The following is a 57671-nucleotide window of genomic DNA, read 5'->3' on the forward strand; positions in this document are numbered from 1 at the left end:
GGCGAATTCTACAGCGTTACAACTTGCTGTCAACCACCTTTTTCACCGCTGTCGATTCGAACACCAGAACCGAAGCATTTCTTCGCTATCCTGAACCTGTAACTCGTTGATCTTCAAGGAGTTTTCGGTTCCGACTGCGCCGGAAGTGGGGCGAATTATAGACACATCCGGAGGGGCGTCAAGCACTTATTTAAACTTTATTCCAAATTCAACGTAACACGCCCAAACGCCTTCTTGCCGGCCTGACAAACATGGGTCGCGCCTACTTTAAAGACAAAGCCACGATCAACCACTTCGCCATCTATACGCACACCACCAGACGCCAACAGGTCGCGAGCAACCGCAGCGTTCTTCACCAACCCTGCCTTATTAAGGATGGCGCCGATTGGCATGTCTTCAGTCGCTGACACCGATATCTCAGGCAAGTCTTCAGGCAGCTCGCCATCTTTCATCCGGTTGCCCGCAGAACGGTGCGCAGACGCAGCAGCCTCTTCACCATGAAAACGCGCCACGATTTCTTCCGCCAGCTTGATCTTGATGTCCCGGGGATTCACGCCGGCTTCGCAATCAGCCTTGAAGCCTTCGATCTCTTCCATGGAGCGGAAGCTCAGCAGCTCGAAGTAGCGCCACATCAGTGCGTCAGGAATAGAAACGAGCTTGCTGTACATAATGCCCGGCGCTTCCTGGATGCCGACGTAGTTACCCAACGACTTGGACATCTTCTTCACGCCATCCAGACCTTCAAGCAACGGCATGGTCAGCACGCACTGCGCATCCTGACCATAAGCACGCTGCAGCTCACGCCCCATGAGAAGGTTGAATTTCTGATCGGTGCCGCCCAGCTCGACATCAGCACGCAGCGCGACCGAGTCGTAACCCTGGACCAGCGGATAGAGGAATTCATGAATGGCGATGGACTGGTTCGACTTGTAGCGCTTGTCGAAGTCGTCGCGCTCCAACATACGCGCCACTGTGTACTGCGACGAGAGACGGATAAAATCGGCCGGACTCAACTGATCCATCCAGGTGGAGTTGAACGCCACCTCGGTTTTAGCTGGATCAAGAATCTTGAAGACCTGAGCTTTATAAGTCTCGGCGTAATCGAGCACCTGCTCACGGGTGAGCGGCGGACGCGTGGCACTTTTGCCGCTCGGGTCGCCGATCATGCCGGTGAAATCGCCAATCAGAAAGATGACCTGATGGCCCAACTCCTGGAACTGCCGGAGCTTATTAATAAGCACCGTGTGACCCAAGTGCAGGTCAGGGGCCGTAGGATCGAAACCGGCCTTGATGCGCAGTGGCTGACCACGCTTAAGCTTCGCGACCAGTTCGGACTCGACCAGGAGTTCATCTGCACCACGCTTGATCAGCGCGAGCTGCTCTTCAACCGACTTCATTTCAGCCCCGTAATGCCTTATTTCAAAGGGAAACAACCATACAAGATCACCGCCCAAATACAAGTTCTGGCAACAGATGCTCGACGAATCAGGGAACGATCCGAACGTAAGCTTGCCTCAGGCAGGATTTGGTTATATTTTATACAGTTATTTCATCTTCATCATGTCATTCATCTTTTCCATTTCATCTTTTTTCAAAGTCAAAATTACCTATGAACGACACTCCGCCTAAAGCGCCTCCGCTTTATCCGAAGAGCCACCTGCTTGCAGCCAGCGGTATCGCTGCCCTGCTGAGCCTGGCCCTTCTGGTTTTTCCATCCAGTGATGTCGAAGCCAAGAAAACCAACCTGAGCCTCGAACTGGACACACCGGTCGATCAACTCAAGCAACAAGAAGACGCTCAAACGCAGTCTCAAGCCACAGAGTCCTCCACAGATTCCCCTTTTGCGCAGATCGACAACAACGCAGATGAGCCGGAAGACACCGCCAGCACTGCGCCAGCCGCCACTCCTGACAAACCCGAAAAGGAAGTCGCCGCGGCTGCAAAAAGCCCAACTCATCGGGAAGTCGTGGTCTCCAAGGGCGATACCCTCTCTACCCTTTTCGAGAAAGTCGGCCTTCCACCCGCCGCTGTCCATGAAGTGATTGCCAGCAACAAGCAGGCCAAGCAATTCAGCCAACTGAAAAATGGGCAAATCCTGCAGTTCGAGCTATCGCCCGAGGGCAAGCTCAAACAACTGCACAGCAAGCTCAACGACCTGGAAAGCATCAGTCTGTCGAGAACCGACAAGGGCTACACTTTTACTCGTGATGTCAGCAAACCCAACGTACGCACCGCGTATGTCCACGGCGTCATCAGCAACTCCCTGTCGCAATCGGCGCAGCGAGCGGGCCTGAGCCACAGCATGACAATGGATATGGCCAACATCTTCGGCTATGACGTGGACTTCGCGCAGGACATCCGCAAGGGTGACGAATTCGACGTGATCTACGAGCAAAAAGTTGTCAACGGCAAGACCGTCGGCACCGGCAATATCCTGTCTGCTCGTTTCACGAACCGCGGTAAGAGCTATACCGCCGTGCGCTACACCAACAAACAAGGCAATACCAACTACTACACCGCCGAAGGCAACAGCATGCGCAAGGCATTCATCCGCACACCGGTTGAATATGCTCGCATCAGCTCCTTGTTTTCGATGGGCCGCAAGCACCCGATCCTGAACAAGATCCGCGCCCATAAAGGCATCGACTATGCTGCACCACGGGGCACACCGATCAAGGCGACAGGCGATGGGAAAGTGATTCTGGCGGGTCGCCGTGGCGGTTACGGCAACACCGTAATCATTCAGCACGGCGAGACTTACCGCACGCTGTACGGCCACATGCAAGGATTCGCCAAGGGCATCCAGAACGGCTCCAGCGTCAAGCAAGGCCAGGTCATCGGCTATATTGGAACAACCGGCCTGTCGACAGGTCCGCATGTACATTATGAGTTCCAGGTAAATGGCGTTCACGTTGACCCGTTGGGTCAGAAGCTGCCAATGGCAGACCCGATCGCCAAGTCCGAAAAACAGCGGTTCATGCAGGAAAGCCAACCTCTTATGGCGCGCATGGACCAGGAAAAGGCCACCATGCTGGCCTCGAGTAAGCGCTGACCTATGACTTTATATGTAGGTGTAATGTCCGGAAGCAGTCTGGATGGCCTCGACTTCGCACTCGTAGAACAGGATGACCGACCGCGTCTGCTCGGCACCCACTACATTCCTATGCCCGACGATCTGCGCGCAGAGCTGCTTGGCTTGTGCGCCAGCGGCCCGGACGAGCTGGCCCGCGCCGGTATCGCCGAACAGAAATGGGTCCGTCTTGCCGCGCAAGGCGTCCTCGCGCTCCTGGATCAGCAAAACAAGCTGGCCGGCGAGATTCGCGCCATCGGCAGCCATGGCCAGACGATTCGGCATGAGCCAGCGCGTGGCTTCACGATCCAGATCGGTAACCCTGCCCTATTGGCGGAATTGACCGGCATCACTGTCGTCAGTGACTTCCGCAAGCGTGACATTGCGGCAGGTGGCCAAGGTGCACCTCTGGTTCCGGCCTTCCATGAAGCGCTCTTCGATGACAACAAGGACTATCGCGCCGTCTTGAACGTCGGCGGGTTCAGCAACCTCAGCCTGATCGAGATCGACAAGCCGGTTTCCGGGTTCGATTCCGGGCCGGGCAACGTGTTGCTTGATGCGTGGATTCAGGCCCAACGCGGCTTGAGTTACGACAAGGATGGCGCGTGGGGCGAAAGCGGAACGGTTAATGCGGATCTGCTCAAGTTGATGCTCAGCGACCACTTCTTCCAGACCAAAGGGCCGAAGAGTACGGGCCGCGAAGTGTTTAACCTCGGCTGGGTGCATCACCATATGTTCCAGCTGCCGACGTTGAAACCCGAGGATGTTCAGGCAACGCTGCTTGAAGTAACGGCATTGAGCATCACTGAGTCGCTGCAATCGGCCCAGGCCCAGACCAAAGAGTTGTTGGTCTGTGGTGGCGGCGCCCACAACAAGGCGCTGATGGCCCGTTTGGCTGCTCTGCTTCCGAACACCAAAGTTTCCAGCACTGCCGAGTTTGGGGTCGATCCTGACTGGGTCGAAGCCATGGCGTTCGCATGGCTGGCTCATTGCGCGCTGGAAAGCGTTCCGGCCAACCGCCCGAGCGTCACTGGTGCGGCAGGACTGCGTGTACTGGGTGCGATCTACCCCGCCTGATCCAAAAACCAGAATGCAAAACGCCGCGCATCTGCGCGGCGTTTTCGCTTACAGCGAATGACTCAGATCGAGAACGATGAACCACAGCCGCATGTCGTCGCGGCATTCGGGTTCTTGATCACGAAGCGAGAGCCTTCGAGACCTTCCTGATAGTCCACTTCGGCGCCCGCCAGGTACTGGAAGCTCATCGGGTCAACCACCAGGCTGACGCCTTCGCGCTCAACGATGGTGTCATCATCGGCCACGTCTTCATCGAAGGTAAAACCGTACTGGAAGCCGGAACAACCACCGCCAGTCACGAAAACCCGCAACTTCAGGCGATCATTGCCCTCTTCATCGACCAGGGTTTTCACTTTGTGCGCTGCACCGTGCGTGAATTCCAGAGCCGTAGGTGTGAAGGTTTCAACACTCATGCTCAATATCTCCCGGCGGTAAGCCGTCATAATGCGTAATGACGGGCATTATCCACTTCTCCTACAAAATCGGTCAACTATTGTGAAAGCAGCCACGAGCTGCGAGCGACAAGCTGCAAGCGAGAGCTTGCGATCCCGCCCGACCTCGGAGCTTGCCGCTTACCGCTCGACGCAGCTTTTATGGAAGCAAAGCTGCGTGGGACAGGCCCAGACGCTCGTCCAGTTCAAACATGATGTTCATGTTCTGCACGGCTTGCCCCGATGCGCCTTTGACCAGGTTGTCGATGACCGACAGCACGACCACCAGATCGCCACCCTGAGGACGGTGCACTGCAATCCGGCAGACGTTAGCGCCACGCACGCTGCGGGTTTCCGGGTGGCTGCCAGCGGGCATGACGTCGACGAACGGTTCGTTGGCGTAGCGTTTTTCGAACAGCGCCTGCAGGTCGACAGACTTATCCACAACCGTTGAATACAGGGTGGCGTGAATGCCACGAATCATCGGCGTCAGATGAGGCACAAACGTCAAACCGATATCGCCACCGGCTGCTCGGCGCAGGCCCTGGCTGATTTCCGGCAGGTGACGGTGGCCTTTCACGGCATACGCCTTGAAGCTCTCGCTGGTTTCGGCATAGAGCGAACCCACGCTTGCGCCACGGCCCGCACCGCTGATGCCGGATTTGCAGTCAGCGATCAGTCGGGTTGGATCGGCCAGACCCGCTTCCAGCAACGGCAAGAAACCCAATTGAGCGGCGGTAGGGTAGCAACCCGGTACAGCAATCAGCCGCGCAGCTTTGATTTTCTCGCGATTGACTTCCGGCAGACCGTACACCGCCTCAGGCAGCAGCTCTGGCGCGCCGTGCGGCTGGTTGTACCACTTGGCCCATTCGTCCGCGTCTTGCAGGCGGAAATCGGCGGAAAGGTCGATGACCTTGGTGCCCGCGGCCAGCAGCTCGCCCGCCAAAGCGTGCGCCACGCCATGCGGTGTGGCGAAAAAGACCACGTCACACGCGCCCAGTACCTTCACGTCCGGCACGCTGAATGCCAGGCCGTCGTAGTGGCCGCGCAGGTTCGGATACATGTCAGCCACCGGCAGACCTGCTTCGGAACGCGAGGTGATCGCGACCACTTCAGCTTCTGGATGCTGTGCCAAAAGACGCAGCAACTCGACGCCGGTGTAACCCGTGCCACCGACGATACCGACCTTGACCATAACGTGCCCCTCAACGAAACCACTGGAAAGCCGCAGATGATAGGAGTCCAGAGCCTGCGGGACAACCGTGAACGTGACGTACGGGCACCCATGCCACTACTATTTGCGCCACCGTGATTGTGGAAACTTAAAAATGCTCTGGATTAAAGCGCTGCACATCGTCTCGATGGTCTGCTGGTTCGCCGGCCTGTTCTACCTCCCTCGCCTGTTCGTTTACCACGCCATGAGCGAAGACGCCGTCAGCCGTGAGCGATTCTGCACCATGGAGCGCAAGCTCTATCGAGGCATCATGGGCCCTGCGATGATCGGCACGCTGGTGTTTGGCATCTGGCTGATTACACTCATCCCCGGCTACCTCCAACAGGGCTGGATGCACGCCAAGCTGACACTGGTCGTGATCCTGATCGGCTATCACCATATGTGTGGCGCTCAGGTCAAACGCTTCGCCCGGGGGGAGAATGGCCGCAGCCACGTGTTCTACCGCTGGTTCAACGAAATTCCCGTACTGATTCTGCTGGCGATCGTCATCTTGGTCGTGGTCAAGCCATTCTGATCCCAGTGCACTAGACGCCTCTAACCCAAGACAAGGAAGCCAAGCATGGCAGAACACTTCAAGATCGTTTTCGAAGGACAGCTGCGAACGGGTGTGGACCTGGAAACCGCTCGCCTCAATCTCGCGCAATTGTTCAAGAGTGATGTGTCCGGTATCGATCGGCTATTCACCGGTAAACCGATGACGGTCAAACGTGGCCTGACCCGTGATGATGCGCAGCGGTATTTGAAGGCATTGAATGATGCCGGTGTCGAAGCCCGGATCGAGCCAGAACAACCTGTCGCCTGGACGCTGGAAGAAATCGAAGAGCCCGCTCAGGCGAAGCCGGCGTTCGAGCCAGCTGCGTCGCCTTATGCGCCGCCCCGTGCATCGGTGACCACCGAGTGGCCAACCGAAGGCGAATTGAAAGTCTTCACTGTTCAGGGTCGTATCGGACGCCTGCGTTATCTGGCGTGGTCAATGGTGCTGAGCTTCGTGGCGATGCTGCTTGCGGCCTTGTGTTTTGGGGTGTTGAGCATGTCGCTGGTGGCTGGAGGACTGCTGGCCACCGTGCTGGTTATCGTCTTCCTTGTGGTGAGCATTCAGATGGGCGCTCAGCGCCTCCACGACGCGGGGTGGTCCGCGTGGCTGTTGCTGCTGAATCTGATACCCCTGGTGAACAGCGTTTTTCCACTGCTCATGATGGTGATCCCGGGCAACGCGGGCCCTAACCGTTACGGGCCGCCACCTCCCAAAAACACCCGAGCGGTGAAAGTTCTCGCCGTGCTTTGGGTCGTTTTCCTTGCTCTGGTGTTCGTCGCAGCGCTCTTGGGCGGCTTCCACAAAGTCAAAGAGGAAGTCAAAGCCACAACCGGCGAATATGAACAATCGTTGCCTTATGACGACGACTCGGACCAGGCCACACCCGATGTACAGGTTGACCCCGCAACGCCTCCCGATGCAGGCGACGGCGACGACGATCAATAACTGCTTGATCGCATGGAAGCGGTCTCGACATTTGCAACATTGGAGAACTGCATGACCCGTTACGCCCTGGTCACAGGCGCATCCAGCGGCATTGGCCTGGCCATGGCCGAAGCCCTGGCCCGCCGTGGCCGAAATCTGATTCTGGTTTCCCGCCATCGGGACATGCTGGAAAGCATCGCGCTTGAGTTCACCCAGCGTTTCGGCGTTGAGGTGCTGTTCCGAGCCTGTGATCTGGGCGAGCCGCTGCGGCTGTCAGGTTTTTTGCTGGAGCTGGAAGAGGGGGAACGCCAGATCGACCTGTTGGTGAACTGCGCAGGCATCGGCAACAGCGGTCCGTTTCTTGCGCAAGAATGGGCGCAGGAGCAGGACCTGCTGGACCTCAACGTGCTGGCGCTTACCCGTCTCTGCCACACCGTCGGCAACCTGATGGCGGTGCAAGGTGGGGGGCAAATTCTCAATGTGTCTTCGATCATGGGCTTTCAGCCCGGGCCATGGATGAGCACGTACGCCGCGAGCAAGGCTTTCGTGCTGCATTTTTCCGAAGGGTTGCGCGAAGAGTTGAAAAAGACCGGCGTGAAGATATCCGTGCTGTGCCCCGGCCCTACGCGAACGTCGTTCTTCAGAACCGCGCAGCTCAACGCGGACAAGTTCACCAACGATAAAACCATGAGCGCCGAAGAGATCGCGCTGTATACCGTCCGTGCGCTCGACAAAAATCGCGCGGTGATCGTGCCGGGCTGGCGAAACCGCTTCCTGACTCGCCTGCCTCGCTACGCCGGGCGCTGGATGACGCGGAAAATCTGGGGGTCGATCCTCAAGTCACGCACATCCGTCTGACCGGCTAAGGAAGAACAAACGGCTGGGCGTGAACCGACACGCTCAGTACACTCGTCCCACCCCTCTCGAAAACGGAGCAACAAGGCTGTGGAGACTCTGTTCACCAAGATCATCAACCGGGAAATTCCGGCTAAGATCATCTACGAAGACGATCAAGTGCTGGCGTTTCACGACATCGCCCCCCAAGCGCCGGTGCATTTTCTGGTCATCCCGAAAAAGCCCATCGCGACCCTCAATGACGTGACCGAAGAAGACAAAGGCTTGCTGGGCCACATTCTCTTCACCGCGCAGCGCCTGGCCAAGGAGCAAGGTTGCGAGGACGGTTTCCGCGTGGTGATGAACACCAACGAGAAAGGCGGCCAGACCGTCTATCACATTCACATGCACGTGCTGGGCAAGCGTCAAATGACTTGGCCGCCGGGCTGAGTCGCGATTTCAACGACTTACACCCGCCGGGCGTCTATCACGGGCATCGGCGGGCTGACACAGGGCAAGCCTCGCCACGGCGATTGAGGTAGACTGGCCGCCGTGGATTTATCCGGAGGTGCCCATGGCTACCGAACGTCACTACTCCCCTATCGACCGCTTCCTGCTCCAGGCCGATGCCGCGATGAAGACGCTGCTGCCCGCCAGCGCGCATGCTCATCGCCCTTCCCCCGCCATCGTGCAACCCGACACCAAGATGAATGAGACCGACGCAAAACACGTCGCTGGGCTCATGCGCATCAACCATACCGGCGAGGTCTGCGCGCAGGCGCTGTACCAGGGCCAGGCCCTGACCGCGAAGCTGCCGCATGTGCGCAAGGCGATGGAGCACGCCGCCGAGGAAGAGATTGATCACCTGGTGTGGTGCGAACAACGCATTCGCCAGCTCGGCAGCCATACCAGCGTGCTGAATCCGCTGTTCTACGGCATGTCATTTGGCATCGGCGCGGTGGCCGGTCTGATCAGCGACAAGGTCAGTCTGGGGTTTGTCGCGGCGACAGAAGATCAGGTTTGCAAGCACCTGAACGAGCATCTGGAGCAATTGCCTATCGAGGACGAGAAATCCCGGGCGATCCTGCAGCAGATGCGCACCGACGAAGAGTTACATGCCGAGGGCGCCATCGAAGCGGGCGGTTATCGGTTCCCGGCGCCGGTCAAGTTTGGGATGAGCCTGCTGGCGAAGGTCATGACCAAGAGCACCTATCGGGTTTGATCTAAGCGTTGCCGCAGGTTGCCTGCTTTACTGTAGGAGCGAATTCATTCGCGAGACGTAGGTACAGGCGACAGGAAGGTGTCGAATGTACTGACCTCTCGCGAATAAATTCGCTCCTACAGGTTTTTGGGCTGCGCTTTGGCTTGCCGGTGATGGCTGCCCCCGCCAGCAAATCATTGCGATACAGAGCACCTCAACCCAATTCGATGATTTCGTAATCGTGGGTGATTTCGACGCCGGCATTACCCAGCATGATCGACGCCGAGCAATATTTCTCAGCCGACAGCTCGATCGCACGCTTCACCTGAGTTTCTTTCAGCCCACGCCCCTTGACCACGAAATGCAGGTGGATCTTGGTGAACACCTTCGGGTCTTCAGTGGCGCGCTCGGCCTCCAGAAACGCTTCGCAGCTTTCAACGGGCTGACGGGCTTTCTTCAGGATGCTGACCACGTCAAAGTTACTGCAACCGCCCAGGCCGATCAGCACCATCTCCATCGGGCGCACGCCCAAGTTACGGCCGCCGCTCTCGGGTGGGCCGTCCATCACGACCACATGACCGCTGCCCGACTCGCCGAGGAACATGGCCTCACCCGCCCATTGAATACGCGCTTTCATCCCCAGGACTCCGATGCTTGAAAAAAGGCGGCCAGCTTAGCACAGGGCCGAGATGTCGCTGAGTGGACCGGAAATGTCGAGAAGCGACAGAAATGTAGGAAATTTCTGAAAAAAAGGGGAATTGCCGCTGCTGAACTGCGACAAATCGGAAATACTGCCGATACCTATAAGAATGCCGGAAGGCGCAGTTTTTTACGGGACACACCGATGGTTGTCATGACCCCACCGAACAAAGTGAAACTGCTCGATAAGCTCCTCCCCCACGCCCAGCGACGACGCTGCGCCGCCAAGACCAACATTATCTGCGCAGGTGAACAGTCCGAGTCGCTGTACTTGATCATCAAGGGTTCCGTCACGATTCTGATCGAGGACACTGATGGCCGGGAGATGATCGTCGCTTATCTTAACAGCGGGGATTTCTTCGGCGAACTTGGCTTGTTCCAGCAGGCCAGCACCGAGCCTCAGCGCAGCGCTTGGGTTCGGACCAAGACCGAGTGCGAAGTGGCCGAGATCAGCTACGCCAAATTCCGCGAGCTGAGCCAGCATGATCCAGAGCTGATGTACGCCATGGGTGGGCAGATGGCCGAGCGCCTGCGCAATACCACGCGCAAGGTGGGTGATCTGGCGTTTCTCGATGTGACCGGCCGTGTGGCACGCAGCCTGTTGGACCTGTGCAAACAGCCTGACGCCATGACTCATCCTGACGGCATGCAGATCAAAATAACTCGCCAGGAAATCGGCCGAATCGTAGGTTGCTCGCGAGAAATGGTCGGTCGCGTGTTGAAGTCGCTGGAAGAACAGAAGCTGGTTCACGTACGCGGCAAGACCATGGTGGTCTTCGGCACGCGCTGATCGCCGTTACAGCTCTGCGAAAAGTTTCGCGTATCGCTCGGCAAGCCGGTCGAGGAAATCCGGGGCGGCGAACTGTTCGTGCAGCGCGATGTGACTGTCGGCGCGACACCGCTGGTCAAGGTCGCACATCTGATTGAAACGGTTGACGGCGTTGACCATCTCGACCCGCTCGTTATCCAGCAACATCGCTCCATGGGCCAAGACCACTGGCCGCTTGCCGCCTTGGCTCTGCCGCCAACGCTGGGCGGTGCCGACCATCTTGCGACCGTCAAGATTGACGTTGAACCGGCCATCACAGAATGCGCCTTCGACTTCGCCCAATGAGGCCGCGCCGCCCAACTCGCCCAGCACATCAAGCATGGGCTGACACAAACGCAGGTAGGCGTTTTCGATGCGATCGCGGTCAGGTTCGGATTGAGGCTGCGCGTACACCAGAGCCACGTTGACCGTGGCGGGGGATTGAGGCACCGGTTCGCCACCGCTTTCCCTGAGGAGAGTCGGCCAACCAAGATCGGCGAGGGTTTCGCTGGCTTCGGTAAAGCCATCAAGGCGACTTGAGCGCCGAGGCATGACCAGCGCGTGATCATCGGGCCGCCAGAACAAGAGGCCGTAATCGGCATCCCCGGCGCAGACAGAGGCCAGCAAATCCTGCTCGGCCTTGAGGCCGGCTTCAACGCAGATGTCTATCACACGAACGGTCATAGCCATTCAACTCCTCATGGGCCCGACGCCCCTTGTAGGAGTGAGCTTGCTCGCGATCGGGGTGGATCAAACACCACTGCACTGTTTGAACCGACGCTATCGCGAGCAAGCTCACTCCTACAGAGAAGGGGCCTGCCGAAACCGCGCTTTTTCGTCAATCCAGCGTGCTGGACTTGATCGCTGCAGTGCCTTTCTCGGGGAAGAACAGGCGCTGCAATTCCACGCCCGGCTTCTCGGCGCGCATGAATGCTTCGCCCACCAGAAAGGAATACACCTCGCTGATTTCCATCAGCTCGACATCGGCACGGTTGAGAATGCCGCTTTCGGTGATGACCAGACGATCCCGCGGAATGCGCGGCAGCAGGTCCAGCGTGACTTCCAGGCTGACGTCGAAAGTGTGGAGGTTTCGGTTGTTAATGCCGACCAGCGGGGTATCGAGGGTTTTCAGGGCGCGGTCCAACTCGTCGCCGTCGTGCACTTCCACCAGAACGTCCAGTTTGTTGGCTTTCGCGACGGCAGCCAGCTCGGCCATCTGCACGTCATCAAGGGCAGAAACGATCAGCAGAATGCAATCGGCGCCCAACGCACGGGCTTCGACGACCTGATACGGGTCGATCATGAAGTCCTTGCGAATGACCGGCAGCTTGCACGCGCCACGGGCTTCCTTCAGGTACGCGTCGGCGCCCTGGAAGAAGTCGATGTCGGTGAGCACGGACAAGCACGTCGCGCCGCCCGCTTCGTAGCTCTTGGCGATTTCGGCGGGCTGGAAGTTCTCGCGAATCACACCCCTGCTCGGCGATGCCTTTTTGATCTCGGCGATGACAGCGGGCTGCTTCCGTTTGGCCTGCTCGATCAACGCCTTGGCGAAACCACGCGGTGCATCGGCTGTGGCGACCAGGGTTTCCAGCTCGGACAAGCTGACGCTGGCACGGCGCGCCGCAACTTCCTCGGCCTTACGGGCCAGAATCTTTTCCAGTACCGTCGGCACACTCATCCTTCGTTCTCCTGTTTGAATACCGCAGTAAAGGCGCCCAGCTCTTCCAGTTTTTCGCGAGCGAGACCGGTGTGCAGCGCGTCGTGCGCCAGCTCAACGCCCTCTTTCAACGTCGAGGCATGATCAGCAGCATAGAGCGCTGCGCCCGCGTTGAGCACAATCATTTCGGCGGCTTTCTGACCGTTTTCAGTCTTGCGACGGCCCAACGCATCGCGGATCAGTTCGAGCGATTGCTGCGGGCTGTCCACCACCAGGCCAAACAGGCTCTGGCTCTTCATGCCGAGGTCTTCCGGCTGCACCCAGTATTCAGTGACCGCGCCGTTCTTCAGCTCGGCAACGAAGGTGGGTGCCGCAAGGCTGAATTCATCCAGGCCGTCCTGAGAATGCACCACCAATACGTGTTTGCTGCCCAGACGCAGCAGTACTTCGGCCAGCGGACGGCACAGCGCCTGACTGAACACGCCGATGACCTGATGCTTAACGCCTGCCGGGTTGGTCAATGGGCCGAGCATGTTGAACAGCGTGCGCAGGCCTAACTCCTTGCGCGGGCCAGCGGCGTGTTTCATCGCTTGATGATGGGTCTGGGCGAACATGAAACCGATGCCAACAGCGTCGATGCAACGGGCCACCTGAACCGGCGTCAGGTTCAGGTAGACGCCAGCCGCTTCCAGCAGATCAGCGCTGCCGCTTTTGCCCGAAACCGCGCGATTGCCGTGTTTGGCCACGGTGCAACCTGCTGCCGAGATGACCAGTGAGGCAGCCGTGGAGACGTTGAAGATGTTGGCGCCGTCACCCCCGGTCCCGACGATGTCGACCACGCGATCCAGCGTCTTGAGTTCAACCTGACCTGCCAACTCACGCATCACCGAAACCGCGCCGACGATTTCGTCGATGGTCTCGCTCTTCATGCGCATACCCATCAGGAACGCGCCGATCTGCGCCTGGGTGCACTGACCGGTCATGATTTCGCGCATCACGTCGCGCATTTCATCGGTGGTCAGGTCCAGTTGATTCACAACCCGGCCCAGCGCCGTTTTGATATCCATTGCCATGTCGATTTGCCCTTAACCCTGACGAGTGCCGCCGGTCTGCTTGAGGAAGTTGGCGAACAGCTCGTGGCCCTGCTCGGAGAGGATCGACTCAGGGTGGAACTGCACCCCCTCGACGTTCAATGTCTTGTGACGCAGGCCCATGATTTCATCAACCGAGCCGTCTTCGAGTTGAGTCCATGCGGTCACTTCCAGACATTCGGGCAACGTCTCGCGCTTGACCACCAGGGAGTGGTAGCGGGTGACGGTCAGCGGATGTTTCAGACCTTCGAACACGCCTTTGTCTTCGTGGATCAGATCGCTGGTCTTGCCGTGCATCACCTGACGGGCACGTACCACATCGCCGCCGAACGCTTGCCCGATGGACTGATGGCCCAGGCAGACACCCAGCACCGGCAGTTTGCCGGAGAAATGCTTGATCACGTCGATGGACACGCCCGCTTCATTCGGGGTGCAGGGGCCGGGGGAAACCACGATGCGCTCGGGATTCAGGGCCTCGATTTCGGCAACGGTCATTTCGTCGTTGCGGATCACTTTAACGTCGGCACCCAGTTCGCCCAGGTATTGCACAACGTTATAGGTAAAAGAGTCGTAGTTATCGATCATCAGCAGCATTTTGTGCTTAACCTTTTGAACTGACTTCAAGGGTGGCCTTCCGTTTTCAATACCCGCAGTTGTGCACAGGTGAGTCGCGGGCGCTTGTCCGGCGAAACGGCACTAAACCGAGGTACAGAAGGCATATCAATACAGGTCCGGCAAGGCCGGCAGGGAAATAGTCAGGCGCGCCAACGCCAACGGGCGTGAGCCTTGATAACACGCATCAAGAAGCTGCTGACAATCGACACAGGAAAGGTCTCGTTCATACGTTGCCGCACAGTAGCGTACCGCCGCATGTGGCGCAATATCGTAGTGCCCGGGTGGCAGGTCCTGAACGCTTTTTGGCGGCATTTCGAGGTTGGCAAGGGGCAGATGCAAACCTCGACGCCGGCACAGAATGGCGCATCCGGCTGACATAGGGCAGGTCATCTCGTATCGCGGCTGCTACCTTCTGGTACAGCACCACACAATAAGAAGGGACCTCTCGATGCTCAAAACCACTCTGCGCTGGCCTTTTGCTGCCTGCCTGCTCTCCCTCGCCTGCTCCTCGGCAGTCGCGGCCTCCTCCCCTTACTCCACGATGATCGTCTTTGGTGACAGCCTCGCCGACGCCGGACAATTCCCCGATGCCGGCGGACCTCCGGGTTCTACGTTGCGCTTCACCAATCGCACCGGGCCTACGTTCCAGAACGGCAGTGGCGAGGCCTTTGGCTTGAACTCCTCGACGTTGCTCGGCGGGATGCTGGGGGTTGCGCCGGGCGATTTGCAGGCCTCGACCTCGCCTGTCCGTGCGGCTCAAGGTTTGCCCGATGGTAATAACTGGGCGGTCGGCGGCGACCGGACGGATCAGATCCTCGCGGCCATCACCACACAGTCGCAAGTGGCGAACACGGACACGTCGACCGGCGTGACCACGGTGTTCCGCACCCGGCCGGGCTATCTGGTGGAGAACAATTTCCGCGCCGACCCTAACGCGCTGTATTACCTGACGGGAGGGGGCAATGACTTTTTGCAGGGACGCGTCATCAGTCCGGCTCAAGCGGTGAACGCCGCCAACAATCTGGCCGACAGCGCGCAAGTGCTGTCTCAGGCCGGGGCGCGCTACATCATGGTCTGGCTGCTGCCCGACATTGGGCAAACGCCCGCCGTGTCCGGGACCTTTCTACAAGGGCCGTCGACTCTGCTCAGCGGCGTGTTCAATCAGCAGTTGGTCAGCCGTCTGGGGCAGATCAACGCCGAAATAATCCCGCTGAACGTTCCGGGGTTGGTCCGAGAGGTGCTCGACAATCCCGCCCAATTCGGCCTGGCAGCGGACCAGAATCTGGTGGGCACCTGTTTCAGCGGTAACGGCTGCCGCGCCAACAGCGTATACGGCATCAACGGCAGTTCGCCCGACCCGACCAAGTTGCTGTTCAATGATGGCGTGCACCCGACTGTCGCGGGCCAGCGACTGATTGCAGACTACGGTTACTCGATTCTTTCGGCGCCGTGGGAAATCACCCTGTTGCCGGAAATGGCCAACGGCACATTGCGCGCACAGCAGGATCAACTGCGCAGTCAATGGCTGGCGGATTGGGGCAACTGGCAGAACGTCGGGGAGTGGCGCGCCATCGTCGCCGGGGGCGGTCAGAAACTGGACTTCGACGCACAAAGCAATTCCGCCAGCGGCGACGGTCACGGCTACAACCTCACCGTCGGCGGCAGCTACCGGTTTGCCGAGGACTGGCGCGCAGGGCTGGTTGCCGGGGCCTATCGGCAAACGCTTGAAGCCGGGCCACGGGATTCGGACTACAAGCTCAACAGCTACATCGCCACGGCTTTCGTGCAGTTTCAGGCGAATCACTGGTGGGCCGACCTGGCAGCATCGGGGGGCAAGCTCGATTACGACAACCTGAAACGCAAGTTCGCGCTGGGCGTCAGCGAAGGCGCAGAAAAAGGCGACACTGACGGCAATCTGTGGGCACTCAGCGGCCGACTCGGCTACGACCTGGCCGAGCAGAGCAGTCGCTGGCATGTTTCGCCGTTCATCAGCGCTGATTATTCCCGCGTCGAGGTCGATGGTTATTCGGAGAACAGCACCCGCGCCACCGCGCTCAACTATGACGGTCAAACCCGCCGATCCAAGCGCTTGGGCGCGGGCCTGCAAGGCAAGTTCGATGTCACGCCGCAGACGCAGCTCTTTGGCGAAGTGGCCCACGAACGGGAGTTCGACACGGATCAGCAAGACGTGACCATCGCTCTGAACAGCGTGCCGGGGGTGGACTTCAATCTGCAGGGGTATGAGCCCCAGCGCAGTTTGAACCGGGCGAGTGTGGGGTTGAGTCAGCGATTAGCGCCTGATCTGACGCTGAGAGCGGGGTACAACTGGCGCAAGAATGATGACGTGACGCAGCAAGGGGTGAATCTGGCGTTGAGCCTGGATTTCTAACAACCATCAGACCTGTAGGAGTGAGCTTGCTCGCGATGGCGTCGTGTCAGGCAATAAATGTGTCAACCATCGGCCCCGATCGCGAGCAAGCTCACTCCTACAGAAAAACCATGTCCGCCGCACGATTGTGCGGCGACAGGTCGACGATCACGCCTCGGGCGTCTGCTCCGCCAGCGCCACCGCACGGAACATCGCGCGGCGTTTGTTGAGGGTTTCTTCCCATTCCAGCGCTGGCACCGAGTCAGCCACAATGCCGCCGCCAGCCTGCACATGCAGCTCACCGTTCTTGATCACCGCCGTGCGGATCGCAATCGCGGTGTCCATGTTGCCGTTCCACGCGAAGTAGCCCACCGCGCCGCCGTATACGCCACGTTTGACCGGCTCCAGCTCGTCGATGATTTCCATCGCGCGGATTTTCGGTGCGCCGGACAGGGTACCCGCAGGCAAAATCGCCCGCAGCGCGTCCATCGCTGTCAGCCCGCTTTTCAGTTGGCCAGTGACGTTGGACACGATGTGCATCACGTTGGAATAACGCTCGATGACCATCTTCTCGGTCAGCTTCACCGAGCCGATCTCCGAAACGCGGCCAGTGTCGTTACGACCCAGGTCGATGAGCATCAAGTGCTCGGCGATTTCTTTGTCGTCGGACAGCAGATCGACTTCCAGCGCGTGATCTGCCTCTTCAGTCGCGCCGCGAGGGCGAGTGCCGGCGATGGGGCGCACGGTGATCAGGTTGTCTTCGACCCGCACCAGCACTTCAGGCGAACTGCCGACGACGTGGAAGTCGCCGAAATTGAAGAAATACATGTACGGTGTCGGGTTGAAACTGCGCAGTGCGCGGTACAGATCGATCGGCGCGGCTTTGAAGTCGATGGACATCCGCTGCGACGGCACGACCTGCATGCAGTCGCCCGCCAAGATGTATTCCTTGATGGTGTCGACGGCTTTTTCGTAGTCGCCCTGGGTAAAGCTCGAACGGAAAACCGGGTCTGCGGCTTGGGGACGGGTCAGGTCCAGACCGCGACGAGGCGTGATCGGCTGACGCAGTTTTTCCATCAGCGCTTCCAGACGCGCGAGGCCACCTTCATACGCTTCAGGCTGAGACGGGTCAACCAGCACGATCGCATGCATCTTGCCCGCGAGGTTGTCGAACACGACGACCGCGTCAGACACCATCAACAGAATGTCCGGCACGCCAATCGGGTCCGGGTTCGGGCTCTTGCCCAGACGCGGCTCGACGTAGCGCACGCAGTCATAACCGAAATACCCCACCAGACCGCCATTGAAGCGCGGCAGGCCGGGGATGGTCGGCACGTTGTAGCGGGCCTTGAAGGTTTCGACGAACGCTAGCGGGTCTTCGGCTTCCAGACGCTCGATCTCGACGCCGTCGTGGGTCACGCTGATGGTGTGCTCATGCACGCGCAACACGGTGCGGCACGGCAGGCCGATCATCGAATAACGGCCCCATTTCTCCCCGCCCTGCACCGACTCCAGCAGATAGGAATTCGGCTCGTCGGCAAGTTTCAGGTAGATCGACAGTGGGGTGTCGAAGTCGGCAATGGTTTCGAGAGCAAGCGGAATGCGGTTGTAGCCTTCAGCGGCCAAGCGCAGGAATTCTTCGCGGGTCATGATCAGCCTCGTGGTCTGAGGGTAAAACGGTCAGGTGTGCAAACGTGCCGGACGTCCGGCCAGATTCAAGTCAGGCGCGCCAACGCCAGCGGGCCAAGGCCTTCATGACTTTCATCCAGAGATTGCGAGTGACCACCACGATGGATTCTCTAAAGGAGGGAGCTTCAACTGGAGGCAACGTTATCTCAGCCCCCACATCTAAGCAACCGGGAATCAGCTTGCGCAGGTCGTCGATCACCAGCGCCGGAGATTCTTCGGCAATCGGCCGGCCATGGTTGTAGCCATAGCTCAACGCCACACACGCAACACCGGCGGCTTTCGCGGCCAGCACATCGTTGCGCGAGTCGCCCACGAACAGCGATTGCGAGCCGGGCACGCCGGCCATTTTCATCACGAAAAACAGCGCAGCGGGATCGGGCTTTTGTTGTGGCAGCGTGTCACCGCCGACGATCCAGCGAAAGAAACGGCCCAGCTTCATGTCGTCCAGCAGGGGCGCGACGAAGCGCTCCGGCTTGTTGGTGATGAGCGCCATTTCCACGCCCTGCTTCTGCAACCATTTCAGGGTTTCGCGCACGCCGGGGTAAACGCGGGTCAGCGAATGGTTGTCGCCGTAGGCGTCCATGAAAATCGCTAGCGCTTCTTCGGTGGAGGCTTCGTCCACTGAAGAATGGTCCATGTCGTTGGCCAGGGCGCGGCGCACCAATACGCGCACGCCATTGCCGATCCAGTTCCGCACACGTTCGATGCCCGCCGGTGCACGCCCGAGCTGGTTGAGGGTCTTGTCCACAGCTGCGGCCAGGTCCGGCACCGAATCGACCAACGTGCCATCCAGATCAAACATGATCAGTTTGGGCAGGCGACCCGGAAACAGCTGCTCGAAGCCGCTCATGCGCGGGCCAACGCCAGTTCTGCACGCATTTTTTCAATGACTTCTTTGTAGTCGGGCGCATTGAAGATGGCGGAACCCGCGACGAACGTGTCAGCGCCAGCGGCGGCGATGTCACGGATATTGTTGACGTTGACGCCGCCGTCGATTTCCAGACGGATATCGCGACCGGACGCATCGATCAACGCGCGGGCTTCACGCAGCTTGTTGAGCGTGCCGGGGATGAATTTCTGACCGCCAAAGCCCGGGTTGACGCTCATGAGCAGGATCATGTCGACCTTGTCCATGACGTATTCGAGCAGGTTCAGCGGGGTCGCCGGGTTGAACACCAGGCCCGACTTGCAGCCGCCTTCGCGGATCAGTTGCAGGGAGCGGTCGATGTGCTGGGTCGCTTCCGGGTGGAAGGTGATATAGGTCGCGCCCGCTTCGACGAAGTCGCCGATGATGCGGTCAACCGGGCTGACCATGAGGTGCACGTCAATCGGCGCAGTGATGCCGTACTTGCGCAACGCCGCGCAAACCATCGGGCCGATGGTCAGGTTAGGGACGTAGTGGTTGTCCATGACGTCGAAGTGGACGATGTCGGCGCCAGCGGCCAGGACATTGTCGACTTCCTGACCCAGACGGGCGAAATCGGCGGAGAGAATCGACGGAGCAATAGCGAAGGGCTGCATGACGCACCTTTTTGAGCGAAATCACGGTGGCGCGCATTGTACTCCAGAGTTTGAAAGGTGGGTTGTGTGTCAGATAGGCCGCTTTCGCTGCCGTCGTAACCTCCGGCGTCTTCCACAGGGATCGTGGCGTGCCGGAGATGTCTGGACTTTCCCACCGATGTCGCAGCGTCCCGGAAGTCATGACCTCCCGCGAACATTGTGGGAGCTTCCGGAGGTTACGACGGTGGCGGTGACGGTGCGTCAGACAGCCAGCATTCCCGATCAGTAGGCTGCGCGGTAGATTTTCTCGATGTCGGCAGCGGTCAATTTGCGCGGGTTGTTGCGCATGAGGCGGTCGATCTTGCTCGCCTCTTCGGCCATGGCCGGGATGGCATCTTCCGGCACATTGAAGCTGCGCATGCCCGTCGGTATGTCCACGGCGGCGCACAGGTCGGCCATGGCTTTGACGGCCTGATCGGCGGCATCCTTGTCGTTCAGGTGAGCCACGCGTACCCCCATGGCTTCAGCGATGTCGCGGAAGCGCTCGACGCAGGCCATCTTGTTCCACTCCATCACGTAGGGCAGCAGCAAGGCATTGCTGACACCGTGGGCGATGTTGTAACGGCCGCCCAACGGGTAGGCCAGCGCATGCACCGCGCCTACGCCTGCGTTACCGAATGCCATCCCGCCCATCAGGCTCGCGGTGGCCATGTCCTCTCGGGCTTGCAGGTTCGAAGGGTTGGCGTAAGCCTTGGGCAGCGACTTGGCAATCAGCTTGATGGCGCCGAGCGCGATGGCATCGGTGATCGGCGAAGCGTTGACCGACAGGTAGGATTCGACCGCGTGTACCAGCGCATCGACACCGCTCGCGGCGGTCACGCTGCGCGGGCAGGTCAGGGTCATGACCGGACTGACCAGGGCGACGTCCGGCAGCAGGTAATCGCTGACGATGCCTTTTTTGAGTTGCGCTTCTTTATCGGAAAAAATCGCGACGTTGGTCACTTCCGAACCGGTCCCCGCAGTGGTCGGAATCGCAATCAGCGCAGGGCCTTTGCGTTTCACCAGATCGACGCCGAACAGCTCGGCCAGCGGCCCTTCGTGACCGGCAAACGCAGCGACCCCTTTGGCAATATCGATGGCGCTGCCGCCACCCAGACCGATCAGACCGTCGTGCCCACCTTCGCGATAAGCGCGGGTGCAGTCCTCGACGATTGAGATTTCCGGCTCGGGTTTCACCTGATCGAAGATGCCGTAACGACGGCCACCCAATTGCGCCAGCGCGAGGTCAACGGTGCCGGACTTCACCAGAATGGCGTCAGTGACGATCAGAGGATGGGTGACGTTGAGGCGGGTCAGTTCAGCGGAAAGCTGCTCAATGGCGCCTTGGCCAGTGATCAGTTTGTTGGCAATTTTAAAGGCGCTGATGGTGGAGGCAGAGAGACTCATCGGGGCTCGTCCTGTACGTAGTTTTATTGGAAGACGTGCAGAATGAGATAGCGAAAGCTGTGCCAAACCTCGCAAAGCCTTTGGGTATAAGGGCATGCGTGACAGGAAGGTCGGTAGAAGGGAGTTTGACCGCTCAGTTTTGATCAGCTTTATGATCGAATTGAGGCGGTCTGATTGAAATTCTAATCAGACCGCTCCCAACGTTTCATCTTCTGCACCACCGTGGCTTGGCTCACGCCCAGCGCCTTGGCGGCGAGCCGCGTGGTCTTGTGCACCTGCAACGCCGCGCGGATCGCCGAGCGTTCGGCGTTCTCTAGCACCTTGCGCAGCGGCAAGCGGCTGTCGTCAGTGTTTTTCGGGTCGAGGTTGAGAATTTCTTCTGGCAGGTCCAGTGCCTCGATGGTGCCGCTCTGGTTCGTGACCACCATCCGCTCAACGATGTTGATCAGCTCACGAATGTTGCCGGGCCAGGGGTACTCGCACATGAGGTCGAGCGCTTCAAGGCTCCACTGTATTTGCCGCTCATAACGCGCATTAAAGCTGTCGAGGTAGTAATGCAGGAGCGGCGGGATTTCTTCGCTGCGCTCGCGTAAAGCCGGAATGCTGATGGGGACCACGTTGAGTCGGTAGAACAGGTCGGCGCGAAACGTCCCTTCCGCCACCAACTGTTTGAGGTCGTGATGAGTCGCACTGATGATGCGCACGTCCACTTCTTTCAGCTCCAGACCACCGACAGGGATGAAGCGATTTTCTTCGATGACCTTGAGCAGCTTCACTTGAACCGGCAGCGGCAGGTCGCCGATTTCATCGAGAAACAGGGTGCCGTGGTGCGCCAGCTCCAGCAGGCCGCGCTTGCCTTTCGGCCCCGCCCCAGTGAATGCGCCGGGGGCATAACCAAAGAGTTCGGCTTCGATCAGGTTCTCGGGCAACGCGCCACAGTTGAGGGCCAGAAAAGGCTCGCTGGCGCGGGGGCTGGCGTTATGAATGAACTGCGCCACAAGTGTCTTGCCGACGCCGGTTTCACCTTGCAGCAGCACCTTCACCGAACTGCCCGCCACTTGCCGGGCGAGCGCGAACACCCGGCCGGACACTTCCTGATCGGCCATCAATGGCGAGTGCAGCAGGTTGTCCCGTTGACCGGCGTGGAGTTTGGCGGTGCTGTTGCGCAGTTGCTTGAGCTGTTGAAGTTCGTCGCGCTCGTGCTTCATGCGCAGCAGTTCGGTCATGTCGCGAACGGTGCTGACGACGTAGGAAATCCGGTGATCGGTACCGAGGATCGGCGTGGCGCTGACGAGGAGCTTCTTGCCTTGGCTCAGGCTCTGCATCACCGACACCGGGCGGCCTTCTTGCAAAACGCGCAATGAGGCTGATTGGGAGATAACGCCAGCCTTGACCAGTTCCTGCATCGAACGGCCTACCAGCTCTGCGCCGCTGAGGCCGGTCAAGCGTTCATAGGCGCGATTGACCTTGAGCGTCTTGCCGTCGCCATCGGTGATGTACACGCCGTCGTGCAGAGCGTTGAGCAGTTCTTCGAAACTGGCGTCGTTGACGTTCACCGAGGAGCTCCATGACGGGGTGAGGAGCGGTGAAGTTTAAACGGTGACAGAGCAATCGATACAAAACGGGAGGTAGAAATACGATCGTCTGTGGGAGCGAATTCATTCGCGATGCGGCCGTACATTCAACGGAAATGTGTCGAATGTAATGGCCTCTCGCGAATGAACTCGCTCCCATAGGGAGTGATGTGTATCCCTTACTCCACCGCCGTACGCAATTTCTCACTGCGCCCACGCAACCATTCCAGCACCAGCAACAGGATCACAGAGAATCCAATCAGCAGCGTCGCGGCAGCCGCAATGGTTGGGCTGAGGTTTTCGCGGATGCCGCTGAACATCTGGCGCGGCAACGTCGCTTGCTCGGGGCCGGCAAGGAACAGCGTCACCACCACTTCATCGAACGAGGTCGCGAAGGCGAACAACGCCCCGGAAATCACGCCCGGCGCAATCAGCGGCAATGTCACGCGGCGAAACGCTGTGACCGGTGAAGCGCCCAGGCTGGCGGCAGCACGCACCAGGTTGTAGTTAAAGCCTTGCAGCGTGGCCGACACGGTGATGATCACGAACGGCACACCCAACACCGCGTGCACCAAAATCAGCGAGGTGTAGCTGTTGCCCAAACCCAAGGGCGCGAAGAACAGGTAGCTCGCGACACCCACGATCACCACCGGCACCACCATCGGCGAGATGACCAGCGCCATCACCAGCGACTTGCCGGGGAAGTTACTGCGGGTCAGGCCAATCGCCGCCAGCGTGCCGAAGCCCATGGCCAGCAGCGTTGCGGCCGGGGCGACGATCATGCTGTTCTTCAGTGAGCGCATCCACTCTGCGGAGTTGAAGAAATCCTGATACCAGTGCAGCGAGAAGCCTTGCAGCGGGTAGACCAGAAAGCTCCCGGAGTTGAACGACAACGGCACGATCACCAGCACCGGCAGCACCAGGAACAACAGAATCAGGCCGCACAGGATGCGCAGGGTGTAAAACCAGACCCGTTCTGCGGGCGAAGAATAAGGGCTCAACATGGTCATTCTCCTCAGCTCAGGCGCAGACGGCTGGCGCCGACCAGCCAGCTATAAATCAGGTACAGCACGACAGTCGCCAGCAACAGCAAACCGCCCAGCGCCGTCGCCATGCCCCAGTTGATGCTGGTGTTGGTGTAGAACGCCACGAAGTAGCTGACCATCTGATCGTTCGGGCTGCCCAGCAGCGCGGGGGTGATGTAGTAGCCGATGGCGAGGATGAACACTAACAGGCAGCCCGCGCCGACACCGGCGTAGGTTTGCGGGAAGTACACCCGCCAGAAGCTGGCGAACGGGTTGCAGCCCAGGGAAATCGCCGCACGCATGTAGGTCGGCGAGATGCCTTTCATCACGCTATAAATCGGCAGGATCATGAACGGCAGCATGATGTGAACCATCGAGATGTACACGCCAACGCGGTTGAAGACCAGCTCCAGCGGCTTGTCGATGATGCCCATTGCCATCAGCGCGCCATTGATCAGACCACTCGATTGCAGCAGCACGATCCACGCGGCGACACGCACCAGAATCGAGGTCCAGAACGGCAGCAGCACCAGAATCATCAGCAGGTTGCTTTGGCGGGCAGGCAGGTTGGCCAACAGGTACGCCAACGGATACGCGAGCAACAGGCAGATCACAGTGATCACCAGGCCCATCCAGAACGTGCGGGCGAAGATGTCGAGGTAGATCGCTTGATCGGGGGTCGCAGGCGCCACTTCACCGAGGTCATCGATGCGGTGGTCAACGGCCGCCAACAGGTAATAGGGGGTGAAGCTTGAGGTGTTGCGACGGATCGCCTGCCAATACGCGGGATCGCCCCAACGCTCATCGACGGCTTCCAGCGCTTCTTTATAGGAAGCAGGCTCTTCCTTGAACGGAACGGCGCGTGCAGTTTTCGCGAGCAGGCTGCGGTAACCGGCGAGTTCCTGGTTCAGGCGCTTGGACAGGTCGCCCAAGGTCTGATTTTTGCGGGCGTCGGCCAGGTCTTGGCTAAGCGCCTTGTACGCTGATTCCGAGGGCAGGCCTTTGCCGTCCCACTTGGCGACTTCGGTGACAGTGAGCGGCATGCCGCCAACCACTTCAGGGTTGTTCACGCTCTTGTAGAGCAGCGCCGCAATCGGCACGAGAAACACGAGTAGCAGGAAAATCACCAATGGCGCGATCAGTGCCTGAGCCTTCCAGCGGTTGACGCGCTCGGCACGGGCCAGGCGTTGCTTCAAGGTCGGGCTGGCGCCTTCAGTCAGGGGCACGGCGGTGGCCATAGTGAACTCCAAAATCTTTCAACGATGGGTGCGTTTTCTTCCCGCAAGGGGAAAGAAAACGCACCTGGTTTAACGTGACGCGTGACGCTTACTTGGCAGCCCAAGAGTTGAAGCGCTGTTCCAGGTTCTCGCCATAGTCAGCCCAGAATTTCACGTCGATCTGCACCTGATCCTTGATGTTCTCAGGAGTGGTCGGCATGTTTTTCAGAGTGTCGGCGCTCAGCAGCGAAACCGCTTGAGTGTTGGCCGGACCGTAGGCGATGTTCTCGGAGTAGGTCTTTTGCTGCTCTGGCTTGAGGGTGTAAGCGAGGAATTTCTTCGCTTCTTCGGCGTTTTTGGCGCCCTTCGGAATGGCCCATGCGTCGAAGTCATAAACGCCGCCCGTCCAGACCACTTTCAGGTTGCTCTCCTTCTGCACGGCCGCGATACGACCGTTGTAGGCCGAGCTCATCACGACGTCGCCAGACTGGAGATACTGCGGCGGCTGAGCACCCGCTTCCCACCACTGGATGCTTGGCTTGAGCTTGTCGAGCATCTTGAAGGCGCGGTCCTGGCCGTCTTTGGTGGCCAGCACTTTGTAGACGTCTTTCGGCGCGACGCCGTCAGCCATCAGTGCAAATTCAAGGGTGTATTTGGCGCCTTTACGCAGGCCACGCTTGCCCGGGAATTTTTCGGTGTTCCAGAAATCGGTCCAACCGGTCGGCGCGGTTTTCAGCTTGTCGGCGTTGTAGGCCAGCACGGTCGACCACACGAAGAAGCCCACGCCGCAGGTCTGAATGGCCCCCGGCACGTAGTCTTCTTTCTTGCCCAGAATGGCGGGGTCGATTTCTTCGAACATGTCTTCGTCGCAGCCACGGGACAGTTCCGGGGATTCCACTTCTACGAGATCCCAGGTCACGCTCTTGGTGTCGACCATGGCTTTCACCTTGGCCATCTCACCGTTGTACTCGCCCGCAATGATCTTGCCGCTGCCGGTCTTTTCCCACGGCGCGTAGAAGGCCTTTTCCTGAGCCGCCTTGTTCGCGCCACCGAAGGAAATGACGGTCAGGTCCGCCGCCATGGCTTGCGCCGCGCACATCATGCCGACCGATAAGGCGGTGAGCTTCAATGTCTTTAGCATTTATTTTTCTCTCCACGAACAAATGTTGGTTAAGCAATGGGGCGATCGATTCGCCTCTGGGTGCCTCGATTTACGCGTACCGCGGGTGAATCAATGCGCGTCCTGCAACGGGTCCAGCGCGCGCGCGTGCTCGACCTGCCATCCAATGGGCACAACGTCGCCAACGCTCATGGCCGGGTCCAGCTCGGCAATGGGCTGTTTGACGAAGAAATCGGTTTTGCCTGCCACTTCCAGACGCACACGCACGTGGTCGCCCAGATAGATAAACTCAGCGACGCGGCCGGAGAAACGGTTCACGCAGCTTTCGCTGCGGCCATTGAGATTCACGCGTTCAGGGCGGATCGACAACGTGACCGGGCTGCCTGCCGGGCCGACGTTGATCGCCAGTGCCTCGACCTTCTCGCCTCGGGAAAGGGCCACCAGGCAACGGTCGCCGGTCTGGCTGAGCAAGGTGCCGTTGATGCGATTGTTCTCGCCGATGAAGTTGGCGACGAAGGTGTTCTTCGGCTCTTCATAGAGAGAGCGCGGCGGAGCGATCTGCTGGATTTCGCCTTGGTGGAAGACGGCGACGCGGTCCGACATGGTCAGCGCTTCGCCCTGGTCGTGGGTCACGTAGACCACGGTTACGCCCAGGCGCTGGTGGAGGTGCTTGATCTCCATCTGCATGTGTTCGCGCAGCTGCTTGTCGAGGGCGCCCAGCGGTTCGTCCATCAGCACCAGTTGCGGCTCGAACACCAGTGCGCGGGCCAGTGCCACACGTTGCTGCTGACCACCGGACATTTGCGCCGGATACCGATGAGACAGCGCGCCGAGCTGCACCATGTCCAGCGCCTTCTTGACCTTCTCGGCGACGTCGGTCTTGCTCATGCCACGCACCGACAGCGGGAACGCGAGGTTCTCGGCCACCGTCATGTGCGGGAACAGCGCGTAGTTCTGAAACACCATGCCGATGTCGCGTTTGTGCGGCGGCACGTTATTGATCGAACGGCCAGCCAGCAGGATCTCGCCCGCCGTCGGCGTTTCGAAACCGGCGAGCATCATCAGGCTGGTGGTCTTGCCGGAGCCGGACGGCCCGAGCAGGGTGAGGAACTCGCCTTTGCGAATGTCCAGGTTGAGGTCTTTGACGATCAGGGCTTCGCCGTCGTAGCTCTTTTGCACACCACGAAAGCTGACCAGAACATCACTTGCCCCAGCGCTTGAATCGACGTTGCTCATTACCCACACCTTTGTTTAATCAACCGTGGGGACAAGCCTAGATGAGGCTACAGACCACGCAAATCGGGGCGCAGGAGAGATTGAGCTAGGCGGGATGGAAGGTTGGTTGTAGGGATTGCCCTACACGGATGGCGGGGATAGGTATGTGCCGTCGAGGGCACTTTCCGCGGGTTTTGTCAGCTGGATGACATCGCGGGATAGGACACCGGACCTGTGGGACCGAATTCATTCAGGAAGGCAGACTGTCAGACGCTGCATCTGCGTCGTCCGAACCAACGTTTCGCGAATGAATTCGCTCCCACAGATCGATCCGGCGTTGGCCCACAGGTCGTTTTCAGACCAGCTTATGCTCCATCGCATACTTCACCAGCTCGGCCAGCGACGTGATATTGAGCTTCTGCATCAACCTCGCTTTGTGGGTGCTGATGGTCTTGCTGCTCAGCGCCAATTGCTGGGCGATGTCGTTGACGTTGGCGCCTTGGGCCAAGCGTTCGAACACCGAAAACTCGCGCTCAGACAGCAGCGAGTGCAGAGGACGGCTGTCGGTCAGACCCACCTCGAACACCATTCGGTCGGCCAGGTCCGGGTCGATATAACGCCCGCCCGACGCCACCCGTCGGATCGCCGTCAGCAGCAGCGCCGGGTCGCTGTCCTTGGTCGCGTATCCCGCCGCGCCGATCTTCAACGCACGAGCCGCCATTTGGGCTTCATCGTGCATCGACAGCACCAGAATCGCCGGCGGGTTGTTCAGCGCGCGAATCCTCGGAATCGCTTCCAGACCGTTCACCCCCGGCATCGAAATGTCGAGCAGCACGACTTCACACTCGATGTGGCGCAGGGCCTCCAGCAACTGTTCGCCATTGCTGGCCTCCCCCGCCACTTGCAGGTCCTTGGCCAGACCAATCAACTGCTTGATGCCCTCGCGGACAATGGTGTGGTCCTCGGCAACCAATACACGAATCACTGCACTTGCTCCTGCGCAACCTGTTCCAGCGGAATGTGGATACGCAAGGTTGTGCCTTCTCCCAACGTGCTGTCCAGATGCAATCGTCCGCCCATGATCAACACCCGCTCGCGCATGCCCACCAGCCCGAACGACGCCGGGCGTTCCTCAAGCTGATCGAAACCCTTGCCATCGTCGGCAATCGTCATGCACAACACGCCATCGCTCAGGCTCAGATTCAGCTCGACCGTGTGCGCTTCGGCGTGGCGCATGACGTTGGTCAGCGACTCCTGAAGAATCCGGAACAGGCCAATCGCCGTGGCATCAGGCAGCGTCGGCAGGTTGTCCGGCACTTCGACCAGACACGGAATCTGCGTGCGCGCTTCGAACCGCCGTGCCTGCCATTCGATGGCCGACGCAATGCCCGCATCGAGGATCGGCGGTCGCAGTGCGGTGGCCACGTCACGCACCAATTGGAAGAGCTGAGCGATCAGACGCTTCATGCTGTTCAGCCGGTCGCGCAGGCCCGGATCGAGATCGGCGTAGGCCAATTCGCACATCGACGTTTCCAGTTTCAGCACGGTCAACATCTGACCCAGCTCGTCGTGCACCTCCCTCGCGATGCGAGCCTTTTCCTCTTCCCTCACCGTTTCCAGATGCGCCGACAATTCGCGCAACTGCTCGGCCAGCACTTGTAAACGCGACTCGCTCTCCTGCAGAGCGGCGAGGGAGCGGCGGCGTTCGGTAACGTCGGTGATGAACACCACCAGGTATTCGGCGTCGCGAAAACGCAGAAAACTCAGGGACACGTCAGCGGGCAGGATGCTGCCGTCGGCGCGCACGCAATTGCTTTCGAAGTTCTGCGGGCCTTCGTCGCTGGAGCGTGCGTTTTTCCAGAGATTCAGCCAACGGTCCATGTTCAGTCCCGGCTCGAAGTCGATCAACGGACGGTCAACCACCCCGCCTCGCGCGTACCCCAACATGGCTTCGGCGGCTTGATTGGCGTATCGCACGTGGCTGTCCCAGTTCACCCAGAGAATGCCGACGGTGCTTTGGTCGATGGAAAACTGCGCCAGGCGCAAGGCCTCCTCGCTGGCCAGACGCTTGGTGATGTCCTCTCGGGCGGCCAGTAAATCCCGCTCCAGAACCTGCTGCTGCTTACGCTGCCATATCACGATCGCCGCACTGGCCAGCAACAGGACGAATAACAGCAGCGCGATGTTTTTCCACAGGCCGGGAGACTGGCTGACTTGCGGGTATTTGGGCTGCAGCCATTGGGCGTGTAGCTGGTCCAGATCTTTGGGCGCGATCACATTCAACGCCTTGCTGATGATGTCCGCCAATTCCGGTGCATCTCGCCGTGACGCCACACGCAGCAGTTGGGGGTAACCGATGTCGCCGACCACAGCCAACCCGGCGAACTCACTTTCCCGCGACAGGCGACTCAGCTGCGCTTCATCGACCACCGCGTAACGCGCCTGCTGGCTGAGCAACAGTTGCAAGGCCTGACGTTCGAGCGGCACGCCCTGGACGTTGAGGTGGGTGTAGTTGGCGCGCAGATAATCGGCCGTGGCGCTGGGCATGCGCACAGCCACGCGGACGTTGCTGTCGAGCTTCTCCAAATCCACGGCGCCGGAGCCATCGCGTTCGCCGACCACCAGCTGTGGAACGCGCATGTACGGGTCGGAATACAGCCACATGCGCAGCCCGGCGGGCGTCTGCGTAAGGCCCGGCGCGAAGTCGATCTCGCCTTTGCTCAAGGCTTTTTCAAGCTCGGCCTGATCGGAAAAATTGCGCCATAGCAGCTCGACTTGCAGGGTCTTGGCCATGAGATTGACCAGATCGACGTTGGCACCGGACAAGACCTGGGCGCGTCGGTCGAATTGCGCGTAGGGCGCCTGCAACACAAGACCGACGCGTAATTGTCCACGCTGATTGAGCCAGTCGCGCTGATCGCGGGTCAGGGTGTCCGGCGGCGCAGTGGGAACCCCGGCCAGCACGCTCGATGACAGCACGCCGAGCAGCAAACACATCAAGAGTGCCCTCGGACCGCCGATAACCCAAAGGCACCGCATGCGGATTCTCAACCTGTCATCTCCACGTCCCTGAATCCTCGATCAATCGTGTGCGCCGCTCTGATCTCAGGCGCTATACCCGGCCTGACAAACCGTCATCAACCCATTAGGCTGCTGGAATTGTTTCCGGCCTTTGGAATATCCGATGCCCTACACCCTTCGCGCAATGTTTCCCGCGATTTGCCTGACGCTGATATTACCTTGCTATCCGATGGCAATGGCGGCGGACCCCGCTCCCGCAAAAGACGCCAAGTCCGCTGAAGCCCCAATCGAGCGCGCCTCGCTTCCCTCCCGAAGCCAGGAAGACACGCTGGCGTTGGAACGCCAGGTGCCCAAGGCTGAGCAGCAGCAATTGCAGGCCGGAGACCAAAACTTCTTGGCCTTGTGGAAACCCGCCAACGCAGACGAAGCCAAGGGCGCGGTGGTGATCGTGCCGGGCGCCGACGAGTCAGCCGACTGGCCTGACGCGGTCGGCCCGCTGCGCCGCAAGCTGCCAGATGTGGGCTGGTCCAGCTTGAGCCTGAGTTTGCCCGATGCGTACATCGACGGCGTCTTCGCACGCACGGCCGATACGCCGACAACAGGTGACAAGCCCGCTGCGGACAAAGACAAGGCAAAAGACGCACCCGCCAAGCCCGCTGATCCTGCCGCCAGCGCCGAAGCCGAGGCCGCCGCTGCCGCCGAACAAGCGGCGGCTCAGGCAGAAATCGCCAAAGCCAATGCCGATAAAATCTTCGCCCGTATCGACAGTGCCATCGCGTTCGCGCAACAAAATAAAGCGCACAGCATCGTGCTCCTGGGTCACGGCACCGGGGCGTACTGGGCAGCTCGATACATGAGTGAGCGTCCTTCGCCTGCGATTCAAAAGCTGGTGATGATCACCGCCGTCGACACCGGAACCGACACGCCTTCATTGCTGGAAGTGTTGCCGACCCTCAAAGTCGCCACCGCAGACTTTGTCAGCAAGGACCGACCCGTACCCCGGCAACAGGCTCAAGACCGGCTCAACGCCAGCAAGCGCGTGAAAAACGCGCGCTTCACTCAGGTGACGCTGAACGCTATTCCGGGTAACGCGGCGATGGAACAGGAACAACTGTTTCGTCGGGTTCGTGGGTGGCTGGAGGGGCAGTGATCCAAAGCGCCGAGCGGCGGTCACGAACGGCGTCTGATTCTGCCCGGCGAATCACCGAAACCCGCGCCTATCCCGTACCACCGCGTAGGCGTGGTGCAGGTCCCGGGTTTTTTCGGTGGCGTCGCGCACCTGCACCGGACTGGCGCCCGACCCTGCCACTTTGTCCGGATGATGCCGACTCAACAGACGCCGGTACGCCCGCTTGATCTGTGCAGGCTCCGCATCCGACCGCACGCCCAGCAAGCGTAAGGCCTCCTGATATTCACCGCCGCTGCTGGCCGGCGAACGGCTGCGCTGTTCATCTTCGGTTGCTGACAACGCCTCGACTTTCTCTGCCGTCCAGCCCAGCCATTTGCCCCACGACACGATCAGCTCGCGCTCACCCCTCGACGCCCTGCCATCGGCCCAGGCCATGCGCCAGCATGCACGCAGCAAACCCTCGGCCGCATGAGGCTGGTTTTTCAGCCGCGTCAGGTGCACGCGCAGATTGTCGCGGCCGTCCTTGCCCCGGTTGAACGCTGCAATCGCACGACGCGTGGCAGGTTCGCTCAAGTCCAGACGACGCATCTCGACGCGGGCTTGCTGAATATGGCCATCGACCACACGGCCATCTGTTTTGGCGACACGACCCAGCAGTATGAAAATCAGCTCGTCATCCCGTGGCATCTTGCGACCGGCGAGGCGTTCGCGCAGCTCCGCAAGGCTTTGGACATGCAGCCGTCGATCCAGCGCCTGCCCCAACAAAGCGCCGAGCATCGCACCCGGAATGCTGGCAATTGCGTACCCGGCGCCGCCTCCGATCAGTGTGAAAGGCCAGAGCATCTAGGGTTTCACCGCGACAATCTGTTCGACTTCCGCCAGCCGTTCATGGGTTCCGACATCCACCCATCGCCCGGTGAAATGTTCGCCAGTCACCTGCCCTTTCGCCATCGCGTCACGCAGCAGCGGCGCGAGCTTGAACGCTCCGTCGCTACACCCCGCGAACAGCTTCGGATGCAGCACCGCAATACCGCTGTAGGTCAAGCGCGCAGGCGCGGACTCGTCCCGCACCTCACCGCCCACCAATGCGAAATCGCCGGAGAGGTGATGCAGCGGATTGTCCACCAACACCAAATGGGCCAATCCGTGAATGGATGCCTTCAGCGCCGTGAAATCGCAATCAGTCCAGATGTCGCCGTTGACCACCAGAAACGGCTCATCACCCAACAATGGCAACGCGCGAAAAATCCCGCCGCCGGTTTCCAGCGGCTCGCCTTCAGGGGAGTAACGAATGCGCAGCCCAAATTGATGACCGTCACCCAGATAGTCTTCGATTTGTTGCCCCAGCCAAGCGTGGTTGATCACGACCTCACTGAAACCCGCAGCTTTCAGGGCACGCAGGTGGTATTCGATCAGCGGAACACCGCCGGCACGCACCAGTGGCTTGGGCGTGTGCAGGGTCAACGGCCGCAGCCGTTCACCTTTGCCGGCCGCCAGAATCATCGCTTTCATGCGTCCCTCTTCAAAACAGTCTTCACATCCATTCCTTCACACGGCCGTTTCGGGTTTCGGCTGACGCAGACTGGTCAGCAGATTACTCAGCTCAACGAGTTCAGGCCGACGCGACAGCACTGCTTCTATATAAGAGAAGAAACGCGGCACATCGGCGAGGTAACGCGGCTTGCCATCACGGTGGCAAATGCGCGCAAAAATACCGATCACCTTCAAGTGACGCTGCACACCCATCAAATCACTGGCGCGCCGAAACTCATTGAAATCATCCTGCACGGGAATGCCCAAGCCAGCGGCTTTGTCCCAGTAGGCCTTCAACCAGCCCGCCACGCGTTCTTCCGGCCAGCTCAGGAACGCGTCCTTGAACAGGCAGGTGATGTCGTAGGTCACCGGGCCATACACGGCATCCTGAAAATCCAGCACACCGGGATTCGGCTCGCTGAGCATCAGGTTACGGGGCATGTAATCGCGATGGACCAACACTTTGGGCTGCGCCAACGCACTGTCGATCAACAGCCCGCTGACCCGCTGCCAACTGGCCTGCTGGGCCTCATCGAACGTCACCCCGAGATGCCGCTTCACGTACCACTCAGGAAACAGCTCAAGCTCACGGCGCAACAGTGCGACGTCATAGCTGGGCAATGGCGCATCCATCGGCAACTGCTGATACGCCAGCAACGCCTCGATGGCATCGGCGAACAATTGATCGGCGTTGTGCTCATCGATCACGTCGAGATACGTTTTTCGGCCCAAGTCGTTGAGTAGCAGAAAGCCTTGATTCAGGTCTTCGGCATAAATTTTCGGAACATTAATCCCTGATTCGCTTAATAAATGAGCGATGTCGACGAAGGGTTTGCAGTTTTCCTGGGGAGGTGGCGCGTCCATGACAATAAAAGTGCGCCCCTCACCTTCCCAACGGAAATAGCGTCGAAAACTCGCGTCACTGCTGGCCGCAGTCAACGTGGCCGGGGGTATGGCGCCCCAGCCTTGGGCCGCGAACAACGTTGGCAGTTGCTCATCGAGCCAAACTTTCAGGTGTTGCAGGCGTACATCTTGATCTGGCATTGCAAGGGTCTCCGACGGCGCTAGCCGTCAAGCGGGTCATGCTTTATTATCCGACATCTTTTTCAGCCCATCGAGAGGCGTGCGGCCCCCCCGCGGGCAGATGGCGCGCAGGAAGCCCGGACTAATAAGATGGCATTGAAATCCCCCGCGTTTCGTAAAAAATTTCCGTTGCTCGTAACCGGCAGTTTGCTGGCGATGCAACCTCTGGCCACCCAGTACGTGGTTGCGGCCGAGCAGTATGACTGCTCCGTGTCGGCAACAGGTGCGTGGGATTGCTCCCCGAAAACCAATGCAGCCCAGTTGCCTCCGCGGCCGGTGCACGACGCCAACAGCGTGTCGTCCAACAGCAACGGGACGACGGAGTCCACGATCACCACTGAAAGCGGTGAAGTCGTGCCTAAAACGATGCTGGTCACCGAGGCCAAGGGCCGGGGCCTGCAATCGCGCAGCGCAGACTACAGCCATCTGGACTGGGTGCCACGCGAGAAGCTGACCGCTGCCCAACTGGCAGAGACAGGTCCGTACTGCTCCGGCGCCTACATCGAGCCGATTCGTCCTGGCATGGACGACAAGACCGCGAAAAGCGACGCCCCGACGTTCATTGGCGCCAAGGCTTCGCGTTATCAGCAGGAAGAACAGATTGCGAGTCTGGCCGGTGACGTCGTCATGCGCCAGGGCTCCATGCAGGTCGAGTCCGATGAAGCGGCGCTGCATCAGGCCGAAAACCGTGGCGAGCTGAACGGCAACGTCCGTCTGCGCGACAACGGCGCCCTGATCGTCGGCGACCACGCTGAAGTCCAGCTGGACACCGGTGAAGCGAAAGTCGACAACGCCGAATACGTGCTGCACAAGTCCAACGTGCGGGGTAACGCGCTGTACGCCCGCCGTGCAGAAAACGCGATCATCCGCCTCAAGGACGGTACGTACACCACGTGTGAACCGAGCAGCAACGCCTGGACGGTGAAGGGCAACAACATCACCCTGAACCCGGCCACCGGTTTCGGTACGGCAACCAACGCCACCCTGCGTGTGAAGGACATTCCGATCCTCTACACGCCGTACATCTATTTCCCGATCGACGATCGTCGTCAGTCCGGCTTCCTGCCACCGACCATCGGTGCCAGCAGCGACACTGGCTTCTCGTTGCTCACGCCTTACTACTTCAACCTGGCGCCGAACTACGACGCCACGTTGTACCCGACGTACATGGCCAAACGTGGTCTGTTGCTTGAAGGCGAGTTCCGTTACCTGACCAAGAGCAGCGAAGGTCAATTCGGCGCCGCCTACCTGAACGACGACAATGATGATCGCAAGCTTGAGTCCGATTCGAAGGACACTCGCTGGATGATCAACTGGCAGAACCGCAGTGGTCTGGACGAGCGCCTGACTGCGCATGTCGACTACACCAAAGTCAGCGATCCTTACTACTTCAAGGACCTGAAAAGCGGCCAGGAAGGCGTCAGCACGCACAACTTCCTGAATCAGCAGGGTGATCTGACTTACCGTGGCGACAGCTACTGGGCACGTCTAAACGTTCAGCAGTATCAACTGACCACGATCACTCAGATCACGCCGTACGCCCGTCTGCCTCAACTGACCCTGAACGGCACATTGCCTTTCAATCCGGGCGGTTTGAAGCTCGATTACGAGTCTGAGCTGGTGCGTTTCGACCGCGACCTGCGCGACGGCAGCTTCGTGGATGAAGACGGGATTCCGCAAAGCCGTCTGGACAACAACGTTCAGGGTCTGGCGCGCGCCAATGGCGACCGGCTGAATCTGGCGCCGTCGATCAGCCTGCCTTTGACGGCCTCGTATGGTTTTGTGACCCCGAAACTGAAATACGTTTACACCAAGTACGACCTGGATCTGGATGCGGAAGGCAAGCGCACTCTGTTGGCTGACGAGAGCTACAACTCGTCCCAAGACCGCGCTGTCCCTATTTTCAGCGTGGACAGCGGCCTGTACTTCGACCGCAACACCAACTGGTTCGGCAAGGACTACCGTCAAACTCTGGAACCGCGTCTGTACTACCTGTACGTACCGAACAAGGACCAGACTGACATTCCGATTTTCGACACGGGCGAAACGACGTTCAACTACGCGTCGCTGTTCCGTGACAACCGCTTCGTCGGCTCTGACCGCATCGGTGACGAGAACAAACTGTCGCTGGGCGTAACCAACCGCTGGATCGAAGACAACGGCTTCGAACGTCAGCGTGTCAGCTTCGGTCAAGCGGTCTACTTCGCCGATCGCAAGGTGCAGCTGCCAGGCATCAGCTATCAGGACCGCAAAGACGCACAGTCTGATGTGTCTCCGTACGCGCTGGAATACGAATACCGCTTCAACCGCGACTGGCGTGCCACGTCGGACTTCAACTGGGACCCGGACAGCCGCAGCACTCGCTCCGGCAGCGCGATGGTTCACTACCAGCCTGAAGACAATCCCGGCAAGATCATCAATGCCGGCTACCGCTATCGCAACGACCAGGTCCGTTACGACCAGACGACTGGCCGCTGGTCCGTGGGCGGCGGCGACGCAACCCTGCCTGATGGCTCGGTCATCAAGGACTACTACAAAATCCAGCAGCATGACTTCTCGGTCATCTGGCCTGTCGCGCCTCAATGGAGCGCCATTGGTCGCTGGCAATATGACTACAACCGTGATCGCACCCTCGAAGCCTTTGGTGGTTTTGAATATGACAACTGCTGCTGGAAGCTGCGCCTGATCAACCGTTACTGGGTCGACTATGACGAGTCCACTCAAGAGGTTGCACAGAACGAGAAAGGCGACCGCGGCGTATTCCTACAAATCGTGTTGAAGGGACTTGGTGGCGTAGTCGGCCAAAAAGTTGAAAGCTTCCTCGACAAAGGCATCCAAGGTTATCGTGAACGTGAAGACCAAGCTTTCTGATTCTCTGCGCCCGCTAGTACTGGGCGCACTGCTCATCGGTTCGGTGGCGCACGCTGAAGTGCGCACCATCGACAAGGTGGTAGCCATCGTCGACAACGACGTGGTCATGCAAAGCCAGCTCGATCAGCGCACCCGCGAAGTTCAGCAAACCATCGCCAAGCGCGGCCAGGGCGTTCCTCCTGCCAGCGCGCTGGAGTCGCAGGTTCTGGATCGTCTGATCCTCGAAAACCTGCAACTGCAGATTGGCGAGCGCTCCGGCATTCGCATCACCGATGAAGAGCTGAACCAGGCGGTCGGCACCATTGCTCAGCGCAACAACATGAGCATCGACCAGTTCAAGGCCGCACTGGCCCATGACGGCCTGTCGTTCAATAACGCCCGTGAGCAGATTCGCCGGGAAATCATCATCAGCCGCGTACGTCAGCGTCGCGTTGCCGAGCGTATCCAGGTGTCGGAGCAGGAAGTGAAGAACTTCCTCGCCTCGGACTTGGGCAAGGCTCAGTTCTCGGAAGAGTTCCACCTGGCCAACATTCTGGTGCCTACCCCTGACAGCGCGACCTCGGACCAGATCCAGGTCGCCGCAGCCAAGGCCAAGGACATCTACGGCAAGCTGCAACAGGGTGCGAACTTCGAGCAACTGGCGATTTCCTCTTCGGCCAGCGAAAGCGCACTGGACGGCGGTGACATGGGCTGGCGTAAAGCCGCTCAACTGCCGCCTCCATTCGGCGACATGTTGAGCTCGATGAGCCCAGGTCAGGTGACCCCACCAGCCCGTACGCCGGGTGGTTTCATCATCCTGAAGCTGCTGGAGAAACGCGGCGGTGAAGATCAGACCCAGATGCGCGACGAGGTTCACGTTCGTCACATCCTGATCAAGCCAAGCGAGATTCGCAGCGAAGCGGAAACCAAGACACTGGCTCAGCGCATCTACGACCGCATCCAGAACGGCGAAGACTTCGGCGCTCTGGCGAAGAGCTTCTCCGAAGATCCGGGTTCGGCGCTCAACGGTGGCGACATGAACTGGGTAGACCCACGTTCGCTGGTGCCTGAGTTCCGTGACGTGATGAACGAGACGCCGCAAGGCGTGGTGTCCAAGCCATTTCAGACACAATTCGGCTGGCACGTACTGGAAGTCTTGGGTCGTCGCGCCACCGACGGCACCAACCAGGCTCGCGAACAACAAGCGATGACCGTACTGCGTAACCGTAAATACGACGAAGAGCTGCAAACCTGGCTGCGTCAGATTCGCGACGAAGCCTACGTTGAAATCAAGCTCCCTGGCGCTGACCAGGCTGCCAAGTGAAACCCCAGCGTTTCGCCCTGACACCCGGCGAGCCCGCTGGCATTGGTCCTGACCTCTGCCTGCTGCTCGCCGCGCAGTCCCAGCCCCACCCCCTGATTGCCGTCACCAGTTGCGACCTGCTCAATGAACGGGCCGTTCAACTGGGCGTGGCTGTCAGCCTGATTCCCGTCACACCGTCCGCCTGGCCCGACATTCCTGCCCCTGCGGGCAGCCTGTATGTCTGGGACACGCCGCTGAACGCGCCCGTCACGGCCGGACAGTTGAACAAGGCCAACGGCGCTTTCGTACTGGAAACCCTCACCCGCGCCGGAAAAGGCTGCATCAATGGCGACTTCGCCGGGATGATCACCGCCCCCGTGCACAAGGGTGTGATCAACGAGAGCGGCATTGCCTTCTCTGGCCACACCGAGTTTCTGGCTGAACTGACCCATACCGAACAAGTGGTGATGATGCTTGCCACCGGCAACTTGCGCGTGGCCCTGGTGACCACTCACCTGCCGCTGCGCGACATCGCTGACGCCATCACACCCGATAAGCTGGAGCGCGTAACGCGCATTCTTCATGCGGATCTGGTGAACAAGTTCGGTATACCTCGCCCGCGCATTCTGGTCTGTGGACTGAATCCCCACGCAGGCGAAGGCGGCCACCTCGGTCGCGAAGAAATCGACATCATCGAACCCACCCTTGAGCGTCTGCGCGGCGAAGGCCTGGACCTGCGTGGTCCCCTCCCCGCCGATACGCTTTTCACCCCCAAATATCTGGAGCACTGCGATGCAGTGCTGGCGATGTACCACGACCAGGGCCTGCCCGTGCTGAAGTACAAAGGCTTCGGCGCCGCCGTCAACGTCACGCTGGGCCTGCCCATCATTCGCACGTCCGTGGATCACGGCACTGCACTGGATTTGGCAGGCAGCGGCAAGATCGACACCGGCAGCCTCAAGGTCGCTCTGGAAACCGCCTATCAGATGGCCGAGACCCGTTAATGACTGAGCAATACCAACACAAGGCGCGCAAGCGCTTCGGCCAGAACTTTCTGCACGATGCCGGCGTAATCGACAAGATTCTGCGCTCGATCCGTGCCAAGGCCGAGGATCGCATGCTGGAAATCGGACCGGGCCAGGGTGCCCTGACCGAAGGCCTGCTGGGCAGCGGCGCGCAACTGGACGTCGTGGAGCTGGACAAGGACCTGGTACCGATCCTGATGCAGCAGTTCAGCGGCATGCCGAACTTCAACCTGCATCAGGGCGACGCATTGAAGTTCGACTTCACCAGCCTGAACGCAGCGCCCAGCAGCCTGCGTGTGGTCGGCAACCTGCCGTACAACATCTCTACGCCGCTGATCTTTCACCTGCTGCAGAACGCACACCTGATTCGTGACATGCACTTCATGCTGCAGAAAGAAGTGGTCGAGCGTCTGGCCGCGGGTCCGGGCGGCGGTGATTGGGGCCGTCTGTCGATCATGGTTCAGTACCACTGCCGCGTGGAGCATCTGTTCAATGTCGGTCCTGGCGCGTTCAATCCGCCGCCAAAAGTCGATTCGGCCATTGTGCGTCTGGTGCCTCACGAGACGCTGCCGCATCCGGCCAAGGATCACCGCACGCTGGAACGCGTCGTTCGCGAAGCGTTCAATCAGCGCCGCAAGACGTTGCGCAACACGCTGAAGGCTCTGCTCACCAGTGAGGAAATCACTGAGGCGGGCGTCGATGGCAGCCTGCGTCCAGAACAACTGGATCTGGCAGCGTTCGTGCGTCTGGCCGACAAGTTGACCGACAAACCTGTCGTCGCTTAAACCCTTCGGGACATGTCCGGTCGAAGCCCTTGTTGGTTTTTTCACTGCGACATGTCCTAGACTCAACTTTCTCCGGGCTTTTCCGGCTTTTTCCGCTCCCGCTTTTAAGGCCTCTTGCATGTCCGATCCTCGTTATCAGATCGACGTCAGCGTCGTCACCCGCTTTCTTTCAGAACAATCGCAGCCGGATCAGAACCGTTTTGCCTTTGCGTACACCGTCACCGTCCACAACAATGGCGAGCTGCCAGCCAAGCTGCTGTCGCGTCATTGGGTGATCACCGACGGCGACGGGCACGTCGAAGAAGTTCGCGGGGAAGGCGTCGTTGGCCAGCAGCCGCTGATTCAGGCCGGACAAAGCCACACCTACAGCAGCGGCACGGTGATGACCACCAAGGTCGGCAACATGCAGGGCACTTATCAAATGCTGGCGGATGATGGCAAACGCTTCGATGCCGTTATCGCGCCTTTCCGGCTGGCAGTGCCAGGGGCGCTTCACTGATGACGGTGTACGCAGTCGGCGACCTGCAAGGTTGCCTCGATCCGTTGAAGTGTCTGCTGGAGCGTGTGTCATTCGATCCGGCCAGTGACAAGCTGTGGTTGGTGGGTGATCTGGTGAACCGAGGACCTCAGTCGCTGGAAACCCTGCGTTTCCTGTATGGCATGCGTGACTCTATTGTCAGCGTGCTCGGCAATCATGACCTTCATCTACTCGCTGCGGGACGCAACATTGAGCGGCTGAAAAAAGGCGACACGCTGCGGGAAATCCTGGAAGCGCCTGACGCCAAAGTCCTCCTCGACTGGCTGCGTCAATTGAAACTGATGCACTACGACGCCGAGCGTGACATCGCCTTGGTCCACGCCGGCATCCCGCCGCAGTGGACGCTGAAAAAAGCCCTCCGCTGTGCCGAAGAAGTCGAAGAAGCCCTGCGTGACGACAACTTGCTTGAGCCTTTTCTGGATGGCATGTACGGCAACGAACCTGCCAAATGGGACAAGGACCTGCACGGCGTCACCCGTCTGCGCGTGATCACCAACTACTTCACGCGCATGCGCTTCTGCACCGCCGACGGCAAGCTGGACCTCAAGAGCAAAGAAGGTCTGGACAGCGCACCGGCGGGTTATGCGCCATGGTTCAGCCACAAGGACCGCAAGACCAAAGGCCTGAACATCATCTTCGGACACTGGGCCGCCCTTGAAGGCCGCTGCGAAGAGCCCGGCGTTTACGCCCTCGACACCGGTTGTGTCTGGGGTGGCGCGATGACGATGCTCAACGTAGACACCCGCGAACTGATTCGCTGTGAGTGCGATGAACGTGGCTCCCTCGCCTCGTCAAAATCTCCAGACACATCGGCTGGCGACCAAACCGCAGTCCAGCGTTAGAATCCCTTTTTCAGTTCTCGACAGTTCGGGAACCCAACGGCCCAGGAGCCCATGCCATGACCGATTTCAAACGCATCCCGCCGGAGCAGGCCCAGGCCCTGCGTGAAAACGGTGCCGTGCTGGTCGACGTTCGCGACGCACAGACCTTTGCCAGCAATCACATTCCCGATTCGCATCATCTGGATAACCACTCGATTGCTGACTTCATTCGTAACGCCGACCTGGATAAACCGCTCGTCGTCGTTTGCTATCACGGTAACTCAAGTCAGAGCGCCGCGGCCTATCTTGTAGGACAGGGCTTCTCCGAGGTCTACAGCATGGACGGCGGTTTCGAGCTGTGGAAAAACACTTTTCCGGCCGAAACGGCGCAAGGCTGATCGGAAAATATTTTTTCAGGCCGCGAAGCCGCGTGCTATGCGGCCTCGCGAGGCTAACTGACGAACGGTTGCACCACATTCATACGCCTTCCTTCTTTCTGTGTGCGAATCCGAACTATCCTTGTGCTCAGGCCATCCGAATCAGGGGAGAGCCGGTACACCGGCGCGTGGGTCATCGGTAGCTACTTTTATGGTGTTTGGGGGGTAAATGACGGCTGACTGATAGCTGTCATCCAACATCGACTGACGATCCGCCGCCGGCTCCACGTATCGAGCGAGGTGACGTCATGAGTATTTTTAGCCACTTCCAACAACGCTTTGAATCGACACGCCAGGAAGAGCTCTCGCTACAGGAGTACTTGGAGCTCTGCAAAACCGACCGCAGCGCATACGCCTCAGCCGCAGAGCGTCTTCTGATGGCCATTGGCGAGCCAGAGTTGTTCGACACGTCGACCAACTCGCGGCTATCCAGGATCTTCTCCAACAAAGTCATCCGGCGCTATCCAGCGTTCGAGGACTTCCATGGCATGGAGGATTGCATCGAGCAGATTGTCTCGTACTTCCGCCACGCCGCTCAGGGTCTGGAAGAAAAGAAACAGATCCTTTACCTGCTCGGCCCTGTCGGCGGCGGTAAGTCGTCCCTGGCTGAAAAGCTCAAACAGCTTGTTGAGAAAATACCTTTCTACGCCATCAAGGGCTCGCCGGTTTTCGAGTCGCCCTTGGGCCTGTTCAAACCCACCGAAGACGGGACGATCCTCGAAGAGGACTACGGCATCCCGCGCCGGTACCTGAACACCATCATGTCGCCATGGGCGACCAAACGTCTGGCCGAGTTCGGGGGCGACATCAGCCAGTTCAAGGTGGTGAAGCTTTATCCGTCGATCCTCAACCAGATCGCCGTCGCCAAGACCGAACCCGGCGACGAGAACAACCAGGACATTTCGGCGCTGGTGGGTAAGGTCGATATCCGCAAGCTCGAAGAGTATCCACAGAACGACGCCGATGCTTATAGCTACTCAGGCGCGCTGTGCCGGGCCAACCAGGGCCTGATGGAATTCGTGGAGATGTTCAAGGCGCCGATCAAGGTCCTGCACCCACTGCTCACCGCCACTCAGGAAGGTAACTACAACAGTACCGAAGGCCTGGGCGCGATTCCGTTCACCGGTATTCTGCTGGCCCACTCCAACGAATCGGAATGGCACAGCTTCCGCAACAACAAGAACAACGAAGCCTTCATCGACCGTATTTACATCGTGAAGGTGCCGTACTGCCTGCGTGTCAGCGACGAGATCAAGATTTACGACAAGTTGCTGTTCAACAGCTCGCTGGCCAAGGCCCATTGCGCGCCAGACACACTGAAAATGCTCGCGCAGTTCACCGTTCTATCGCGCCTCAAGGAGCCGGAAAACTCCAACATCTACTCCAAGATGCGGGTGTACGACGGCGAAAACCTCAAGGACACCGACCCGAAAGCCAAGTCGATTCAGGAGTACCGCGACAGCGCAGGCGTCGACGAGGGCATGAACGGCCTGTCCACACGCTTTGCGTTCAAGATCCTCTCGAAAGTCTTCAACTTCGACCCGCACGAAGTGGCCGCCAACCCGGTTCACCTGCTGTACGTGCTGGAGCAGCAGATCGAGCAAGAGCAATTCCAGGCGGAAACCCGCGAGCGCTACCTGCGCTTCATCAAGGAATACCTGGCGCCGCGCTACATCGAGTTCATCGGCAAGGAAATCCAGACGGCGTATCTGGAGTCCTACAGCGAATACGGTCAAAACATCTTCGACCGCTACGTGTTGTACGCAGACTTCTGGATTCAGGATCAGGAATACCGCGACCCTGAAACCGGCGAAATCCTTAACCGCGTGGCGCTCAACGAGGAACTGGAGAAGATCGAGAAACCGGCAGGCATCAGCAATCCGAAGGATTTCCGGAACGAGATCGTCAACTTCGTGCTGCGTGCCCGCGCCAACAACAACGGCAAAAACCCGACCTGGCTCAGCTACGAGAAACTGCGCGTGGTGATCGAGAAGAAAATGTTCTCGAACACCGAGGATCTGCTGCCAGTGATCAGCTTCAACGCCAAAGCCAGCAAAGAGGATCAACAGAAACACAACGACTTCGTCACCCGAATGGTCGAGCGGGGTTACACCGACAAACAGGTACGTCTGCTGTCCGAGTGGTACCTGCGCGTCCGCAAATCACAATAAGCAGCGACAAGTTGTGAGCTTCAAGCTGCAAGCTAAAAGCGATCCGGCGTGTTCGATAGACCACCGAATGGCTTGAGGCTTGTAGCTTGATGTGTGGTGTTTGCGGTCAAAACTTGCAGCTTGCGGCTTATGGCTTGCAGCTCCCCGAAGGGGCCCTCGTATGAGTTATGTGATCGACCGACGTCTCAATGGCAAGAACAAGAGCACGGTGAATCGGCAGCGCTTCCTGCGTCGCTACCGTGACCACATTAAAAAAGCAGTGGAAGAAGCGGTCAGCCGCCGCTCCATCACTGACATGGAACATGGCGAACAGATCAGCATTCCCGGTCGCGATATCGACGAGCCGGTGCTGCATCATGGTCGCGGCGGCAAACAGACCGTCGTGCATCCTGGCAACAAAGAGTTCACCACCGGTGAACACATCGCGCGTCCCCAAGGTGGCGGCGGTGGCAAAGGGCCTGGCAAGGCGAGCAATTCCGGCGAAGGCATGGACGAGTTCGTGTTCCAGATCACCCAGGAAGAATTCCTTGAGTTCATGTTCGAAGACCTCGAACTCCCCAACCTCGTCAAACGCAACCTGAGCGGCACCGACACCTTCAAGACCGTGCGCGCAGGCATCAGCAACGAAGGCAACCCGTCGCGCATCAACATTATTCGCACGCTGCGTTCGGCACACGCACGACGCATTGCGTTATCTGGCAGCAGCCGCGCCAAGCTCCGAGAAGTGCTCGCTGAACTTGAGCGTTTGAAACGCGAAGAACCCGACAATTTCGGCGACATTCAAGAGCTGGAAATAGAAGCAGCACGCTTACAGGCGCGGATCAAACGTGTCCCGTATCTAGACACGTTCGACCTCAAATACAACCTGCTAGTGAAACAGCCCAACCCCAGCTCCAAGGCGGTGATGTTCTGCCTGATGGACGTGTCCGGCTCGATGACGCAGGCGACCAAAGACATCGCCAAGCGGTTTTTCATCCTCTTGTATCTGTTCCTGAAGCGGAACTACGACAAGATCGAAGTCGTGTTCATCCGCCACCACACCAGCGCGCGCGAAGTCGACGAGGAAGAGTTTTTCTATTCGCGGGAAACCGGCGGCACCATCGTGTCCAGCGCATTGAAACTGATGCAGGAGATCATGGCCGAGCGCTACCCCACCAACGAGTGGAACATCTACGCCGCCCAGGCCTCCGACGGCGACAACTGGAACGACGACTCACCTATCTGCCGCGACATTCTGATCAAGCAGATCATGCCGTTCGTGCAGTACTACACTTACGTCGAAATTACCCCTCGCGAGCATCAGGCACTGTGGTTCGAATACGAGCGCATCGGCGAAGCCTTCGCCGACACGTTCGCCCAGCAGCAGCTGGTTTCTGCCGGTGATATCTATCCGGTATTCCGTGAACTCTTCCAGCGCAGGTTAGTGACATGACCGCTAGAGAGCAGAAGCGCCAACCCCTTTCCACGGGTTCAGAGTGGACGTTCGAACTGATCCAGGCTTACGACCGGGAAATCAGTCGCATCGCCGAGCGTTATGCCCTGGACACTTACCCCAATCAGATTGAGGTGATCACCGCTGAGCAGATGATGGACGCCTATGCGTCGGTCGGCATGCCACTGGGCTATCACCATTGGTCCTACGGCAAGCACTTCCTCAGCACGGAAAAATCCTACTCGCGTGGCCAGATGGGTCTGGCGTACGAAATCGTCATTAACTCCGACCCGTGCATCGCGTACCTGATGGAAGAAAACACCATCTGTATGCAGGCTTTGGTCGTGGCCCATGCCTGCTACGGCCACAACAGTTTCTTCAAGGGCAACTATCTGTTCCGCACCTGGACAGACGCCAGTTCGATCATCGATTACCTGGTGTTTGCCAAGCAGTACATCATGCAATGCGAAGAGCGCCACGGCATCGATGCGGTCGAAGACTTGCTCGACTCCTGCCATGCCTTGATGAATTACGGCGTTGACCGCTACAAGCGTCCCTACCCGATTTCGGCGGAGGAAGAACGTCGTCGCATGAAAGACCGCGAAGAGCATTTGCAGAAGCAGATCAACGATCTTTGGCGCACGATCCCGAAAAATGCCAGCAAGAACGACAAGGAAGACAACGCGCGCTTCCCTGCCGAGCCACAGGAAAACATCCTCTACTTCATCGAGAAACACGCGCCTTTGCTGGAGCCTTGGCAGCGTGAGATCGTGCGCATCGTGCGTAAGATCGCCCAGTATTTCTATCCCCAACGCCAGACTCAGGTCATGAACGAAGGCTGGGCGACCTTTTGGCATTACACACTGATGAATGATCTGTACGACGAAGGCCTGGTCACTGACGGATTCATGCTCGAATTCTTGCAGTCCCACACCAGCGTCGTGTTCCAACCGGGCTTCGACAGCCCCTATTACAGCGGCATCAATCCCTACACCTTGGGGTTTGCCATGTATCAAGACATTCGACGGATGTGCGAGCACCCGACCGAAGAAGACCACCACTGGTTTCCCGAGTTGGCAGGGACGGATTGGCTGACCGCCGTGAAATTTGCGATGAGCAGCTTCAAGGACGAGAGCTTTATCCTGCAATACCTGTCACCGAAGGTGATTCGCGACCTCAAGCTGTTCAGCATTCTGGATGACGATCAAAAGGACGACCTGCTGGTTCCAGCCATTCATGATGAAACAGGCTACAGAACGATCAGAGAAACCCTCGCAGCCCAGTACAACCTCGGCAACCGGGAGCCGAACGTGCAGATCTACAGCATCGATCGCAGAGGCGATCGCTCGCTGACCCTGCGTCACCAACAGCATGATCGCAAACCGCTGGGCGACTCGACGGATGAAGTGCTCAAACACCTGCATCGCCTGTGGGGGTTCGACATTCACCTCGAAACGCTTCAGGGCGACCAGATCATGAAAACCCACCACGTCCCACCGAGAAGCGAACACGCTGACAGTGAATATCCCCGGCTCGACTTGGCGGTCGTTCACCTTTAGGGGATAAGCCGTATCTGAAAAATGGCCCTCCGCAAGCGTGACGTAAGGTTTATCCTGTCGCGCTTACGGAGGCTTTTTTATGCAGATCTATAAAGTTGGCGGCGCTGTGCGTGATCGCCTGCTTGGCAAACCGGTCGCGGACACCGACTGGGTTGTCGTCGGCGCGACCACCGATGAGATGCTGATCAAGGGCTACCGCCCGGTCGGCACAGACTTTCCAGTATTTCTGCACCCCCTCACCGGCGAGGAATACGCGCTGGCTCGAACCGAGCGCAAGACGGGCCGTGGGTATGGCGGGTTTGTGTTTCACGCCGATCCCGACGTCACGCTGGAAGAAGACCTCATCCGCCGCGACCTGACGATCAATGCCATCGCCGAAGACAAGGACGGCCACCTGACCGACCCCTATCACGGTCAGCGCGATTTGCAGGATCGAGTGTTGCGCCATGTTTCCCCGGCATTTGCGGAAGACCCCTTACGGGTCTTGCGCGTGGCGCGATTTGCGGCCCGCTACGCACCGGACGGTTTCACCATTGCCCATGAAACCCTGATGCTGATGCGCCAACTCAGCGCGTCGGGCGAGTTGGAAGCCCTCACGCCGGAGCGCAGCTGGAAGGAAATTTCCCGCGCACTGATGGAGCGGGAGCCACAGGTGTTCATCCAGGTTCTGAAGGACTGCGGTGCGCTGAAGGTGTTGATGCCGGAAATCGATACGCTCTTCGGCATCCCCCAACCGGAAGCGCATCATCCGGAAATCGACACCGGGCTGCATGTTATGAGCGTTCTGCACCAATCGGCGGTGCACAAGCAACCATTGAGCGTGCGCTGGGCTTGTCTGTTGCATGATTTGGGCAAAGGATTAACGCCCGAAGCAGATTGGCCGCGCCATATCGCCCATGAGCAGAAAGGCCTCAAAGCGATCAAAGCAGTGAGCCAGCGTTTCAAGGTGCCAAGGGATTGTCAGGAACTGGCGCTGCTGGTGGGCCAATACCACACCCATGGCCATCGAGCGTTGGAGCTCAAGCCTTCGACGCTGCTGGAATTGCTGCAGAACTTCGACGTCTATCGCCGCCCGCAGCGGTTCGAGGAGTTCATCGTCGCCTGTGAGATGGACGCCCGAGGTCGCAAGGGCTTCGAGGACCGCAGTTATCCACAGGCTGAATACCTGCGCGGCGCAGCGGAAGTCGCGAGGCAAGTGGCGGTCCAGCCGCTGCTGGATCAGGGTTATCAAGGACAAGAATTGGGCGAGGCGCTGAAGCGGGAAAGGCTGGACACGCTGACGTTTTACAAGGCGTCGTATCAGAGTCAGAGCTGAATTTGCAGACGTCTGATCGCCCTGTGGGAGCGAATTCATTCGCGAAAGGCCATTACATCCGATGCACCTCTGCCGGCTGTACAACCGCATCGCGAATGAATTCGCCCCGACAGGAGATATCCGGCGGTTATTGAACCGAGGACAGCATTGAATCCGGAGTCAATGGCTGACCCCGCCACTCAAACGCAACCGGCCAAAGCTGCTGCTCAATCTGCGATTCTTCCCACAGTTTGGCAAACGTCAATCCCACTTCGGGATGAAGCCTTTCCGGCGCAATCAGCGACAACGGCCACAGCACAAATGCATTCTTGAGAATTTCGGCACGGGGCAGCACCAGCCCGTCGAAATTGCCGACCTGCTCGCCATACAACAGCACGTCGATGTCCAGCGGCAGCCCTTTACGGTCAGGGGCATAACGACCGTTGTCGGCCTCGATGAATTTCAAGCGACGGTCCAACTCGATCAACGGCAGGTCGGTCAATGCTGATACCACCAGATTGATGAACGGCCCACTCTTGATCCCCACCGGATGGCTTTCAAACACCGGCGAGCAGGACATATCGGTGAGAAAACCGGCCAGCGCATCAAGCCCGGAACACAGATGCCGGTGCCGGTCGATGTTGCTCCCCAGGCCGAGGAAAACCCGTGTCAGCGGCATCCGCGCTCGATCTCCACGCCCACGCCCTTGGCCGCTGGCACGGCGCCGGGTTTGGTGAGTTTCAGGTGCAGCCAGGGAATGTTGAATTCGCTCATCAGCACTTCTGCCAGACGCTCGGCGAACGTTTCAACCAGCTGAAATTGCGAAACCTCGGCGAACGCCTGGATGCGCGCGGAGACGCTGGCGTAGTCGAGTGCTTTGCTCAAGTCATCGCCCGCTGCCGCAGGTCGATTGTCCCAGGCAAAACTCAGATCCAGACGCAGGCACTGACGAATGCCGCGCTCCCAGTCGTAGGCACCGATCACCGTATCGACCTCCAGACCCTCAATGAAAACTCTGTCCAAGCCTTTCTCTCCGCTGCACGACAAGGGCGCAATGCGCCGTTAGAATCAGGGCTTCCCCGCCCGGAATGGTTAGCATGTTTTGGTTACTGGCACTTCTCGCCTACCTGCTCGGCTCGCTGTCCTTTGCCATCCTGCTCAGCCGTCTGACCGGCAGTCCGGACCCGCGCGCCAGTGGCTCGGGCAACGCTGGCGCCACCAACATGCTGCGCCTGGCGGGCAAGAAGCTCGCTATCCTGACCCTGATCGGCGACGTCTGCAAAGGGATGATTCCAGTGCTGATCGCTGCCTGGGCGGGACTCGACCCTCGCCAACAGGCCTGGGTCGGGCTTTACGCCGTTCTCGGCCACTTATTTCCGTTGTACTTTCGTTTCAAGGGCGGCAAAGGCGTTGCTACGGCGGCGGGCATGCTGCTGGGCCTGTACCCACCCGCCGCGCTGCTGGCAATCGCTGCCTGGCTGTTGACGTTTTACCTCACCCGCACCAGTTCGCTCGCCTCGCTGATCGCCACCCCGCTGGCCCTTCCGCTGCTGGCCTGGCAGGAACCCCATGCGCTGGTGCCCATGAGCCTGCTGACTTTGCTGATCGTCTGGCGTCATCGCGGCAATTTACGCGACCTCTATGCAGGACGCGAACGGCATTTCTAGCGGCAAAAGATAAAAAAGGCTCATTCGAGCCTTTTTCTTTCCACGCAGAATGGCTTCACAGCCCCGGTAACTGTTCCATCGGCCAGCGCGCCTGCACAGTGATGCTCAGGTCTTCTTTCTGTCCCGCCTGCAATCGCTGACATCCGGCGAACGCGATCATTGCCCCGTTATCGGTACAAAATTCCGGACGCGCGTAAAAGACGTTGCCGCCGATCCCGCTGAGCATTTGCTCCAGAGACTGACGCAACGCCTTGTTCGCACTGACCCCACCCGCAATCACCAGACGCTTCATGCCTGTCTGCTTCAAAGCGCGTTTGCACTTGATGGTCAAAGTCTCCACCACCGCATCCTGGAAGGCCAGCGCGATGTCGCAACGGGTTTGCTCGCCGTCGTCCCCAGCGCTCTGGCATTGTTGCCAAGTGTTCAGGGCGGAGGTTTTCAAGCCGCTGAAGCTGAACGTGAGGCCGGGACGGTCGGTCATCGGGCGAGGGAACGTGAAACGTCCCGGCACACCTTGGAGCGCCAAACGGGAAATCTCCGGACCACCGGGGTAATTAAGGCCCATCATTTTGGCCGTCTTGTCGAAGGCTTCGCCCGCGGCGTCATCCAGCGTCTCGCCCAACAACTCATAAAGGCCGATGCCGTCCACCCGGACCAGTTGCGTGTGACCACCGGAAACCAACAAAGCGACGAACGGAAACTCCGGCGGTTGCGCCTCCAGCATAGGGGCCAGAAGATGGCCTTCCATGTGGTGCACACCCAATGCGGGAATGTCCCACGCGAAAGCCAGCGCTTGCGCGCAAGACGCCCCCACCAGCAGCGCACCGACCAGCCCAGGACCTGCGGTATAGGCGATGCCATCGATCTCGGTCGCGGCGCAATCCGCCTCGGCCAATACCTGACGAATCAAGGGCAGCATGCGTTTTACGTGATCGCGGGACGCCAGCTCGGGGACCACGCCGCCGTAGACCCGATGCAAGTCGATCTGGCTGAATAATGCGTCGGCGAGCAGCCCGCGCTCGCTGTCATACAGCGCCACGCCGGTCTCGTCGCAAGAAGTTTCCAATCCCAGTACTAACATGGGGCACGCCTTGGGGGCTGAATTCGAAGGCGCGCATAATAGTCGCCGCTCATGCCTGCGACCAGTGGTTTTCGATCAGAGGCTTTGCATTCCTCGCGCCGAGGGGTTAACATCCGCAACCCTTAAAACCGGCGTACTCATACAAGTGTTGTACGAGGCGCCGACCCCGGTAATGAATGAAGGTAGCTCTGGATGCCAGCCGTCAAAGTTAAAGAGAATGAACCCTTCGACGTAGCTCTGCGTCGTTTCAAGCGCTCCTGCGAGAAAGCCGGCACTCTGGCCGAAGTTCGTAGCCGCGAATTTTACGAGAAGCCAACTTCGAAGCGTAAGCGTATGGCAGCTGCTGCTGTTAAGCGTCACGCCAAGAAAGTTCAGCGCGAACAGCGCCGCGCCGTTCGTCTGTATTAATACAGACGTCTGTCGCAAGCTTCTGCCTTGCCCGGCCCTAAAGCCGGGCTGTCGGCAGTTGCAGATTTAGCCTCAAGCAACACAGACAAAGGCTGTCGATGTCATTCTGTGACCTACACATCCCCCGTCGAACTCTTCCAGCCTGATCTTCAGGCAGCGTTGACCCGTCTACACTGACCAAGCAACCGTCGTTACGCTTTGGATTCGCCACGATCTTTCTGGCGGGGCGCCTGATGATGAGAACGCCATGGCCGGACTGATTCCTCAAGGTTTTATTGACGACCTGCTTAACCGCACCGACATCGTCGATGTTGTCAGCTCGCGCGTTCAATTAAAGAAAACCGGCAAGAATTTCAGCGCCTGCTGTCCTTTCCATAAAGAAAAGACACCGTCGTTCAGCGTCAGCCCCGACAAACAGTTCTATTACTGCTTTGGCTGCGGCGCAGGCGGAAACGCCCTCGGCTTCGTCATGGACCACGACAACCTGGATTTTCCCCAGGCCGTCGAAGAACTAGCCAAAGCCGCCGGCATGGAAGTACCCCGCGAACAGGGCGTCAGGGGTCAAAAGCCCAGACAACCCACCGATTCGCCGCTGTACCCACTGCTGACCGCTGCTGCCGATTTCTACCGGGCCGCGCTGAAAAGCCACCCGACCCGCAAATCCGCAGTGGACTACCTGAAAGGCCGTGGCCTCTCGGGTGAGATTGCCCGCGACTTCGGATTAGGGTTCGCCCCGCCCGGCTGGGACAATCTGTACAAACACCTCAGCAGCGACACGCTTCAACAGAAGGCAATGATCGACGCTGGCCTGCTGATCGAGAACGCCGAAACCGGCAAGCGTTACGACCGCTTTCGCGACCGGGTGATGTTCCCCATTCGCGACAGCCGGGGTCGAGTCATCGCGTTTGGCGGACGCGTGCTCGGCGACGACAAACCGAAGTACTTGAACTCGCCCGAGACGCCGGTGTTTCACAAGGGGCAAGAGCTGTACGGCCTGTTCGAGGCGCGCAAACACAATCGCAACCTTGACGAAATCATCGTTGTCGAAGGCTACATGGACGTCATCGCGCTGGCTCAACAAGGCTTGCGCAACGCCGTTGCGACACTGGGCACCGCCACCAGCGAAGAGCATTTGAAGCGGCTTTTCCGCGTCGTGCCCAACGTGCTGTTCTGTTTCGACGGCGACCAGGCAGGCCGAAATGCGGCCTGGCGCGCGCTCGAAGCCACGCTTTCCAGCTTGCAGGATGGTCGTCGCGCCCGGTTTCTGTTTTTGCCCGAAGGCGAAGATCCGGACACGCTGGTACGCGCCGAAGGCACCGATGCCTTCAAGGCAAGGATCAACCAGCACGCACAGCCGCTGGCCGATTATTTTTTCGAGCAGTTGACCAAGGAAGCAGACCCGCGCTCGCTGGAAGGCAAAGCGCACATGGTCACCCTGGCTGCTCCACTGATCGAAAAGGTGCCGGGGGCCAACCTTCGGGAGCTGATGCGTCGGCGCCTCAAGGAAATAACCGGTCTGGACACCGCCGCCGTCAATCAGCTGGTGCAAAGCGCTCCCGCCGAGGCACCGCCGGTTTATGACCCGGGCTTTGATTACGACTCAGTGCCTGATTACGGCGATTACCAGCCGCATGATGCATACGAACCACAGCAAGAATGGACGCCGAACTCATCAGGCGGCCAGCAGAAGAAATGGGAAAAAAAGCCGTGGGACAAAGGCAAGAAGTGGGACAAGAACGGCAAGCGGCCGGACTTTGAACCTCGCGCCCCACGCACACCGGCAACGGTGGAGCCACCGACCCTGACGGCCCTCCGGACCCTGCTTCATCATCCGGACCTGTCACAGAAGGTGGAAGACACCAGTCACTTTGCGGCAGAAGATAATGTGTATTCGCAGTTGCTGGTGGCATTGCTCGAAGCGCTGCAAAAGAATCCGAAGCTGCGGTCGCTGCAATTGATCGCCCGCTGGCACGGAACCGATCAAGGACGATTATTACGACAACTGGCGGAAAAGGAATGGCTGATCTCGGCCGATAACCTTGAACAACAGTTTTTCGACACTATAACTAGCTTGTCCGCCCGCCAACGCGAGCGAAGTCTCGATCAATTGATCAGGAAGGAACGGCAGACCGGTCTGAGTGCTGAGGAAAAAGTTCAGCTACTCAACCTGTTAAATCGCAAAGTTCCTGCACAAACCCCGACCTCAACTGGCGCGTGAGGTCCTAGCTCGGGTATAATCCTCGGCTTGTTTTTTGCCCGCCAAGACCTTCAGTGGATAGGGTGTTATGTCCGGAAAAGCGCAACAGCAGTCTCGCCTCAAAGAGTTGATCAGCCGCGGTCGTGAGCAGGGTTACCTGACTTACGCGGAGGTCAACGACCACCTGCCGGAGGATATTTCAGATCCGGAACAGGTGGAAGACATCATCCGCATGATTAACGACATGGGGATCAACGTATTCGAGAGTGCTCCGGATGCGGACGCCCTTCTGTTGGCCGAAGCTGACACTGACGAGGCAGCCGCTGAAGAAGCAGCCGCCGCGTTGGCAGCAGTCGAAACCGACATCGGTCGCACAACCGACCCGGTGCGCATGTATATGCGCGAAATGGGTACGGTCGAGCTTCTGACACGTGAAGGCGAAATCGAAATCGCCAAACGTATCGAAGAGGGCATCCGTGAAGTGATGGGCGCGATTGCGCACTTCCCTGGCACGGTCGAGCACATTCTCTCCGAATACACTCGCGTCACCACCGAAGGTGGTCGCCTGTCTGACGTTCTCAGCGGTTATATCGACCCGGACGACGGCATCGCCCCGCCTGCCGAGGTGCCGCCACCGATCGATCAGAAAACCGAAAAGACCGACGTCGCTGACGATGATGACGAAGAGTCCGCCGACGGCGACGACGAGGAAGAGGCCGAAAGCGGTCCTGATCCGGTCGTGGCAGCTCAGCGCTTCGGTGCGGTCTCCGATCAGATGGCGATCACCCTCAAGGCCCTGAAAAAGCACGGTCGTGGCAGCAAGCAGGCTAATGAAGAGCTGCTGGGGCTGGCCGAGCTGTTCATGCCGATCAAACTGGTTCCTAAACAGTTTGAAGGCTTGGTTGAACGTGTTCGTAGCGCTCTGGAGCGTCTGCGTGCACAGGAACGCGCCATTATGCAACTGTGCGTCCGTGACGCTCGCATGCCGCGTGCTGACTTCCTGCGCCAGTTCCCGGGCAATGAAGTCGATCAGAGCTGGACCGATGCACTGGCCAAAGGCAAAAGCAAATACGCTGAAGCCATCGGCCGTTTGCAGGCTGACATTCAGCGCTGCCAGCAAAAGCTGACCGCGCTGGAAGAAGAAACCGGCCTGAACGTGGCGGAAATCAAGGACATCAACCGTCGCATGTCGATCGGTGAGGCCAAGGCCCGCCGCGCGAAGAAAGAGATGGTAGAAGCGAACTTGCGTCTGGTGATCTCGATCGCCAAGAAGTACACCAACCGCGGCCTGCAATTCCTTGATCTGATCCAGGAAGGCAACATCGGCCTGATGAAAGCGGTGGACAAGTTCGAATACCGTCGCGGTTACAAGTTCTCGACATACGCCACCTGGTGGATCCGTCAGGCGATCACTCGCTCGATCGCCGACCAGGCGCGCACCATCCGTATTCCGGTGCACATGATCGAGACGATCAACAAGCTCAACCGTATTTCCCGCCAGATGCTGCAGGAAATGGGTCGCGAGCCGACGCCGGAAGAGCTGGGCGAACGCATGGAAATGCCTGAGGACAAGATCCGTAAGGTATTGAAGATCGCAAAAGAGCCGATCTCCATGGAAACGCCGATCGGTGACGATGAAGACTCCCATCTGGGTGATTTCATCGAAGACTCGACCATGCAGTCTCCGATTGATGTTGCGACCGTGGAGAGCTTGAAAGAGGCAACGCGTGAAGTGCTGTCGGGCCTCACCGCCCGTGAAGCCAAAGTGCTGCGTATGCGCTTCGGCATCGACATGAATACTGACCACACCCTTGAGGAAGTCGGTAAGCAGTTCGATGTAACCCGTGAGCGTATCCGTCAGATCGAAGCCAAGGCGCTGCGCAAGCTGCGCCACCCGACCCGAAGCGAACACCTGCGTTCGTTCCTGGACGAGTAAGCGAAACGCGCTAGAACAAGACCCCCAGCCCTGCTGGGGGTTTTGCATTTCAGAGAATAAGAAATCGGCAGTGTGCCACCTTCCCTCAGCACAGCTACACTCGAAGCATTCTTAACGCTGCAACTAATGAGGCTGCCATGTTTTGGATGCCGGCCATTGCTTTCTTGTGCTTGATAGGGTCGACCAGCGTCGACGCACAGGCTCTCCCTCAAGGGGAAACGACCTGGCAGGGCATGCACGAGGGATCAATGCAGAGTATGGATACTGCATCGGCGGATACCGACCGTTCAGCCAGCAGGGGCTTTGAAGGCGACAATCTTCAAGGTTTCGACCTTCGCACGTCGCAGCCCTTGGCCTACGTCGACGGATCCGATGCCAGTGCTGACAGCCCGCGCTCTGACGGCTCGGCATCGCTTCCACGCGCCCCCGAACCCTTGAAGTTCTGGCGAGACTTTCTGCTCTACGGACTGCCCGGACTGCTTCTGCTTTCGACGATCCTGTTGATTGTGGTGCGAATCAATCGCCGCCTCAGTTCGGAAATTTCCCGTCGTGTCGCGCTGGAACAGGAACTGCGCAGCAGCGAATACCATTACCGAGGCATGATCGAAAGCCTGTCGGCCATTGCGTGGGAAGCCAACACCCACGATTACTCCTACAACTACGTTTCCCCACACGCAGAAAACCTACTCGGCTACCCGTTGCATCAATGGCTGAGACCGGGGTTCTGGCGCAGCATCGTCCACCCCGCCGACCTCGACGCCGCTGAAGCCTACTGCGACGTTCAAACCAAGCTGGGTAACGACCACAGCCTTGATTACCGCGTTATCAGCGCCGACGGCAGGACGTTGTGGATACGTGACATCGTCACGCTGATCACTTATGGCCATGAACCCGTGATGCGCGGCCTGATGATAGACATCACGGAAGCCAAGCAGACCGAGGAAGCCCTGCGGCAGTCCGAAGGGAAATTCGCGTCGGTGTTCGCACAGTGCCCGGACATCCTGGTGATTGCCCGCTTGTCGGACGGCTGCTTTCTGGAGGCGAACCAGGCGTTCGTCGAGCAAATCGGCATAAGCGCCAGCGATATCGTGGGCCGCACGCCTAGCGAATTGAACATCTGGGGCATCCCGGACATAGGGCCTAGCCTGCTTCAACGCCTACAAAAAGGCAGTATTCGAAATCTTGAAATGCCGTTCCGTCGAAGCAACGGCCGAACCTTCACCGGCTTACTGTCGGCTGAACCCTTCGATCTGGATTCGACGCCTGCGGTAGTGGTGGTCGTACGCGACATCACGCCACTGAAAGAAGCTCAGCAGCAATTGCAGTTGTCCGAAGAGAAGTTCGCCAAGGCTTTCCACTCGTCGCCCGACGGCTTGTTGATTTCCCGGCAGAGCGACGGGCTATTAGTGGAAATCAACGACGGGTTCAGCCGTATTACCGGTTATCACAGTTCGCTGTCACTGGACCGCACGACGCTCGACCTCGGCATCTGGGTCGACCTCAACGAGCGGCAGCAACTGCTTGAGCAACTTGCCCGCGATGGCTTCGTCAAAGACTTCACCAGCCACATCCGCCGTAGGGACGGGCAAATTCGACTGTGCGAAATATCATCACGGCCGCTGCCGATTGGCGGTGAAGACTGCATGCTGACCATCGCCCGCGACATCACCGACCGCCACCAAATGCAAGAAAAGCTGCAATTGGCTGCGACGGTTTTCGAGAGTACGGCCGAAGGCGTGCTCATCACCGACACACGACAGCGGATCAATGCGGTCAACCGTGCCTTTAGTGAAATCACCGGCTACAGCGAAGCCGAAGCCCTCGGAGAGACGCCTCGCTTGCTGGCCTCGGGACTGCACGACAGCGCCTTTTACGCAGCCATGTGGTACCAGTTGACCGCAGAGGGCCATTGGCAAGGCGAGATCAGCAATCGTCGAAAGAACGGTGAGATCTACCCTAGCTGGCTGACGATTAGCGCCGTGCGTAATCGCGACAAATTCATCACTCACTTTGTGGCCGTATTCGCGGACATCTCCAGTCTCAAACAGGCCCAAGCCCGTCTGGATTATCA

Annotated in this window: 50 protein-coding genes and 1 pseudogene (1 of these 51 running past the window's edge); 26 read left to right on the forward strand and 25 right to left on the reverse strand. The window is 59.1% G+C overall.

Annotated elements, in window-relative coordinates; translation table 11 throughout:
• Positions 1–197 precede the first annotated feature (197 nt).
• Entirely contained in the window at positions 198–1397 is a 1200-nt protein-coding gene (gene tyrS / locus GVN17_RS12380) for a tyrosine--tRNA ligase (RefSeq protein ID WP_166595883.1), read from the reverse strand.
• Between the two features lie 212 nt (positions 1398–1609).
• Here tyrS and GVN17_RS12385 point away from each other — a divergent pair, with 212 nt between their 5' ends.
• Together GVN17_RS12385 and GVN17_RS12390 are read left to right on the forward strand one after the other, a co-directional pair.
• Positions 1610–3052 (forward strand): peptidoglycan DD-metalloendopeptidase family protein, encoded by a 1443-nt coding sequence (locus tag GVN17_RS12385; RefSeq protein WP_166595568.1) that lies wholly within the window; start codon positions 1610–1612, stop codon positions 3050–3052.
• A 3-nt stretch (positions 3053–3055) separates the two neighbouring features.
• Positions 3056–4147: an anhydro-N-acetylmuramic acid kinase gene (locus GVN17_RS12390; protein WP_166595569.1), complete on the forward strand. Its 1092-nt coding sequence runs from the start codon at positions 3056–3058 to the stop codon at positions 4145–4147.
• 62 nt (positions 4148–4209) lie between these two features.
• On the opposite strand, the gene erpA is transcribed toward GVN17_RS12390, so the two are convergent.
• Positions 4210–4560, reverse strand: coding sequence for an iron-sulfur cluster insertion protein ErpA (erpA, locus tag GVN17_RS12395; RefSeq protein WP_166595570.1), 351 nt, complete (start codon positions 4558–4560; stop codon positions 4210–4212).
• 178 nt (positions 4561–4738) lie between these two features.
• The gene (gene argC / locus GVN17_RS12400) at positions 4739–5773 is read right to left on the reverse strand and encodes an N-acetyl-gamma-glutamyl-phosphate reductase (RefSeq protein WP_166595571.1); all 1035 of its coding nucleotides are present in this window, start codon (positions 5771–5773) and stop codon (positions 4739–4741) included.
• A 133-nt stretch (positions 5774–5906) separates the two neighbouring features.
• On the opposite strand from argC, the gene hemJ reads away from it, so the two are divergent.
• The 5 genes from hemJ to coq7 all read left to right on the forward strand — a co-directional run bounded on the left by hemJ (position 5907) and on the right by coq7 (position 9327).
• Entirely contained in the window at positions 5907–6326 is a 420-nt protein-coding gene (gene hemJ, locus GVN17_RS12405) for a protoporphyrinogen oxidase HemJ (protein ID WP_166595572.1), read from the forward strand.
• 45 nt (positions 6327–6371) lie between these two features.
• Positions 6372–7292, forward strand: coding sequence for a DUF805 domain-containing protein (locus tag GVN17_RS12410; RefSeq protein WP_166595573.1), 921 nt, complete (start codon positions 6372–6374; stop codon positions 7290–7292).
• 51 nt (positions 7293–7343) lie between these two features.
• Complete coding sequence (locus GVN17_RS12415) at positions 7344–8129, forward strand: SDR family oxidoreductase (protein WP_166595574.1); 786 nt, start codon at positions 7344–7346, stop codon at positions 8127–8129.
• An 87-nt stretch (positions 8130–8216) separates the two neighbouring features.
• Entirely contained in the window at positions 8217–8555 is a 339-nt protein-coding gene (locus GVN17_RS12420) for a histidine triad nucleotide-binding protein (RefSeq protein ID WP_166595575.1), read from the forward strand.
• A gap of 124 nt (positions 8556–8679) precedes the next feature.
• Positions 8680–9327, forward strand: a complete 648-nt coding sequence (coq7, locus tag GVN17_RS12425; protein ID WP_166595576.1) for a 2-polyprenyl-3-methyl-6-methoxy-1,4-benzoquinone monooxygenase — start codon at positions 8680–8682, stop codon at positions 9325–9327.
• Positions 9328–9520: 193 nt separating this feature from the next.
• Here coq7 and GVN17_RS12430 read toward each other — a convergent pair whose 3' ends face one another.
• Positions 9521–9943 (reverse strand): OsmC family protein, encoded by a 423-nt coding sequence (locus tag GVN17_RS12430; protein ID WP_062385162.1) that lies wholly within the window; start codon positions 9941–9943, stop codon positions 9521–9523.
• Positions 9944–10150: 207 nt separating this feature from the next.
• On the opposite strand from GVN17_RS12430, the gene crp reads away from it, so the two are divergent.
• Positions 10151–10795, forward strand: a complete 645-nt coding sequence (gene crp, locus GVN17_RS12435) for a cAMP-activated global transcriptional regulator CRP (protein ID WP_166595577.1) — start codon at positions 10151–10153, stop codon at positions 10793–10795.
• Between the two features lie 6 nt (positions 10796–10801).
• Here crp and GVN17_RS12440 read toward each other — a convergent pair whose 3' ends face one another.
• From GVN17_RS12440 to GVN17_RS12455, 4 genes are all read right to left on the reverse strand, one after another.
• On the reverse strand, positions 10802–11497 hold the full coding sequence (locus tag GVN17_RS12440) for a lipoate--protein ligase family protein (RefSeq protein ID WP_166595884.1): 696 nt from the start codon (positions 11495–11497) through the stop codon (positions 10802–10804).
• A gap of 154 nt (positions 11498–11651) precedes the next feature.
• Positions 11652–12491, reverse strand: coding sequence for an indole-3-glycerol phosphate synthase TrpC (trpC, locus tag GVN17_RS12445; RefSeq protein ID WP_166595578.1), 840 nt, complete (start codon positions 12489–12491; stop codon positions 11652–11654).
• Positions 12488–13537, reverse strand: coding sequence for an anthranilate phosphoribosyltransferase (gene trpD / locus GVN17_RS12450; RefSeq protein ID WP_166595579.1), 1050 nt, complete (start codon positions 13535–13537; stop codon positions 12488–12490). Before trpD ends, trpC begins: the two co-directional genes overlap by 4 nt.
• Positions 13538–13555: 18 nt before the next feature.
• Positions 13556–14155: an aminodeoxychorismate/anthranilate synthase component II gene (locus GVN17_RS12455; protein WP_166595885.1), complete on the reverse strand. Its 600-nt coding sequence runs from the start codon at positions 14153–14155 to the stop codon at positions 13556–13558.
• A 469-nt stretch (positions 14156–14624) separates the two neighbouring features.
• Here GVN17_RS12455 and estP point away from each other — a divergent pair, with 469 nt between their 5' ends.
• Complete coding sequence (gene estP / locus GVN17_RS12460) at positions 14625–16565, forward strand: esterase EstP (RefSeq protein WP_166595580.1); 1941 nt, start codon at positions 14625–14627, stop codon at positions 16563–16565.
• Positions 16566–16712: 147 nt separating this feature from the next.
• On the opposite strand, the gene trpE is transcribed toward estP, so the two are convergent.
• The 11 genes from trpE to GVN17_RS12515 form a co-directional block, all read right to left on the reverse strand.
• The gene (trpE, locus tag GVN17_RS12465) at positions 16713–18194 is read right to left on the reverse strand and encodes an anthranilate synthase component I (RefSeq protein ID WP_166595581.1); all 1482 of its coding nucleotides are present in this window, start codon (positions 18192–18194) and stop codon (positions 16713–16715) included.
• A gap of 70 nt (positions 18195–18264) precedes the next feature.
• On the reverse strand, positions 18265–19083 hold the full coding sequence (locus tag GVN17_RS12470) for a phosphoglycolate phosphatase (RefSeq protein ID WP_166595582.1): 819 nt from the start codon (positions 19081–19083) through the stop codon (positions 18265–18267).
• A complete protein-coding gene (gene rpe / locus GVN17_RS12475) occupies positions 19080–19754 on the reverse strand; it encodes a ribulose-phosphate 3-epimerase (protein ID WP_166595583.1) in 675 nt (224 codons plus the stop codon). The genes GVN17_RS12470 and rpe overlap by 4 nt, the downstream gene beginning before the upstream one ends.
• Positions 19755–20015: 261 nt before the next feature.
• On the reverse strand, positions 20016–21179 hold the full coding sequence (locus GVN17_RS12480; RefSeq protein WP_166595584.1) for an iron-containing alcohol dehydrogenase: 1164 nt from the start codon (positions 21177–21179) through the stop codon (positions 20016–20018).
• Positions 21180–21361: 182 nt separating this feature from the next.
• Positions 21362–22735: a sigma 54-interacting transcriptional regulator gene (locus GVN17_RS12485; protein WP_166595585.1), complete on the reverse strand. Its 1374-nt coding sequence runs from the start codon at positions 22733–22735 to the stop codon at positions 21362–21364.
• 197 nt (positions 22736–22932) lie between these two features.
• Entirely contained in the window at positions 22933–23757 is an 825-nt protein-coding gene (locus tag GVN17_RS12490; protein WP_166595586.1) for an ABC transporter permease, read from the reverse strand.
• Positions 23758–23768: 11 nt separating this feature from the next.
• The gene (locus GVN17_RS12495; RefSeq protein WP_166595587.1) at positions 23769–25016 is read right to left on the reverse strand and encodes an ABC transporter permease; all 1248 of its coding nucleotides are present in this window, start codon (positions 25014–25016) and stop codon (positions 23769–23771) included.
• Between the two features lie 88 nt (positions 25017–25104).
• Complete coding sequence (locus tag GVN17_RS12500) at positions 25105–26136, reverse strand: polyamine ABC transporter substrate-binding protein (protein WP_166595588.1); 1032 nt, start codon at positions 26134–26136, stop codon at positions 25105–25107.
• Positions 26137–26226: 90 nt separating this feature from the next.
• Positions 26227–27351: an ABC transporter ATP-binding protein gene (locus GVN17_RS12505; protein WP_166595589.1), complete on the reverse strand. Its 1125-nt coding sequence runs from the start codon at positions 27349–27351 to the stop codon at positions 26227–26229.
• Between the two features lie 334 nt (positions 27352–27685).
• A complete protein-coding gene (locus tag GVN17_RS12510) occupies positions 27686–28315 on the reverse strand; it encodes a response regulator transcription factor (RefSeq protein WP_166595590.1) in 630 nt (209 codons plus the stop codon).
• On the reverse strand, positions 28312–30369 hold the full coding sequence (locus tag GVN17_RS12515) for a histidine kinase (RefSeq protein ID WP_166595591.1): 2058 nt from the start codon (positions 30367–30369) through the stop codon (positions 28312–28314). The genes GVN17_RS12510 and GVN17_RS12515 overlap by 4 nt, the downstream gene beginning before the upstream one ends.
• Positions 30370–30514: 145 nt before the next feature.
• On the opposite strand from GVN17_RS12515, the gene GVN17_RS12520 reads away from it, so the two are divergent.
• A complete protein-coding gene (locus GVN17_RS12520; RefSeq protein ID WP_166595592.1) occupies positions 30515–31501 on the forward strand; it encodes an alpha/beta hydrolase family protein in 987 nt (328 codons plus the stop codon).
• A 51-nt stretch (positions 31502–31552) separates the two neighbouring features.
• Here GVN17_RS12520 and GVN17_RS12525 read toward each other — a convergent pair whose 3' ends face one another.
• From GVN17_RS12525 to GVN17_RS12535, 3 genes are read right to left on the reverse strand one after another with little or no spacing between them, the layout of a single operon-like run.
• Complete coding sequence (locus GVN17_RS12525) at positions 31553–32323, reverse strand: DnaJ domain-containing protein (RefSeq protein WP_166595593.1); 771 nt, start codon at positions 32321–32323, stop codon at positions 31553–31555.
• A complete protein-coding gene (gene murU / locus GVN17_RS12530) occupies positions 32324–32992 on the reverse strand; it encodes an N-acetylmuramate alpha-1-phosphate uridylyltransferase MurU (RefSeq protein WP_166595594.1) in 669 nt (222 codons plus the stop codon). It lies immediately after the preceding gene.
• Positions 32993–33028: 36 nt separating this feature from the next.
• The gene (locus GVN17_RS12535; RefSeq protein ID WP_166595595.1) at positions 33029–34057 is read right to left on the reverse strand and encodes an aminoglycoside phosphotransferase family protein; all 1029 of its coding nucleotides are present in this window, start codon (positions 34055–34057) and stop codon (positions 33029–33031) included.
• Positions 34058–34186: 129 nt separating this feature from the next.
• On the opposite strand from GVN17_RS12535, the gene GVN17_RS12540 reads away from it, so the two are divergent.
• From GVN17_RS12540 to GVN17_RS12590, 11 genes are all read left to right on the forward strand, one after another.
• Positions 34187–36967, forward strand: coding sequence for an LPS-assembly protein LptD (locus GVN17_RS12540; RefSeq protein WP_166595596.1), 2781 nt, complete (start codon positions 34187–34189; stop codon positions 36965–36967).
• Positions 36948–38270: a peptidylprolyl isomerase gene (locus GVN17_RS12545; protein WP_166595597.1), complete on the forward strand. Its 1323-nt coding sequence runs from the start codon at positions 36948–36950 to the stop codon at positions 38268–38270. The genes GVN17_RS12540 and GVN17_RS12545 overlap by 20 nt, the downstream gene beginning before the upstream one ends.
• Positions 38267–39253, forward strand: coding sequence for a 4-hydroxythreonine-4-phosphate dehydrogenase PdxA (gene pdxA, locus GVN17_RS12550; RefSeq protein WP_166595598.1), 987 nt, complete (start codon positions 38267–38269; stop codon positions 39251–39253). Before GVN17_RS12545 ends, pdxA begins: the two co-directional genes overlap by 4 nt.
• Positions 39253–40059, forward strand: coding sequence for a 16S rRNA (adenine(1518)-N(6)/adenine(1519)-N(6))-dimethyltransferase RsmA (gene rsmA, locus GVN17_RS12555; protein WP_166595599.1), 807 nt, complete (start codon positions 39253–39255; stop codon positions 40057–40059). The genes pdxA and rsmA overlap by 1 nt, the downstream gene beginning before the upstream one ends.
• Positions 40060–40177: 118 nt before the next feature.
• On the forward strand, positions 40178–40558 hold the full coding sequence (gene apaG, locus GVN17_RS12560) for a Co2+/Mg2+ efflux protein ApaG (protein WP_166595600.1): 381 nt from the start codon (positions 40178–40180) through the stop codon (positions 40556–40558).
• The gene (locus GVN17_RS12565; RefSeq protein ID WP_166595601.1) at positions 40558–41439 is read left to right on the forward strand and encodes a symmetrical bis(5'-nucleosyl)-tetraphosphatase; all 882 of its coding nucleotides are present in this window, start codon (positions 40558–40560) and stop codon (positions 41437–41439) included. Before apaG ends, GVN17_RS12565 begins: the two co-directional genes overlap by 1 nt.
• A 56-nt stretch (positions 41440–41495) precedes the next feature.
• Positions 41496–41816, forward strand: a complete 321-nt coding sequence (glpE, locus tag GVN17_RS12570; protein WP_166595602.1) for a thiosulfate sulfurtransferase GlpE — start codon at positions 41496–41498, stop codon at positions 41814–41816.
• Between the two features lie 287 nt (positions 41817–42103).
• The gene (locus GVN17_RS12575; RefSeq protein ID WP_062385212.1) at positions 42104–44026 is read left to right on the forward strand and encodes a PrkA family serine protein kinase; all 1923 of its coding nucleotides are present in this window, start codon (positions 42104–42106) and stop codon (positions 44024–44026) included.
• A 160-nt stretch (positions 44027–44186) separates the two neighbouring features.
• A complete protein-coding gene (locus GVN17_RS12580) occupies positions 44187–45458 on the forward strand; it encodes a YeaH/YhbH family protein (RefSeq protein WP_166595603.1) in 1272 nt (423 codons plus the stop codon).
• Positions 45455–47017, forward strand: a complete 1563-nt coding sequence (locus GVN17_RS12585; RefSeq protein WP_166595604.1) for a SpoVR family protein — start codon at positions 45455–45457, stop codon at positions 47015–47017. The genes GVN17_RS12580 and GVN17_RS12585 overlap by 4 nt, the downstream gene beginning before the upstream one ends.
• A gap of 79 nt (positions 47018–47096) precedes the next feature.
• Entirely contained in the window at positions 47097–48332 is a 1236-nt protein-coding gene (locus tag GVN17_RS12590; protein WP_166595605.1) for a multifunctional CCA addition/repair protein, read from the forward strand.
• Positions 48333–48459: 127 nt separating this feature from the next.
• On the opposite strand, the gene folK is transcribed toward GVN17_RS12590, so the two are convergent.
• Both folK and folB read right to left on the reverse strand, forming a co-directional pair.
• A complete protein-coding gene (gene folK, locus GVN17_RS12595) occupies positions 48460–48990 on the reverse strand; it encodes a 2-amino-4-hydroxy-6-hydroxymethyldihydropteridine diphosphokinase (protein WP_166595606.1) in 531 nt (176 codons plus the stop codon).
• On the reverse strand, positions 48981–49334 hold the full coding sequence (gene folB, locus GVN17_RS12600) for a dihydroneopterin aldolase (RefSeq protein ID WP_065991327.1): 354 nt from the start codon (positions 49332–49334) through the stop codon (positions 48981–48983). Before folB ends, folK begins: the two co-directional genes overlap by 10 nt.
• A 74-nt stretch (positions 49335–49408) precedes the next feature.
• Here folB and plsY point away from each other — a divergent pair, with 74 nt between their 5' ends.
• Positions 49409–49978, forward strand: a complete 570-nt coding sequence (gene plsY, locus GVN17_RS12605) for a glycerol-3-phosphate 1-O-acyltransferase PlsY (RefSeq protein ID WP_166595607.1) — start codon at positions 49409–49411, stop codon at positions 49976–49978.
• Between the two features lie 55 nt (positions 49979–50033).
• Here plsY and tsaD read toward each other — a convergent pair whose 3' ends face one another.
• Positions 50034–51059 (reverse strand): tRNA (adenosine(37)-N6)-threonylcarbamoyltransferase complex transferase subunit TsaD, encoded by a 1026-nt coding sequence (tsaD, locus tag GVN17_RS12610; protein WP_166595608.1) that lies wholly within the window; start codon positions 51057–51059, stop codon positions 50034–50036.
• A 192-nt stretch (positions 51060–51251) separates the two neighbouring features.
• On the opposite strand from tsaD, the gene rpsU reads away from it, so the two are divergent.
• The 4 genes and pseudogenes from rpsU to GVN17_RS12630 all read left to right on the forward strand — a co-directional run.
• On the forward strand, positions 51252–51467 hold the full coding sequence (gene rpsU, locus GVN17_RS12615; RefSeq protein WP_110951580.1) for a 30S ribosomal protein S21: 216 nt from the start codon (positions 51252–51254) through the stop codon (positions 51465–51467).
• Positions 51468–51714: 247 nt separating this feature from the next.
• Positions 51715–53685: a DNA primase gene (dnaG, locus tag GVN17_RS12620; RefSeq protein ID WP_166595609.1), complete on the forward strand. Its 1971-nt coding sequence runs from the start codon at positions 51715–51717 to the stop codon at positions 53683–53685.
• Between the two features lie 67 nt (positions 53686–53752).
• A complete protein-coding gene (rpoD, locus tag GVN17_RS12625) occupies positions 53753–55600 on the forward strand; it encodes an RNA polymerase sigma factor RpoD (protein ID WP_166595610.1) in 1848 nt (615 codons plus the stop codon).
• A gap of 440 nt (positions 55601–56040) precedes the next feature.
• A pseudogene (locus tag GVN17_RS12630) lies at positions 56041–57671 on the forward strand (EAL domain-containing protein); its annotated part runs 1327 nt beyond the window's last position; the annotation flags it as partial.

The organism is Pseudomonas sp. SLFW (genome assembly GCF_009905615.1).
Lineage (GTDB): Bacteria > Pseudomonadota > Gammaproteobacteria > Pseudomonadales > Pseudomonadaceae > Aquipseudomonas > Aquipseudomonas bambusae.

Bases quoted from the DNA above. Each gene is read 5' to 3' on its own strand.
- GVN17_RS12415 (WP_166595574.1), top strand. From the start codon at position 7,344: ATGACCCGTTACGCCCTGGTCACAGGCGCATCCAGCGGCATTGGCCTG.
- GVN17_RS12430 (WP_062385162.1), bottom strand. From the start codon at position 9,943: ATGAAAGCGCGTATTCAATGGGCGGGTGAGGCCATGTTCCTCGGCGAG.
- GVN17_RS12535 (WP_166595595.1), bottom strand. From the start codon at position 34,057: ATGCCAGATCAAGATGTACGCCTGCAACACCTGAAAGTTTGGCTCGAT.
- GVN17_RS12585 (WP_166595604.1), top strand. From the start codon at position 45,455: ATGACCGCTAGAGAGCAGAAGCGCCAACCCCTTTCCACGGGTTCAGAG.
- apaG (WP_166595600.1), top strand. From the start codon at position 40,178: ATGTCCGATCCTCGTTATCAGATCGACGTCAGCGTCGTCACCCGCTTT.
- GVN17_RS12410 (WP_166595573.1), top strand. From the start codon at position 6,372: ATGGCAGAACACTTCAAGATCGTTTTCGAAGGACAGCTGCGAACGGGT.
- tsaD (WP_166595608.1), bottom strand. From the start codon at position 51,059: ATGTTAGTACTGGGATTGGAAACTTCTTGCGACGAGACCGGCGTGGCG.
- rpoD (WP_166595610.1), top strand. From the start codon at position 53,753: ATGTCCGGAAAAGCGCAACAGCAGTCTCGCCTCAAAGAGTTGATCAGC.
- GVN17_RS12520 (WP_166595592.1), top strand. From the start codon at position 30,515: ATGCCCTACACCCTTCGCGCAATGTTTCCCGCGATTTGCCTGACGCTG.
- estP (WP_166595580.1), top strand. From the start codon at position 14,625: ATGCTCAAAACCACTCTGCGCTGGCCTTTTGCTGCCTGCCTGCTCTCC.
- trpC (WP_166595578.1), bottom strand. From the start codon at position 12,491: ATGAGTGTGCCGACGGTACTGGAAAAGATTCTGGCCCGTAAGGCCGAG.
- GVN17_RS12590 (WP_166595605.1), top strand. From the start codon at position 47,097: ATGCAGATCTATAAAGTTGGCGGCGCTGTGCGTGATCGCCTGCTTGGC.
- GVN17_RS12390 (WP_166595569.1), top strand. From the start codon at position 3,056: ATGACTTTATATGTAGGTGTAATGTCCGGAAGCAGTCTGGATGGCCTC.
- GVN17_RS12440 (WP_166595884.1), bottom strand. From the start codon at position 11,497: ATGACCGTTCGTGTGATAGACATCTGCGTTGAAGCCGGCCTCAAGGCC.
- hemJ (WP_166595572.1), top strand. From the start codon at position 5,907: ATGCTCTGGATTAAAGCGCTGCACATCGTCTCGATGGTCTGCTGGTTC.
- crp (WP_166595577.1), top strand. From the start codon at position 10,151: ATGGTTGTCATGACCCCACCGAACAAAGTGAAACTGCTCGATAAGCTC.
- GVN17_RS12480 (WP_166595584.1), bottom strand. From the start codon at position 21,179: ATGAGTCTCTCTGCCTCCACCATCAGCGCCTTTAAAATTGCCAACAAA.
- murU (WP_166595594.1), bottom strand. From the start codon at position 32,992: ATGAAAGCGATGATTCTGGCGGCCGGCAAAGGTGAACGGCTGCGGCCG.
- folK (WP_166595606.1), bottom strand. From the start codon at position 48,990: ATGCCGCTGACACGGGTTTTCCTCGGCCTGGGGAGCAACATCGACCGG.
- erpA (WP_166595570.1), bottom strand. From the start codon at position 4,560: ATGAGTGTTGAAACCTTCACACCTACGGCTCTGGAATTCACGCACGGT.
- rpsU (WP_110951580.1), top strand. From the start codon at position 51,252: ATGCCAGCCGTCAAAGTTAAAGAGAATGAACCCTTCGACGTAGCTCTG.
- GVN17_RS12470 (WP_166595582.1), bottom strand. From the start codon at position 19,083: ATGAGCGGCTTCGAGCAGCTGTTTCCGGGTCGCCTGCCCAAACTGATC.
- rpe (WP_166595583.1), bottom strand. From the start codon at position 19,754: ATGCAGCCCTTCGCTATTGCTCCGTCGATTCTCTCCGCCGATTTCGCC.
- tyrS (WP_166595883.1), bottom strand. From the start codon at position 1,397: ATGAAGTCGGTTGAAGAGCAGCTCGCGCTGATCAAGCGTGGTGCAGAT.
- glpE (WP_166595602.1), top strand. From the start codon at position 41,496: ATGACCGATTTCAAACGCATCCCGCCGGAGCAGGCCCAGGCCCTGCGT.
- GVN17_RS12575 (WP_062385212.1), top strand. From the start codon at position 42,104: ATGAGTATTTTTAGCCACTTCCAACAACGCTTTGAATCGACACGCCAG.
- GVN17_RS12525 (WP_166595593.1), bottom strand. From the start codon at position 32,323: ATGCTCTGGCCTTTCACACTGATCGGAGGCGGCGCCGGGTACGCAATT.
- trpD (WP_166595579.1), bottom strand. From the start codon at position 13,537: ATGGATATCAAAACGGCGCTGGGCCGGGTTGTGAATCAACTGGACCTG.
- trpE (WP_166595581.1), bottom strand. From the start codon at position 18,194: ATGACCCGCGAAGAATTCCTGCGCTTGGCCGCTGAAGGCTACAACCGC.
- GVN17_RS12385 (WP_166595568.1), top strand. From the start codon at position 1,610: ATGAACGACACTCCGCCTAAAGCGCCTCCGCTTTATCCGAAGAGCCAC.
- GVN17_RS12490 (WP_166595586.1), bottom strand. From the start codon at position 23,757: ATGTTGAGCCCTTATTCTTCGCCCGCAGAACGGGTCTGGTTTTACACC.
- GVN17_RS12515 (WP_166595591.1), bottom strand. From the start codon at position 30,369: ATGCGGTGCCTTTGGGTTATCGGCGGTCCGAGGGCACTCTTGATGTGT.
- coq7 (WP_166595576.1), top strand. From the start codon at position 8,680: ATGGCTACCGAACGTCACTACTCCCCTATCGACCGCTTCCTGCTCCAG.
- GVN17_RS12580 (WP_166595603.1), top strand. From the start codon at position 44,187: ATGAGTTATGTGATCGACCGACGTCTCAATGGCAAGAACAAGAGCACG.
- GVN17_RS12565 (WP_166595601.1), top strand. From the start codon at position 40,558: ATGACGGTGTACGCAGTCGGCGACCTGCAAGGTTGCCTCGATCCGTTG.
- GVN17_RS12500 (WP_166595588.1), bottom strand. From the start codon at position 26,136: ATGCTAAAGACATTGAAGCTCACCGCCTTATCGGTCGGCATGATGTGC.
- plsY (WP_166595607.1), top strand. From the start codon at position 49,409: ATGTTTTGGTTACTGGCACTTCTCGCCTACCTGCTCGGCTCGCTGTCC.
- argC (WP_166595571.1), bottom strand. From the start codon at position 5,773: ATGGTCAAGGTCGGTATCGTCGGTGGCACGGGTTACACCGGCGTCGAG.
- GVN17_RS12455 (WP_166595885.1), bottom strand. From the start codon at position 14,155: ATGCTGCTGATGATCGATAACTACGACTCTTTTACCTATAACGTTGTG.
- dnaG (WP_166595609.1), top strand. From the start codon at position 51,715: ATGGCCGGACTGATTCCTCAAGGTTTTATTGACGACCTGCTTAACCGC.
- GVN17_RS12540 (WP_166595596.1), top strand. From the start codon at position 34,187: ATGGCATTGAAATCCCCCGCGTTTCGTAAAAAATTTCCGTTGCTCGTA.
- GVN17_RS12495 (WP_166595587.1), bottom strand. From the start codon at position 25,016: ATGGCCACCGCCGTGCCCCTGACTGAAGGCGCCAGCCCGACCTTGAAG.
- rsmA (WP_166595599.1), top strand. From the start codon at position 39,253: ATGACTGAGCAATACCAACACAAGGCGCGCAAGCGCTTCGGCCAGAAC.
- GVN17_RS12505 (WP_166595589.1), bottom strand. From the start codon at position 27,351: ATGAGCAACGTCGATTCAAGCGCTGGGGCAAGTGATGTTCTGGTCAGC.